The 57,671-nt window shown below is 51.9% G+C and carries 55 protein-coding genes and 1 tRNA gene; 24 read left to right on the forward strand and 32 right to left on the reverse strand.

Annotated elements, in window-relative coordinates:
- Window positions 1-555 (forward strand): CPBP family intramembrane glutamic endopeptidase (locus tag IQ268_RS21765; RefSeq protein ID WP_193883666.1); only part of this gene is annotated, 555 nt, incomplete at its 5' end.
- 5 nt (window positions 556-560) lie between these two features.
- Here the strand turns inward: IQ268_RS21765 and cbiE are convergent.
- Entirely contained in the window at window positions 561-1,829 is a 1,269-nt protein-coding gene (cbiE, locus tag IQ268_RS21770) for a precorrin-6y C5,15-methyltransferase (decarboxylating) subunit CbiE (protein ID WP_193883668.1), read from the reverse strand.
- A gap of 276 nt (window positions 1,830-2,105) precedes the next feature.
- Here cbiE and IQ268_RS21775 point away from each other — a divergent pair, with 276 nt between their 5' ends.
- Entirely contained in the window at window positions 2,106-2,792 is a 687-nt protein-coding gene (locus tag IQ268_RS21775; RefSeq protein ID WP_193883670.1) for a hypothetical protein, read from the forward strand.
- Between the two features lie 236 nt (window positions 2,793-3,028).
- Window positions 3,029-3,490 carry a hypothetical protein gene (locus tag IQ268_RS21780; protein ID WP_193883672.1) on the forward strand — a complete coding sequence of 154 codons (462 nt, stop codon included), beginning with the start codon at window positions 3,029-3,031 and terminating at the stop codon, window positions 3,488-3,490.
- 28 nt (window positions 3,491-3,518) lie between these two features.
- Here the strand turns inward: IQ268_RS21780 and IQ268_RS21785 are convergent, their stop codons facing one another.
- Both IQ268_RS21785 and IQ268_RS21790 read right to left on the reverse strand, forming a co-directional pair.
- Window positions 3,519-4,037, reverse strand: a complete 519-nt coding sequence (locus IQ268_RS21785; protein ID WP_193883674.1) for a MarR family winged helix-turn-helix transcriptional regulator — start codon at window positions 4,035-4,037, stop codon at window positions 3,519-3,521.
- 201 nt (window positions 4,038-4,238) lie between these two features.
- A complete protein-coding gene (locus tag IQ268_RS21790) occupies window positions 4,239-5,135 on the reverse strand; it encodes a CoB--CoM heterodisulfide reductase iron-sulfur subunit B family protein (RefSeq protein WP_228035614.1) in 897 nt (298 codons plus the stop codon).
- Window positions 5,136-5,664: 529 nt separating this feature from the next.
- Here IQ268_RS21790 and IQ268_RS21795 point away from each other — a divergent pair.
- The 6 genes from IQ268_RS21795 (at window position 5,665) to IQ268_RS21820 (ending at window position 11,290) form a co-directional block, all read left to right on the forward strand.
- A complete protein-coding gene (locus tag IQ268_RS21795; protein ID WP_193883783.1) occupies window positions 5,665-5,976 on the forward strand; it encodes a hypothetical protein in 312 nt (103 codons plus the stop codon).
- Window positions 5,977-6,688: 712 nt separating this feature from the next.
- The gene (locus tag IQ268_RS21800) at window positions 6,689-7,909 is read left to right on the forward strand and encodes a hypothetical protein (protein WP_228035615.1); all 1,221 of its coding nucleotides are present in this window, start codon (window positions 6,689-6,691) and stop codon (window positions 7,907-7,909) included.
- A complete protein-coding gene (locus IQ268_RS21805; protein WP_193883676.1) occupies window positions 7,906-8,685 on the forward strand; it encodes a WecB/TagA/CpsF family glycosyltransferase in 780 nt (259 codons plus the stop codon). Before IQ268_RS21800 ends, IQ268_RS21805 begins: the two co-directional genes overlap by 4 nt.
- A gap of 233 nt (window positions 8,686-8,918) precedes the next feature.
- The gene (gene leuB / locus IQ268_RS21810) at window positions 8,919-10,004 is read left to right on the forward strand and encodes a 3-isopropylmalate dehydrogenase (protein WP_193883678.1); all 1,086 of its coding nucleotides are present in this window, start codon (window positions 8,919-8,921) and stop codon (window positions 10,002-10,004) included.
- Window positions 10,005-10,185: 181 nt separating this feature from the next.
- Window positions 10,186-10,452: a hypothetical protein gene (locus IQ268_RS21815; protein ID WP_193883787.1), complete on the forward strand. Its 267-nt coding sequence runs from the start codon at window positions 10,186-10,188 to the stop codon at window positions 10,450-10,452.
- 16 nt (window positions 10,453-10,468) lie between these two features.
- Window positions 10,469-11,290 carry an A24 family peptidase gene (locus IQ268_RS21820; protein ID WP_193883680.1) on the forward strand — a complete coding sequence of 274 codons (822 nt, stop codon included), beginning with the start codon at window positions 10,469-10,471 and terminating at the stop codon, window positions 11,288-11,290.
- A 93-nt stretch (window positions 11,291-11,383) separates the two neighbouring features.
- On the opposite strand, the gene IQ268_RS21825 is transcribed toward IQ268_RS21820, so the two are convergent.
- Complete coding sequence (locus IQ268_RS21825) at window positions 11,384-11,839, reverse strand: DUF4383 domain-containing protein (RefSeq protein WP_193883682.1); 456 nt, start codon at window positions 11,837-11,839, stop codon at window positions 11,384-11,386.
- 387 nt (window positions 11,840-12,226) lie between these two features.
- On the opposite strand from IQ268_RS21825, the gene IQ268_RS21830 reads away from it, so the two are divergent.
- Entirely contained in the window at window positions 12,227-13,426 is a 1,200-nt protein-coding gene (locus IQ268_RS21830; RefSeq protein ID WP_193883789.1) for a Coenzyme F420 hydrogenase/dehydrogenase, beta subunit C-terminal domain, read from the forward strand.
- Between the two features lie 7 nt (window positions 13,427-13,433).
- Here the strand turns inward: IQ268_RS21830 and IQ268_RS21835 are convergent, their stop codons facing one another.
- The 6 genes from IQ268_RS21835 to IQ268_RS21860 form a co-directional block, all read right to left on the reverse strand.
- Window positions 13,434-13,655: an acetyltransferase gene (locus tag IQ268_RS21835; RefSeq protein ID WP_193883684.1), complete on the reverse strand. Its 222-nt coding sequence runs from the start codon at window positions 13,653-13,655 to the stop codon at window positions 13,434-13,436.
- A gap of 306 nt (window positions 13,656-13,961) precedes the next feature.
- Window positions 13,962-14,510 carry an ATP/GTP-binding protein gene (locus IQ268_RS21840; protein WP_193883686.1) on the reverse strand — a complete coding sequence of 183 codons (549 nt, stop codon included), beginning with the start codon at window positions 14,508-14,510 and terminating at the stop codon, window positions 13,962-13,964.
- Complete coding sequence (locus IQ268_RS21845) at window positions 14,510-15,364, reverse strand: DUF4388 domain-containing protein (RefSeq protein WP_193883688.1); 855 nt, start codon at window positions 15,362-15,364, stop codon at window positions 14,510-14,512. Before IQ268_RS21845 ends, IQ268_RS21840 begins: the two co-directional genes overlap by 1 nt.
- A gap of 83 nt (window positions 15,365-15,447) precedes the next feature.
- Window positions 15,448-15,819 carry a roadblock/LC7 domain-containing protein gene (locus IQ268_RS21850; protein ID WP_193883689.1) on the reverse strand — a complete coding sequence of 124 codons (372 nt, stop codon included), beginning with the start codon at window positions 15,817-15,819 and terminating at the stop codon, window positions 15,448-15,450.
- A gap of 73 nt (window positions 15,820-15,892) precedes the next feature.
- Window positions 15,893-16,360, reverse strand: coding sequence for a hydrocarbon-binding protein (locus tag IQ268_RS21855; RefSeq protein ID WP_193883691.1), 468 nt, complete (start codon window positions 16,358-16,360; stop codon window positions 15,893-15,895).
- A gap of 351 nt (window positions 16,361-16,711) precedes the next feature.
- Window positions 16,712-18,679 (reverse strand): NACHT domain-containing NTPase, encoded by a 1,968-nt coding sequence (locus IQ268_RS21860; protein ID WP_193883693.1) that lies wholly within the window; start codon window positions 18,677-18,679, stop codon window positions 16,712-16,714.
- A 146-nt stretch (window positions 18,680-18,825) separates the two neighbouring features.
- Between IQ268_RS21860 and IQ268_RS21865 the strand changes: the two genes are divergently transcribed.
- Together IQ268_RS21865 and IQ268_RS21870 are read left to right on the forward strand one after the other, a co-directional pair.
- Window positions 18,826-20,415: a serine/threonine-protein kinase gene (locus IQ268_RS21865; protein WP_193883695.1), complete on the forward strand. Its 1,590-nt coding sequence runs from the start codon at window positions 18,826-18,828 to the stop codon at window positions 20,413-20,415.
- A gap of 42 nt (window positions 20,416-20,457) precedes the next feature.
- Entirely contained in the window at window positions 20,458-21,384 is a 927-nt protein-coding gene (locus tag IQ268_RS21870; RefSeq protein WP_193883697.1) for a hypothetical protein, read from the forward strand.
- Window positions 21,385-21,400: 16 nt separating this feature from the next.
- On the opposite strand, the gene IQ268_RS21875 is transcribed toward IQ268_RS21870, so the two are convergent.
- From IQ268_RS21875 to IQ268_RS21885, 3 genes are all read right to left on the reverse strand, one after another.
- On the reverse strand, window positions 21,401-22,141 hold the full coding sequence (locus tag IQ268_RS21875) for a Uma2 family endonuclease (RefSeq protein ID WP_193883699.1): 741 nt from the start codon (window positions 22,139-22,141) through the stop codon (window positions 21,401-21,403).
- Window positions 22,142-22,170: 29 nt separating this feature from the next.
- Window positions 22,171-23,787 carry a bifunctional pantoate--beta-alanine ligase/(d)CMP kinase gene (locus IQ268_RS21880; protein ID WP_193883792.1) on the reverse strand — a complete coding sequence of 539 codons (1,617 nt, stop codon included), beginning with the start codon at window positions 23,785-23,787 and terminating at the stop codon, window positions 22,171-22,173.
- A gap of 238 nt (window positions 23,788-24,025) precedes the next feature.
- The gene (locus tag IQ268_RS21885) at window positions 24,026-25,564 is read right to left on the reverse strand and encodes a DEAD/DEAH box helicase (protein ID WP_193883701.1); all 1,539 of its coding nucleotides are present in this window, start codon (window positions 25,562-25,564) and stop codon (window positions 24,026-24,028) included.
- A gap of 220 nt (window positions 25,565-25,784) precedes the next feature.
- On the opposite strand from IQ268_RS21885, the gene tpiA reads away from it, so the two are divergent.
- Window positions 25,785-26,510, forward strand: coding sequence for a triose-phosphate isomerase (tpiA, locus tag IQ268_RS21890; protein WP_193883703.1), 726 nt, complete (start codon window positions 25,785-25,787; stop codon window positions 26,508-26,510).
- Between the two features lie 72 nt (window positions 26,511-26,582).
- Here tpiA and IQ268_RS21895 read toward each other — a convergent pair whose 3' ends face one another.
- From IQ268_RS21895 to IQ268_RS21920, 6 genes are all read right to left on the reverse strand, one after another.
- Window positions 26,583-26,810: a ferredoxin family protein gene (locus IQ268_RS21895; protein ID WP_193883705.1), complete on the reverse strand. Its 228-nt coding sequence runs from the start codon at window positions 26,808-26,810 to the stop codon at window positions 26,583-26,585.
- 85 nt (window positions 26,811-26,895) lie between these two features.
- Window positions 26,896-28,128 carry an ATP phosphoribosyltransferase regulatory subunit gene (locus IQ268_RS21900; protein ID WP_193883707.1) on the reverse strand — a complete coding sequence of 411 codons (1,233 nt, stop codon included), beginning with the start codon at window positions 28,126-28,128 and terminating at the stop codon, window positions 26,896-26,898.
- A gap of 12 nt (window positions 28,129-28,140) precedes the next feature.
- Window positions 28,141-29,088, reverse strand: coding sequence for a J domain-containing protein (locus IQ268_RS21905; RefSeq protein ID WP_193883709.1), 948 nt, complete (start codon window positions 29,086-29,088; stop codon window positions 28,141-28,143).
- 70 nt (window positions 29,089-29,158) lie between these two features.
- Entirely contained in the window at window positions 29,159-29,989 is an 831-nt protein-coding gene (locus IQ268_RS21910; protein ID WP_193883712.1) for an inositol monophosphatase family protein, read from the reverse strand.
- A 113-nt stretch (window positions 29,990-30,102) separates the two neighbouring features.
- Entirely contained in the window at window positions 30,103-30,654 is a 552-nt protein-coding gene (locus IQ268_RS21915; RefSeq protein ID WP_339383467.1) for a thermonuclease family protein, read from the reverse strand.
- Window positions 30,655-30,657: 3 nt separating this feature from the next.
- Entirely contained in the window at window positions 30,658-31,026 is a 369-nt protein-coding gene (locus tag IQ268_RS21920) for a 2Fe-2S iron-sulfur cluster-binding protein (RefSeq protein WP_193883714.1), read from the reverse strand.
- A gap of 152 nt (window positions 31,027-31,178) precedes the next feature.
- On the opposite strand from IQ268_RS21920, the gene IQ268_RS21925 reads away from it, so the two are divergent.
- Window positions 31,179-31,263: transfer RNA gene (locus IQ268_RS21925), tRNA-Ser, on the forward strand.
- Window positions 31,264-31,280: 17 nt separating this feature from the next.
- Here the strand turns inward: IQ268_RS21925 and IQ268_RS21930 are convergent.
- From IQ268_RS21930 to IQ268_RS21945, 4 genes are all read right to left on the reverse strand, one after another.
- Window positions 31,281-31,628, reverse strand: a complete 348-nt coding sequence (locus IQ268_RS21930; protein ID WP_193883716.1) for a hypothetical protein — start codon at window positions 31,626-31,628, stop codon at window positions 31,281-31,283.
- 144 nt (window positions 31,629-31,772) lie between these two features.
- Window positions 31,773-33,095, reverse strand: coding sequence for a dihydrolipoamide acetyltransferase family protein (locus IQ268_RS21935; RefSeq protein ID WP_193883718.1), 1,323 nt, complete (start codon window positions 33,093-33,095; stop codon window positions 31,773-31,775).
- A gap of 170 nt (window positions 33,096-33,265) precedes the next feature.
- A complete protein-coding gene (locus tag IQ268_RS21940) occupies window positions 33,266-33,715 on the reverse strand; it encodes a YlqD family protein (RefSeq protein ID WP_193883720.1) in 450 nt (149 codons plus the stop codon).
- A gap of 87 nt (window positions 33,716-33,802) precedes the next feature.
- Window positions 33,803-35,803, reverse strand: a complete 2,001-nt coding sequence (locus tag IQ268_RS21945; protein WP_193883723.1) for a long-chain fatty acid--CoA ligase — start codon at window positions 35,801-35,803, stop codon at window positions 33,803-33,805.
- Window positions 35,804-36,028: 225 nt separating this feature from the next.
- On the opposite strand from IQ268_RS21945, the gene IQ268_RS21950 reads away from it, so the two are divergent.
- The 3 genes from IQ268_RS21950 to IQ268_RS21960 all read left to right on the forward strand — a co-directional run bounded on the left by IQ268_RS21950 (window position 36,029) and on the right by IQ268_RS21960 (window position 38,525).
- Window positions 36,029-36,313, forward strand: a complete 285-nt coding sequence (locus IQ268_RS21950) for a DUF427 domain-containing protein (RefSeq protein WP_193883725.1) — start codon at window positions 36,029-36,031, stop codon at window positions 36,311-36,313.
- Window positions 36,314-36,744: 431 nt separating this feature from the next.
- A complete protein-coding gene (locus IQ268_RS21955) occupies window positions 36,745-37,350 on the forward strand; it encodes a DUF3038 domain-containing protein (protein ID WP_193883727.1) in 606 nt (201 codons plus the stop codon).
- Window positions 37,347-38,525 (forward strand): DUF4335 domain-containing protein, encoded by a 1,179-nt coding sequence (locus tag IQ268_RS21960; RefSeq protein WP_193883729.1) that lies wholly within the window; start codon window positions 37,347-37,349, stop codon window positions 38,523-38,525. The genes IQ268_RS21955 and IQ268_RS21960 overlap by 4 nt, the downstream gene beginning before the upstream one ends.
- Before the next feature lie 47 nt (window positions 38,526-38,572).
- Here the strand turns inward: IQ268_RS21960 and IQ268_RS21965 are convergent, their stop codons facing one another.
- From IQ268_RS21965 to IQ268_RS21975, 3 genes are all read right to left on the reverse strand, one after another.
- A complete protein-coding gene (locus tag IQ268_RS21965; RefSeq protein WP_193883731.1) occupies window positions 38,573-40,282 on the reverse strand; it encodes a hypothetical protein in 1,710 nt (569 codons plus the stop codon).
- 137 nt (window positions 40,283-40,419) lie between these two features.
- On the reverse strand, window positions 40,420-41,754 hold the full coding sequence (locus IQ268_RS21970) for a TIGR03279 family radical SAM protein (protein WP_193883733.1): 1,335 nt from the start codon (window positions 41,752-41,754) through the stop codon (window positions 40,420-40,422).
- Window positions 41,755-41,968: 214 nt separating this feature from the next.
- Window positions 41,969-42,919, reverse strand: a complete 951-nt coding sequence (locus tag IQ268_RS21975) for an undecaprenyl-diphosphate phosphatase (protein WP_193883735.1) — start codon at window positions 42,917-42,919, stop codon at window positions 41,969-41,971.
- A 271-nt stretch (window positions 42,920-43,190) separates the two neighbouring features.
- Here IQ268_RS21975 and IQ268_RS21980 point away from each other — a divergent pair, with 271 nt between their 5' ends.
- From IQ268_RS21980 to nadB, 4 genes are all read left to right on the forward strand, one after another.
- Complete coding sequence (locus IQ268_RS21980) at window positions 43,191-43,907, forward strand: DUF3120 domain-containing protein (protein WP_228035619.1); 717 nt, start codon at window positions 43,191-43,193, stop codon at window positions 43,905-43,907.
- Window positions 43,908-44,117: 210 nt separating this feature from the next.
- Window positions 44,118-45,110 carry an adenylate/guanylate cyclase domain-containing protein gene (locus IQ268_RS21985; RefSeq protein ID WP_193883737.1) on the forward strand — a complete coding sequence of 331 codons (993 nt, stop codon included), beginning with the start codon at window positions 44,118-44,120 and terminating at the stop codon, window positions 45,108-45,110.
- Window positions 45,111-45,322: 212 nt separating this feature from the next.
- Window positions 45,323-45,751, forward strand: coding sequence for a photosystem II complex extrinsic protein PsbU (gene psbU / locus IQ268_RS21990; protein ID WP_193883739.1), 429 nt, complete (start codon window positions 45,323-45,325; stop codon window positions 45,749-45,751).
- Window positions 45,752-45,882: 131 nt separating this feature from the next.
- Window positions 45,883-47,604: an L-aspartate oxidase gene (nadB, locus tag IQ268_RS21995; RefSeq protein WP_193883742.1), complete on the forward strand. Its 1,722-nt coding sequence runs from the start codon at window positions 45,883-45,885 to the stop codon at window positions 47,602-47,604.
- 35 nt (window positions 47,605-47,639) lie between these two features.
- Here nadB and IQ268_RS22000 read toward each other — a convergent pair whose 3' ends face one another.
- Window positions 47,640-47,918, reverse strand: a complete 279-nt coding sequence (locus tag IQ268_RS22000) for a hypothetical protein (RefSeq protein WP_193883745.1) — start codon at window positions 47,916-47,918, stop codon at window positions 47,640-47,642.
- Between the two features lie 717 nt (window positions 47,919-48,635).
- Between IQ268_RS22000 and IQ268_RS22005 the strand changes: the two genes are divergently transcribed.
- Window positions 48,636-49,838 (forward strand): ARC6/PARC6 family protein, encoded by a 1,203-nt coding sequence (locus IQ268_RS22005; protein ID WP_193883747.1) that lies wholly within the window; start codon window positions 48,636-48,638, stop codon window positions 49,836-49,838.
- Window positions 49,839-49,842: 4 nt separating this feature from the next.
- On the forward strand, window positions 49,843-50,289 hold the full coding sequence (locus IQ268_RS22010; protein WP_228035620.1) for a surface-adhesin E family protein: 447 nt from the start codon (window positions 49,843-49,845) through the stop codon (window positions 50,287-50,289).
- Between the two features lie 86 nt (window positions 50,290-50,375).
- Here IQ268_RS22010 and IQ268_RS22015 read toward each other — a convergent pair whose 3' ends face one another.
- The 3 genes from IQ268_RS22015 to IQ268_RS22025 all read right to left on the reverse strand — a co-directional run bounded on the left by IQ268_RS22015 (window position 50,376) and on the right by IQ268_RS22025 (window position 55,405).
- Window positions 50,376-51,155: an ABC transporter permease gene (locus IQ268_RS22015; protein WP_193883749.1), complete on the reverse strand. Its 780-nt coding sequence runs from the start codon at window positions 51,153-51,155 to the stop codon at window positions 50,376-50,378.
- The gene (locus tag IQ268_RS22020) at window positions 51,152-52,066 is read right to left on the reverse strand and encodes an ABC transporter ATP-binding protein (protein ID WP_193883751.1); all 915 of its coding nucleotides are present in this window, start codon (window positions 52,064-52,066) and stop codon (window positions 51,152-51,154) included. The genes IQ268_RS22015 and IQ268_RS22020 overlap by 4 nt, the downstream gene beginning before the upstream one ends.
- A gap of 90 nt (window positions 52,067-52,156) precedes the next feature.
- On the reverse strand, window positions 52,157-55,405 hold the full coding sequence (locus IQ268_RS22025; protein WP_193883753.1) for a S41 family peptidase: 3,249 nt from the start codon (window positions 55,403-55,405) through the stop codon (window positions 52,157-52,159).
- A 303-nt stretch (window positions 55,406-55,708) separates the two neighbouring features.
- Between IQ268_RS22025 and IQ268_RS22030 the strand changes: the two genes are divergently transcribed.
- Window positions 55,709-56,332: an MBL fold metallo-hydrolase gene (locus IQ268_RS22030; RefSeq protein ID WP_193883756.1), complete on the forward strand. Its 624-nt coding sequence runs from the start codon at window positions 55,709-55,711 to the stop codon at window positions 56,330-56,332.
- Here IQ268_RS22030 and IQ268_RS22035 read toward each other — a convergent pair.
- Window positions 56,317-56,745: a TIGR02588 family protein gene (locus IQ268_RS22035; RefSeq protein ID WP_193883758.1), complete on the reverse strand. Its 429-nt coding sequence runs from the start codon at window positions 56,743-56,745 to the stop codon at window positions 56,317-56,319. The genes IQ268_RS22030 and IQ268_RS22035 overlap by 16 nt on opposite strands.
- On the reverse strand, window positions 56,742-57,638 hold the full coding sequence (locus tag IQ268_RS22040) for a TIGR02587 family membrane protein (protein ID WP_193883760.1): 897 nt from the start codon (window positions 57,636-57,638) through the stop codon (window positions 56,742-56,744). Before IQ268_RS22040 ends, IQ268_RS22035 begins: the two co-directional genes overlap by 4 nt.
- Window positions 57,639-57,671 lie beyond the last annotated feature (33 nt).

Raw genomic sequence — 57,671 nt, forward strand, 5'->3', positions numbered from 1 at the left:
GGGCTGGGCCTGTTGTTCCTGGCGGAGTGGGGGCTAGGTTGGCTAATGTGGCGTTCAGCAACGGCAACCCCATCTGAGCAGAAGCAACCAGCCGCCAAGTTAACCTCGATTCTACTGTCAACGCTGCTGCTGGGAACGTGGGTCAGTGTCACGGAGGAGCTAATTTTTCGCGGGTTTTTACTCAATCAATTGCAGCCAACCTATCCAGGGTGGGGCGCAGCAGCGATCGCCAGCCTCATTTTTGCCGTGCTTCATTTAGTGTGGGACGGTCGGGACACCATTCCTCAACTCCCTGGGCTATGGCTCATGGGCATGGTGCTGGTAGTCGCTCGCTGGGTTGATAGCGGCAACCTGGGGTTGGCCTGGGGGCTTCATGCTGGATGGGTTTGGGCGATCGCCAGTTTTGACACCACGCAACGGTTCACCTACACAGGCCACGGCAGCGAATGGTTGACCGGGTTAAAGGGCAAACCATTGGCTGGTCTTTTTGGCATCCTTTTTCTACTCATGACCGCAGCCGTTCTCTGGCAGTTTGTGCCATCCCCCCAACCGTAAAGGCTTTATCGATGCAGGGATTTGGCGATCGTTAGCAACGTTACCGGATTGAGAGGCGTATATCGAGTTAAGGTTCCCACTGGCACAGAGCGAGAAAGCTGAACCTGAAGCCATCGATGCTGCCACGCGTCTGCCGCTGTAGATTGCTGTGTCAGCCAGTTCATGACAATCGATAAATGTTCTAAAGTAGCCAGTGCCAGCACAATTACCCCATTTACCGCTAGCCTCGAACCACAAACCTCCAGAAGTTGAGCGAGATGGCCACCGCTGCCACCGATAAAGATGCGATCGGGTGCGGGCAAATCCATTAACGCGGCTGGAGCCGTGCCGTTGATAGCGTTCACATGTTCAACCTGAAACCGCTCCTTATTCTGTTCAATGAGCGCTGTTCCGGCTGCCGTCTGTTCGATCGCATAGAGGCGGGAACTGGGAAACAGCCGCGCGATTTCAATTGAAACGGAGCCAGTTCCGGCACCAATGTCCCAGATGGTTTGGTGAGGCTGTAGTGCCAGCTCTCCTAAAACTAAAATTCGAACTTCGCGTTTGGTCATTAACCCGGGGCGATCGCTAAAACTGAGGAAGCAGCCGTCGGGCAACCCAAACGCTGGTAAATGCGCTAACTCCAGCGGTTGCGCCATATCAGAACGGCATAGCAGCACGACATTTAAGGGATCAAAGGTTCGATTCACCAGATCGGTAGCAACAAAGGGTTGCACCCGCTCTTCTTGACCACCAAGATTTTCACACACCCAGAGCTGGTAGTGGCTGGGTAACTCTAGCGCCAGCAGCAGATGGGCGATCGCAGCGGGCGTGTTTTTACCATCCGTTAGCACCGCAATTTTGGCTGCTCCCTGCTGAAGCGCGCGGGTTAATTCGTCCAGCGATCGCCCATGAGCGCTAATCAGGCGGGCATCTTGCCAGGGCAGCTTAACGCGACTAAATGCCAATTGCACTGCACTGAGATGGGGATGAAAGGTGAGTTGGTCGGGCGGTAATTCTGCTAACAGCAATCGTCCCAGCCCAAAAAAGAGAGGATCGCCAGAGGCCAATACCACGATGCGCGGATCGGCCTCCAGCGCTAAGGTCTGGCGAATCGCCTGCATAGCATGATGGATGTCATTGACAGTGAGACGGACTGCCGGATGGTCTGGAAAATAATTCAAATGACGGACACTGCCCACCAATACTGTTGCCTGCTCAACCATCTGCCGAACCGATGCCGCGAGTCCTGCCGATCCGTCTAGCCCAATTCCAACCACCTGCACCGGAGTCATGTTTACTATGTTGAGGTTTGTAGTTAGCGACTTTACCACGCATCACCCAAAGCACGCCATTTTGGAAATATCACCCCAATAACCAATGATGAACGGAGCCTGATTGCTGCCATCCTGCGGTCAAACTGTTTGATATGGAAATTTGATATGGAAAGTCGATGTAGAGATCTTTGGCACAGAACTGCATAATGGTTGAGCCTCATACCTATGTAGTTAGCGAAGGGGGCTTACCCCCCAGAACACCACAAAAACGCTAACGCTATCTGGAGGACAGGTATGAAATTTCGCAAACTTTCGGGTTCTTTGATCGCTGCAACCACCCTGATCGCATCTACTCTACCCGCCTTTGCAAATCCCTTTGAGGCTCAAGTGGCTCCACTGTTTAGCAGCCCTGGAGTAAGTCCTGCCCAGGTACTATCACCCATCGGCGGTGCTGTGGGAAATGCGGTTGGTGTGGGTAGTCGTCCAACCCAATCTCCAACGGGGGAAGCCGTTGGCAACAGCGAGATCAGCGGCTTGGGCAACCACGAATCCTGGGTTGATACAGGCGTGCTGGCGGAAGACCCCAGAGCCTTATGTAGCGATATTGGTTTAGGCAACAACACGCGCAATACAGCCACGCAACTGGCGCTCTCCGACTCAAGAAGCGATCGCTCTAGCCAATCACGCAGCCACAACGATGGCGGTGGCGGTGGATTTAGCGTCTTTGGCATCGGTGCCAGCGGCAGTGGATCGAGTCAGGGAACGCAGAATGCCAGCCAATCTAGCGATCGCCGGACAAACCGCTCAGAATCTAGCAGCAATGCAACATCCACAGTAGTTGTGGGTCGAAATTGCGACGCTTTTGTGGAAGCAGCAGCCGCTAGAGATATGAATCATGAAGATAATCTCACTGAGCGCTATCGCATCCGTGCAGGCCGCCGAGGTGAACAGGTGGATGGCCTCCTCGCACTCCCTCGTTAGAGGGCAGGTATTCTTTAATACACCAGGCTCCCTTGCCTATAGCAAACTGTAATACATTTGTATAACAGTAAGACACTGCAACACCAAACTTCATAGCCCAAACCTCATGGCAAGGTAACAACTGGCAAGGTAACAACGGCAAGCGGTGTTGCGACACCAGTAGCACTACCATCAATCACCACACTTCAGCAGCGCCAGGGAAACCCCTGGCCGTTGCTTTACCCGGAGAAACCGCTATGTTTAAACACCTGATCTGGCAGGGAGCGATCGCCCTTGGTGCCGCTCTTCATCTTGCAATGACACCGCTTGTCGCGGCTCAAACCGTTTCACCCTCTGAGGCAGACACCAATGCCCCACCTCCACGCTCTACCGTTGTTCCATCCCTGCTGGATTATCCAGGGCCAGGGCAGGTACTGGGCATCCGTTGCCTTCACTCAAGCCGTACCTCACGCGTTGAACGTCTGATCCAGCGTGATCCATCAATGCGCGTGACCCAGGACGACTCATCCACATCAGTCAGCATTGCAGTTCCAGGAGAATGCGATGAAGTTGTGATTCATCTTCACCCCTTCAGACCTACCGAATCCAGACGAATCGTTGATGACCTCTTGTTAGATCATCACTTCCCCGAGCGCAGCCGCCATTCAGATTGGCTGATTCGCGAAGGCTCAGGGTGGTACTGGCTCCTAAACCGCTAAGAAGCCCCAACGATGAAGGTTTGATTCCTCAGGGCTGGAGGTTTGCGATCGCCTGATCGATGAACCGTGAGAACATCTGGCGGTCTGTAGGAGACAACCCTTCCAGGGTGGCATCTCGCACCTGGATGGCAATGGGGAGCAACACACTTCGGAGTTTTTCGCCCTCTTCCGTTAGCCAAATTCGCCAGACACGCCGATCGTGGCGATCGCGCTCTCTGCGAATCAGACTGCGTTCTTCCATGCGGTCTAGTACCCCAGTCAGGGTACCCCCAACCTGTTGCAACTTGTCGCCAATACTGGATGTAGACAGCCCATCCTCCTCCCACAGGCAGCAAAGCACCACCCAATGAAACGGAGTCAAGCCAAACGGATCTAACTTTTCCTGAAACCTGCGCGCTTGCAGTTGGGAAAGAATCTTAATGCGATATCCCAAACCGTAGGGGGCTATCACTTCTCGCCACTGCTCGACAAAGGATGGATTAACGGGTTGATCACCAGTTGCCTGGTCAACGTTCTTAATATCCTGGTCAACCGAATGAGGAAGCATTGATTAAATTGGGATGAATTTACAGTGATGTTCAACGTATTCGTCAGTGTTGCAGTAATTTTACTCACTGTGACACTCGTTTAATAAAAATATGCTAAGTGAAAAAAGGAGAAACCTTAACCTTTAGAGCGCAAACTTAACGGTTTGCCAACAAAGCAGGTCTGCGCTCTACACCAAACCATAAGCCATCTTCACCCACTGCTATAGTCCCAGTTTTTCTAACACTGGACGGGTAGAAACGATGTGGCGATCGAGTCCCAGCTCTTTGGGCTGAACACCCAGTGCCAAGGCCACCAATTGCGATAAGTGCAACACAGGTAACCCCAACTTTTGCCCAATGACCGTTTCAACTTCCGGCTGGCGCGAGTCCAGGTTGAGATGGCACAAGGGACACGGAGTAACCATACAGTCGGCTTCCAGAGCGATCGCCTCTTGAATGTGCCGTCCAGCCATTTGAAAGGATTGCGTTGTTGCATAGCTAGACAGAGGCCAACCGCAGCACTGCGTCCGTCCTCGATAGTAAACAGGTGTTGCACCAATAGCCCGAAACACATTCTCCATCGATTCGGGGCTGTGAGGATCGTCAAACGGGATCTGGTCTTGGGCACGCAGCAGATAGCAGCCATAAAACGCGGCGCACTTTAACCCAGCGAGTTTATGGGTTACTCGTTGCTGCACATTCGCTAAACCATAGTCACCTACCAGTGCCCACAGCAAGTGTTTCACAGTGGTGCTGCCTTTGTAGGGAGAGCAACCTTCCTGCTTCAGAAAACCGTTAACTTCCTCTAAATAGGCAGGATTGTTAGCCTGAGCAGCCTTTAGCCGCTCATCCACATGCCCGATCACGCCCTGACAGGTACTGCAATGGGTCAATAGGGGCAAATCCAACGATTCAGCCAGTGCAATGTTGCGAGCGTTAACCGTATCTTCTAACAACTGCGAATCTTCTTTAAACGTTCCAGACCCACAGCAGGAAGCTTTCTTCAATTCAACCAGCTCAATGCCAAGAGCCTGAGTTAAGGCATTGGTGGATTGGTAAAGTTCTCGACAGGCTCCTTGGGCAACACAACCAGGAAAATAAGCGTATTTAAGCGTCATGGATCACAAAGAATATTGGAAGTGCTACAAGCGGCGTTACTGAATGGACGGATAAATCGTTGAGCGGATCTAACTCGGATCGCCCCCTAAATCGTCCCATTCTGGGGAACTTTGAAGGTTCGCAAGTCCTCTGAAGTGGCGGGTTGTGGGGCGAATTCATACCGTGATTCAGCAACGATCGCGTTCATTCAGCACCAAACGCCATGCTTCTATCATGTCGTGTTTGTAGCAGGCTGTGGCGACTTCGCACATTCACTTAATATCTAGCAAGTTGACTTTCACCAGTATCCGGGGCAGGGTGGGACAACTTACCCGAAACATCCCATTATCCGAATCAATTGGATAAACGTCATCCAATAAACGTCATTTGCTAAAAGGTGGATGGCTGTATTCCACCCACTGCTACCCTCTTCTATCCTGCCTTCGGACTGGATTATGCCAGAGCTGATCTAAATCTGATCGGAAATGCTTCAATGTGAAAAAAGACAAGCGATCGCTGGGGCAACCGATTTGCGAGAATCGAACCATGATACTCTCCCAACTTTTCTATCTGATTCGTTCAAAAACTGACGGACAATACTTAGTCGCTCGCCCCAAAGCAAAAGCGACCTCTGCTGATGCGCCGCCACACGCAGACCCTGGTTTTCTATTGATGTTTAAGGAACACTTTGATGCGCTGAGCTACCTCAACACCCACGGTGCTGATGTGGCCGATCGCTTTGCCGTGGAATCCGTTTCTGGAAGCCAGTTAGGTAAGTTGTTAGACCGTTGGGGCTTTAGCGGCGTGGGCATTGTTCAAGATCCGTTGCTGCCTCAAATTGAGTTTTTGGCTCACCGCTAACGGCAATAACAGGCTGAATTGGGATGCTGTCAAACAAGAGTTGCAGGTTGGTGCAGATGCTGCGGGGCTTATCGGCAGAGATGACTGGTCGATCCGGATGGCGCTGTGGGTCGTGGCTTGCTACAGGCGCAAGCCTCTCCTCTGTGATCATAAAAGTTCACCTTAACCGTAGTTGTACGAGTGGATTGCCACCCCAATTTATCAGAGCTTTATAAACTGAACGGGTTATCTCAGAGCGCTTGAAGAGTATATAAAGATACAAAAAATCAGGAGCATTGCTCTAATCAATCCTTTAATCTGGCTTTAGAACAAAACTGCATCACCGTTACTCAGTACTGTCAGTTCAATTCTAAAAGATAGCGATCCTGCACCTCGTTTGCCAGTGGGGCATCTGCTGAGTTTTAGATTGAAAACGGCAGTTTATTGCGACTGTTTTAGGGCGATATACTCGTCAACACTTTTGACTGAACGTTCTGCAAGCTCTGAAACTATTAGCTACCCTGCCAGATTGAACGAATTTGAATATGACCTGTTTGCCAATCAAAGCAATAGAACTCATTGATTGATAAAACAGCAAAGAAATTCATTATCTCAACCCTTAACCTTTCTTCAACACCCTTTTGTGAATTGGCCTGAGTTGATGCATCTCATTCACCAATTTGCTTATTGTTGTCAGTTCTACAACAAGTAACAGTAAATTCACGAGTAGGTCATGAAAGTACTCCATAAACATACTCCTGACTCTGCGCCAGCCGAGTCTACTCAGTCGTCTGTCCAGATTGCTCCTGCTGCATCCTCAGCTCAGCCAGATGGAATTAACTCCTGGTCGCTGTTACGTTCTTTTACAGCAAGAGCCGCCAAGGATTTGTTAATCAAACCAGGTCATCTTTCCGATCCGGAGACCCATTTAGAGGAGGCTGTGCAGTGGTTGAAGCGGGCACACGATGTTTCTCCAAATGACGGGGTGAGTTGGGGATATTCGCTCAAGGGCGGTTGGCGTCCTTCCTATCGCGAAACCTCTGGCTATATTGCGGTCACCTTTTTTGACTGGCATCAGTATGCCAAGGATGACTCCAGGGAACGGGCGATCGCGATCGCCAACTGGTGTGTGCAAATGCAAAACGCCGACGGTTCCATTTCCGATCCGCGCTATGGGTCGGGGGGCATCGTTTTTGATACGGGTCAGGTGTTGTTGGGGCTGGTTCGCGCCTTCCAGGAAACCAACGATCCCAAATTTTTGCAGGCGGCCAATCGAGCTGGAGACTGGTTGGTGAACGTTGCTGATGCAGAAGGCCGCTGGACCAAAAACACCCACAACGGCATTCCTCACGTGTACAACACGCGAGTCGCCTGGGCACTGTTGCAGCTTCATCAATTGCACCCTACCCCCGATCGAGAGCGGGTTGCCCGCGCCAACTTGGACTGGGCGGTGAGCCAGCAGCAGCATGGGCTATTCGACCAGTGCGCCTTCACGCCTGGGGTAGCTCCCTTTACCCACACGATCGCCTATGCTATTCGCGGCCTGCTGGAGTCGGGTTTGTTGCTTAACGACCAAACCTACCTGAATGCGGCAAACGCAGGGGCGATCGCCATGACCTCCCACGTCCGCGCCGATGGCTTTATCCCAGGGCAAATTGACCTGAACGGCAAACCGCACGGGCGTTATTGTTGCCTCACGGGCAACTGCCAGATGGCCATCATTTGGCTGAAGCTGTTTGCCCAAAATCAGGAGCGCTGGTACTACGAATCGGCGGCTAGCAGCCTGCGGTATGTAATGGCGTGCCAGGACATTCGCACCTCCGATCCCAACATTCGGGGCGGTATCAAAGGCTCACATCCTATTTGGGGAACGTATACACGCCTCTCTTATCCAAACTGGGCTGCCAAGTTCTTTGTTGATGCCTTGCTGCTGCTAGTGAGAACCGAACGATGAGCAGAGTACAAGTCTTACACGGCAACTTTGACCACGTTACCACCGCCGAAACCGTTGATTGGGCTACGGATCTGATCGAATCAAACCGACGTGGCTACCTTTGTACAGTGAATGTAGCCATCCTGATGATGATGGCCTCCGATCCAAAGCTGCGATCGTTTGTTGAAAATGCAGCCCTCACGGTTGCAGACGGACAACCCGTTGTCTGGGCATCCCACTGGCTCTCTCAAGGACTGCCCGAACGCGTTACGGGAATTGATTTGATTGATGCGTTAGCCAGCCGCGCCGCCCAAAAGCAGTTTGGTGTCTATTTATTAGGAGCGAATCAAGACGTGATTCGGGCAACGGCAGAGGCGATGCAGGCAAAATATCCCAGTCTGCGGATTTGCGGATTTGATGACGGTTATTTTAATGAAGCGATCGCCCCGCAACGGGTCGAAGCTATTCGCCGCAGCGGAGCCAATATTCTGCTGGTAGGGATGGGCGTTCCCCGCCAGGAAAACTTTATTGCCGACCATTGGGCAAACCTGGGCGTTAACTTGGCGATCGGGGTTGGCGGCAGCTTTGAAGTGATTTCTGGACGCAAACAGCGGGCTCCCTACTGGATGCAAGAGGTGGGGTTTGAGTGGCTATATCGGCTGATGCAAGAACCGCGTCGTCTGGGAAAACGCTACTTAACCACGAATTCGCAGTTTGCGGTTCAGGTGTTGATAGAAATGCTTCGCATAGCGGTTAGCAAAACCATCAGACGAGAATCCGTTAAAGCGTCGTCTTAGTCGGGCATTAACCCACCTTGCCTGAGGCTCTCCGTTAGTAGTAGAAGGGCGATCGCTACCCGCCTTAAAATCGATGCAGTGGGATGGTTTTGGGAGGTCTCCCTCCTGCAAGCCATCCCTTTTCTCATTCGGTGTTGCAGCGTTATCCGCTTGAAGAATTAAAGGTGCATGGTGAGGATCGTTCCATGATCGCCTAATCTGGAAAATGTTCATTTCTGCAAGCACTGCAACCCATGACAAAGCACTACCGCATTACGCTATTACCCGGTGATGGAATTGGCCCCGAAATTACGTCGGTGGCCGTAGCAGTGCTGAAGCGAGTGGGGCAGATGCTAAACCTCCAGTTTGAGTTTCAGGACGCTCTGATTGGTGGAGCCGCGATCGATGCCACGGGCAACCCGCTCCCTGCCGAAACCCTGGATACGTGCCGTAACAGTGATGCTGTATTGCTAGCAGCGATCGGCGGTTACAAATGGGATTCGTTGCCTAACAACAGTCGCCCGGAACGAGGATTGCTGGGGCTACGGGCTGGCTTAGGTCTTTTCGCTAATTTGCGTCCTGCCAAAATTTTGCCGCAACTGATTGATGCCTCCTCGCTGAAGCGAGAGATTGTGGATGGGGTAGACATCATGGTCGTGCGAGAACTCACGGGCGGCATTTATTTTGGTCAGCCGAAGGGAATTTTTGCCACCGAAACAGGCGAAAAGCGGGGCGTTAATACGATGGCCTATACCGACAGCGAAATCGATCGCATTGGCCGAGTCGCCTTTGATATTGCCCGCAAGCGGCAGAGCAGGCTGTGCTCCGTCGATAAGGCAAATGTGCTGGAGGTGTCGCAACTGTGGCGCGATCGCATCACACAACTAGCCAGCGACTATCCTGATGTTGAAGTATCGCATCTGTATGTTGATAATGCCGCCATGCAGCTCGTACGCGCCCCCAGGCAGTTCGACACGATCGTCACCGGGAATCTATTCGGTGACATCCTCTCAGATGCGGCAGCGATGCTCACCGGCAGTATCGGGATGTTGCCGTCTGCCAGCCTCGGTGAGGCCAATCCTGGCGTGTATGAACCCGTTCACGGTTCTGCACCCGACATTGCCGGACAAGACAAGGCCAACCCGATCGCCCAGGTACTCAGCGGAGCAATGATGCTCCGCTATGGCTTAAACGAACCCGAAGCGGCTGACCGCATTGAAAAAGCTGTTTTAACCGTGTTGGATCAGGGGTTACGAACGGGGGATATCATGTCCCCTGGAATGCAACTGGTGGGTTGTCAGGCAATGGGAGAAGCGCTGCTTAAGGCACTAGAAGCTTGATGGAGTTGGGTTCAAAGAATTTAGCCAGGGGATCGGTGATTGCTGAATCCTATTTTTAGAACTCAGCCACCATCGTATTTTCTCCCCTTGCCGTAGGGATACAGATGGAATAGAGTCTAGCTAGTTAAGAGAGGGTAGACGGGTGGTGTATACATCCCAACAAGGCACTGCATACAACGACATCACCAGACCGGGCTTTGATCCAAGAGCCGCTGGTGAATTTGGTTCGTTTGAATTTTCAGCCCTATTAGACCCATCGATTTTGCAAGGGGCACGGCAGATTTATCGCACTTATTATGAGGTGCATCCTGAGCAAGTGCAAAAACCGATAGGAGTAGCGATCGATCGCTTTTCCTATCGGGGCAAACTCATCTTTGGGAGCAAACCCGTTTTGTTGCCGCAAGAATGTTTTGTTCCGCTCAACCAAATTGAGGCGGAGCTTTATTAGCGAGTAGATAAAGCAGATGGATCTGCTGTATTCAGGGTTGGCAAGCCTCTTTGTCTTCATGTTTGGGATCTGTATCGGCAGCTTCCTGAATGTGGTGATCTACCGAATTCCAGCCGGGTTATCGCTTCTGTTTCCGCCGTCCCGCTGTCCCAAGTGCTTGCATCGCTTATCGAAGCATGACAACGTCCCCGTGTTCGGCTGGCTGTGGCTGCGGGGGCGTTGTCGCTATTGTAAGACTCCCATTCCAGTTCGGTATCCCATCATTGAAGCCACAACAGGGATGCTGTTTTTGCTGGTGTTTTGGTCATTCAATCTGCCGTTACCGGCGATCGGGTTTTGGGCATTTCTAAGCTGGCTGTTGGCGCTTTCGCTGATTGACCTGGATACAATGACGTTGCCCAACTCGCTAACGAAATCTGGCCTGGCGGCAGGTTTGGTGTTTCAAGCCGCGCTCGGTTGGACGGAAACCTCCAGCGTTTCAGGTGTCGCCAATCGGCTGATGGTCGGCATTTTGGGAGCGGTGATTGGCGTATGGCTGTTTGACCTGATCACACTATTGGGGTCGATCGCCTTTGGGCAAACGGCAATGGGCGGCGGCGATGCCAAACTTGCAGGGATGATTGGCGCGTGGCTCGGCTGGAAATATTTATTGTTAACCGGATTTTTGGCCTGTGCAATCGGGGCATTTGCAGGCGGTGGGGCAATGGCGATCGGTCTGCTTGACCGACGACAGCCGATGCCGTTTGGTCCCTTCCTGGCAATCGGTGCTGCGTTGGCAGTCTTCTTTGGAGATGCCATTATTTCTACCTACGTCCACACCTTCTTTCCCACCCTTTAAAGCGCTCATAGAGCATCGAGGCTCAGCGATTGCCAAACCTCGATCCACTTTGCATGATCTCTAATTATTAGCTCGCTTCAGAACAAAACTTTCTTAGCGTGCGCCACCGGGCATTTGCTGTCTGGTGGGGCCATCCATTCCAACTTCTGGAGAAGGTCTTACAAAAGCAAAGTAACCGGCAAGGAAGGCCGTCCCGGCATGGAGCCAGATGTCGTGACCAAAAATGGGAATTAACCCCATTGATGTCCCCAGGACGGGAAGGAAGCCCATAGCCGCCAACAGGCTATAGAACAGCATGAGACCTACTGCATAGTACCAGGCATTTCTGGGAGTTCTAGATGAAATAATTCCCAAAGCGCCAACGGTTAAATGCACAATGTTGTGGAAGATATTGATGGGAAACAGCCCCATTAAATAGCCGTACCCGGTATCAACGACCAGGCTGTTGGGTTCCATTGGTGCTGGTGTTACCAATCCAGGAACAAATCCACTGATGCCGATCGCCACAAAAACGATGCCAATAATTAAGGCAAAATTGCGAGTTGCCACGTCAAATCTCCTTTTTTCCTAATGGTTGAATACTTGAGTACTTTGGTTCATCCAAAGTTAAGGGGCGTGATAACGTGTTGCTTTAAGCGTTTAGCTCCAAGCTCTGTTTGTGTCTATTCAAATTCAATTCAACTGAATTTGAAAAATTGTGAAATGCACCCAGAGAAGGACTTAAAGCATTGTGAGGGGGGACGTTAAAATACAGTCGGGAGAGAAAATTTGCGGCTCATCCAACGTGGACGTGAGAGTGATTCTGCTGCTCCATTAGATGCAGCCCGGCAGAAAGCATAATTAATGTGTCGGTCGATCGGTTGGAGCGATCGCGCTTCCCCAACAGACGGTATTTTAAGAACAGTTACATCTGGACATCAAAACGCAACGTTACACATGACTCTGGCAGATTCTCTAAAGCATAAAAAAGCGAAGGCGCTTAAACCGGGTAGCCGCCGTCCGGCAAAGGAATTGTGTAGTGAATGTGGACTATGTGATACCTATTACGTCCACTACGTAAAAGAAGCGTGTGCCTTTCTAAATCAGCAGGTTGCAGAACTGGAAGCCGCTGTTCACGGGCGATCGCGCAATTTAGAGGATCAAAACGATTGGTATTTTGGTGTGCGTCAGCAAATGATGGCGGCTCGCAAGCATGAACCGATCGAAGGAGCGCAGTGGACAGGTATTGTCAGTTCGATCGCCATTGAAATGCTGAATCGTGGTTTGGTGGAAGGGGTTGTCTGTGTCCAAAATACGAAGGACGATCGCTTTCAGCCGATGCCTGTGATTGCTCGCACAGCCGATGAAGTACTGGCGGCACGGGTGAACAAGCCTACGCTTTCGCCCAATCTCTCGGTGCTAGAGCAGATTGAACAGTCGGGCATGAAACGGCTGCTAGTGATTGGCGTCGGTTGCCAAATTCAGGCACTCCGAGCCGTTGAGAAAGAGCTAGGCTTAGAAAAGCTTTATGTATTGGGAACGCCCTGTGTCGATAATGTGACCCGCGAGGGCTTACAAACGTTTTTAGATACAACCAGTCGATCGCCCGACACGGTGGTTCACTACGAATTCATGCAAGATTTTCGGGTTCATTTCAAGCACGAAGATGGCTCCACTGAAACGGTACCTTTCTTTGGCTTGAAGACGAACAAGCTTAAAGACGTGTTTGCGCCATCGTGCATGAGCTGTTTCGACTATGTCAACTCGCTGGCAGATTTGGTGGTGGGCTACATGGGCGCACCCTTTGGCTGGCAGTGGATTGTGGTGCGGAACGATCGCGGCCAGGAGTTGCTGGATGTGGTGCAGGATCAGATTGAGACACAGCCTGTGATGTCGCAGGGCGATCGCAAAAAAGCCGTGCAGCAAAGTATTCCAGCCTACGACAAAGGGGTGACGTTGCCCATGTGGGCGGCAACGTTGATGGGCGTTGTAATTGAAAAAATCGGTCCCAAAGGGCTGGAATATGCTCGCTTTTCAATAGATTCTCACTTCACGCGCAATTATCTGTACGTGAAGCGGAATTATCCCGAAAAGCTGGAGGCGCATGTGCCAGAGTATGCCAAGCAGATTGTAGGGCAGTATCAGTTACCCGACTAATCCTGCATTATTGGGGAGGCATATTCTGGCGATAGTTGGCATCGAGCCAGCAGCGGGGCAATTCTTCGCCAGAGGGAAACTTTAAGTCGTTTTTGCCAAAGGATTCGGGCGGCTGTTCGTTTTGGCCGCCTTGAGCTTGGCCGCTGATGGTGTCTTTGCTGGGGTCAATCAGATCTTTGACCTCTAGGATTTCAATCAGGTCGCCAGAGGCTTTTTCTTGAAGCAACATATATTCTTATCTACTTGAAGTGCATTTAGGTCTAACACCTTGCACAATAGCGATCTCTATAGTATTCAACGTCTATCGCCAGAACGACTCTCAACATTTCTCTGTCGGAAGGGATGAGGGGCGATCGCCCAGCTTAAGGAGCGATCGATCCGCTTAGCCCATCTTTCATCCTTGCCTTTACCCCTGCACGACAGCCTGCGTTGACCGCCAACTCCATCTAACAACGTCATTGTTATTAGTCCGGCAGTTCTGGTTGTGGAGAAAGCCTGGTTGTCGATCGTTATGCGCCTTTTTCAGTCTCATGCTTCAGTGGATGCCCAGTTCTTCCACAGACATATAATGTTCCACTAATGCAATTAAGGCTTGAATGACCGACTCTTTGTCATTTGCATTCACTGCAACAACCCGAAACGGCATACTTTGGTCGTCATATCCCATCGCCAATGCCACATCTTCAACCGACCAAGCCCCTTCGCAATCAGTGTGGGTTACACCCAGTAGCATGGGAATTTTGACCCGTTGATTGATAAACGCCATCGTTTGTCGGGCGGCACGAAAATCTTCAGGACGGTGAGCCGCCACCAACAGAATTAAGGCATTGGCTTTTATAGCCAACAACTCCCACATAAAGTCAAACCTGGTTTGCCCTGGCGTGCCGTATAGGTGCAGCCTCATGTCTGAGCCAAAGGTGAACCTGCCAAAATCCATAGCCACAGTTGTACTTTTTTTCATGGATGCTGTGGCATCGGTTGGCTTGCGATCGGTATCGACAACTTCTATTTCACTGACGGTACGAATGAACGTACTTTTTCCTGCACCCACTGTTCCTGTAATGACGAGCCGCATCAACTCCATCAAACTTTACTCCTTAAAAATCCTAGTAAATTCTTTAGGAAGAAACGGGACACTGGCTGTTGTTCAGGTGCTTCCATTGAGAAGTTGTCTACCGAGTTCTCTACCGAGTTCTCTACCGAGTCAATTTTAGCGACGGTGGAACTGACCAGAACTTCTTTTACTAAGCCAATAGTGACTAATCGAAACGCGGCCTGCTGCACGGCCTCAAACGAGAATGCAGAACGGTTAGCGATCTCGCGAATGGAGATTGTGGCGGATGCCAGATCCCAAATTTCTCGCTCTATGATGTCTAACTGAAGGGTTAATTTTGGACTGAGCTTTACCAGAGCTGAATCTAGCTTGGGCAACCCTTCTAACAAAGGCTCCCAATCTTTTAAGACGCGCAATCCTAACAGAATGACTTCAGGAATGGAGATGCTAAGCCCGGTCATTTCCGCTTTGGAAGGCACAACCGTGGGATCAAACTGAAAGCGTCCATCTCTAAACTTGAACAGCGCGCAGACTCGCTGTAGCACCTGGGCATGAAATAACAATTTGAGTTGCTCGGCTTGCAACACGCCCTGGGACTGGAGATACATGCCAAGAGGTCGGTCAAGGGCGTGCTGTTTGTTCAATTCTGATGCAGTGCTGGCCTCTATCCAATTGCGCTTCACTAGCATAGAAATGAGTTCGGTGTGGTCAAGACGATGGGCAGCAGCAACAATGCGACCCTGGCGAAACCAAACATAATGCAGTTGTTCGAGCTGGTTGTCTGGTGCAGTCTGAATGGTTAATAAGCCTGTTTTGCGACCTCGGTCTATAATTTGCAAGATTTCTGCAAGGGAGATGACAGCCAGACGGCCAGTGATGGCCATACGATAATCCTCAACTGAAACAGGGTTAAATGTAATGGGTTATCCAGAAGATGCTCCGTATCATCTTCTGGACAACAGGTCTTTTAGTTCAAGGTGCTCTTGAGTTCTGCAATGAGGCGCTTGATCTCAAGCATCATCAGTCCTTGCTTCACGGAGGAAGACGCCAGGACTAGCAGCACTGCATCTTCACTGAAACCCATGAGTACTGCATATCCCTGATTACCTTCCACGAATAGGCGATCGATTGTACCGCGTGCCAATTCCTGACAAATTCGTTCGCCCAACGACAGCATTGCGGCAGACATTGCCGCAACTCTTTCTTCGTCCATGCTAGAGGGCAAGCTGGTTGCCAGCGTTAAACCGTCTAAAGAAACGAGGGCTGCACCTTGAATATCAGCGGTTTGGCTGACAAAGCTCTGCAAAATTAACTCAAGACTCATGAGGTTAATTGCCATGACTAACTCCTGCGATTAGTAATTTTTGTAGTTGGAATGATAGAAGCGCACCGAGAATTAAATTTGTTTGATTTCAGGCGAACGGTTTAAACTCAAAAACGTTTTGGGAAGCCCCTTGCAACACAGAGTCGGTGTGTTTACCCTGAAACCGTTTGCCCACAACCTCTTCGAGTGCTCCCCAGACGGCACCCAGGGTAAACAGGCACTTGCGGTCAGAGCCTTGAGGTTCACCCGAAGTGCAAATATCTTCGGTAACGTAAACCTTGAAACCGTCGTCTGTTTGTTCAATGTTGTGGATCAGGCAAAGGCGAGTGCCCTGTTCTCCTAAGGCGGCTTGTAGCTTAGCAGTGACTTCTTCTAAGGACTCTGAGGTCTTGGATAGACCCAGGGATTGAACCAAACTTTTGCCACGTTTGCGACCTGCAGCGGTGAGGGCGATCGCAGTTGCCTTAGCGCCCAAGGCATCTTCCATACCGAGAATTATGGCTTTGGTGCAGACGATGCTGCTGTAGTCATCTAACTTTGGTCGAAGTGCAGACATGATAAACGTCTCGAAAGAAATTCAGTCCCTCGACGATAACACCGCACATAACTGCATCCAGGGGAATGAATACTTAATATTTGGAGACAATAACTTGCCGCCTACGTATTTGCCGAATCAATCTGCGTGTATTTGAATACCTGAAAGATGAGCTGACTTACTACGCAAACGTCCTAAAGGCGCTAAACGAAGAGACTAGACACATAGAGGTCGGCTGCAACACAAGCAACACAAGCAACACACATAAAACGTTACTATTCGTAATGATAAATATTTGATACTCGATCAAGCTGTTGTATGCACGCAAGTTGATCGCCAACAGGCGGTTGCAATACCGCAACCCAAGGCACCTTATTCTCTCACCGTCAGCATTCTCTCGTCGATCTCTGCCCATATTTGGGGCGACACCCGCATTGCGGCCTCTTTGCACCGCACCATCAACTCGTTGGCATAAAAGTAGTTGTTTAGAGCCGTTATTTCATCTTCAGACAGCTTCGCCACATCTGGATCGAGATCAAGTGCATTAAACCAGAGTTGCAGAAGGCGATCGACAAACGCTCGACGTACTTCAACAGGTTGATCATCAGTTGGGACTTCTGATTTAAGGGCTTCTAGTTGAGCAATCAGTGCTGAAAAGTCAACGGATTTAAAGATTTTTAGTTTTGCAAATTCGCGGGCGAGGTCGAGGGCGCGGTCGAGGGCGCGGTCGAGGGCGAGGAAAATAGCCGCTACTTGTTTGGCAGCAGGTTTATAATCTCCATCTGAATCAGCCGTTGCTGCATCTGACCATTTCAGTAAGGTGCGTAGTTTAGGAGTGTTGATGTACGTTTGTGTCTGCTGTTCCGTTAGCAACAACAGGTCGTCGGCTCCTTTGCGTCCCGGCATTAGCCCTGCTACTAGCAAAAACACTTCTCGCCATCGTTCATCTATCAAATAGTTAGCAACTAACGGTTGAATCTGCTGATTATCGACGATGTATTGTGCCGTTAAATACTCTTGCAGCGTCAGATGAGAGAACGAGTAGATGTCCTCTGCCCGTTCCACTAAAATGCCTTGCTGAATCGCAATGGCGCTCAACACGGCCTCACCATCCAGATGAGTCGGCGCATTGAGATTGCTGGCAAGAAATCGCTTAATCTGCCCTACCAGTTCTCGTTGGGGAAAGAAAAGCTGGTCTTGCTCAAAGCCATCGTGGGCAATTTCTGAGAGTAATACTTCCTCTAGCTCGGTATTCAAACCCTGGTAAATTGCGTCCCGCAGAATCCGTTTTTCGGCTGCCCATTCTTCCAGCAAAATTCGTAAGGCTTTGCGATACAGCACACTGCGATTTTCGGGAAAGGTTTGGGAGCGATCGTACGTTAAACAGAGAAACGTTAGCAACAGAGGCGTGTGTGCCAGCTCTTTTGCCGCTTCATTCTCTCGCTTCTGCAAGATTTCCCAACAGTTCTGAGCGGTGCCAATAGCCTTGTCTTCCTCGGATTGAAACCAGTTGTTGATGAAGTGTTCAATCTGTTCATCATCAAAATCGGCCATTGCCACATCGGTAAACCGATGAAAGTTGTGGCGATAGGCCGCAGTGCGGCATGAGGCGATAAAGCGGTTTTTGTCGTATTGGTCTACAACGTTCTGAATTTGGGTGATGGTGGTGTTGAGGCGATCGCTCGGCACCTCATCCAACCCATCCAGCAACACCAGCAGTTTGCCTTCCTTTAAGAGTCGCTGAGTCGATTCTTCGGGATAAGGATAGCCACAGTAACGGAACTCTTTGATAATTTCTTGCTCAATGTCGAGCGTACCCGCATCAAAACTCTTGAGTTCCAGAAAAATGGGCAGACATTCATGCCTGTACTTTCCCTGTTTGCCCTTCAAGGCTTCAAGCCCCATGCGCCGCAGAAAGGTTGACTTTCCGGCTCCGGGTTCACCCAGTACCATCAACCGTTTGGTACTATTTGCCACGTCAATTCCCCAGAGCTTTTCGCACTTCTGCGATCGAAACCGAATACGTCCGTCTTGGCGAAACGATTTTTCTAACGCTTCAGGAGAAACAAAGTTGAGGATGTCCTGGTTTTGGAGAAACCTGACGGCGGTGTAGATAGATTCCAGTGCCACAGGTTCTCGCATTCCCAGCACTTTTAGCGAGCCGTGGCGATTGTTGTACCGTTGAGCGTATTCCCGCGACGCTCCTTGAAGTTGATGACGAAGCTGGTTCAGGTCAAAATCATATCGTCCCAGCAGTTTGCCGCCTGTATCCACAATGGTTTTGGTGATTAAACCCGTCAGGCCAGCGGTTGCAGCAGCAATCAGGTCAAGTCCGGTCATGGTAGCAGGAAGTTTGGGGGTTATGCCAAGGATAGGCGATCGATCGCAAGCGTCCCAATTTAAAGAATCTATGACCCAGTAGATTCCGTGGAACTAACCAGACGGTTAAGCAGACTGACACCTTATCCGTCCTATGCCATATCACAATGACCTCCACTGGAAGGACACTCCAAGACGGAAAATATACCCTCGACCAGGAATTGGGGCAGGGTGGTTTTGGCGTTACCTACAAAGCAACTCATCACGTACTCAAGCAGACCGTTGTAATTAAAACCCTCAACGAATCGCTGCGCCAAGACCCCAGCTTTCCCGACTCCAACCGTCAGTTTCAGGACGAAGCCAGACGATTAGCAATGTGTTCTCATCCCAACATTGTGCGCGTCAGTGACTTCTTCATTGAAGACGGACTGCCTTACATCGTCATGGATTACATTCCTGGCGAAACGCTAGCAGACATCGTGTTGCCAGATAACCCGCTGCAAGAAGCGATGGCGATCCATTGCATTCGGCAAGTGGGTGATGCGCTCAAGGTGGTGCATCAAAACGGACTACTGCATCGAGACGTGAAGCCACGCAATTTGATCTGGCGGCAGGGCACCAAACAAGTTATGCTAATTGACTTTGGCATTGCTCGTGAGTTTACGCCCGACCAAACCCAGACACATACGGGAATGGTTTCCGCAGGCTATGCGCCCATTGAGCAATACATCATCCAAACACGGCGTTCCCCTGCGACAGATATCTACGCGTTAGCCGGGACACTCTACACCTTGCTAACGGCTCAAGTGCCGATCGCCTCTGTGTTACGGAAGCAAAAACCGCTGCCCGCTCCCCACGAGCTTCGGCCAGAGTTGAGTGAAGCCGTTAGTCAGGCGGTAATGCGTGGCATGTCTGTGGAGCCGCAGTTTCGCCCTGACAGCGTGGACGAGTGGTTGGCATTATTGCCCGACGATGCAAGTAGTGCTCCAACAGCAATACGGCCTGGAACCGCCAGTCAAGTGGTAACCTTGCCGCTCATTCCCCAACATCGCCCCTCGGCTCAACCAAGTTCTGCCAATGTAGCGCTGCCTCTGGTCAGCCGATGGAGCGATCGCCCACTATTTGCGGCGAGTCTCGTGGCTGCGGTTATCTTGACCGTTGCACTCGGCAACGCATGGTTCAAATCGCGCCCTCCAGCCTCATCGTCTCCAGCGGCTGAAGCATCCCAGCCCTCCAGCCTCGGTTCAACGCAACCGCTTACGACCAGTGAACCACCATCCCCAACAGAACCCCGTGAGGTGCCTGCTGCCGTAGAAGAATCGCTGCCAGCCATGCCAACCACTGTGGAATCTGTTCCTGGTAGCGGACCCTATCCAGCCGAGCCTATAGGAAGGGAACCACCCGCACCAACTGATCCTGGAACTGTGCCTGCTCCTGCTCCTGCTGCTGTGCCTGCTCCTGCTGTTGCTCCTGATCCTGCTCCATCTGCAACGCCTCAAACCGCTCCTACGCTAGAGGAATCGCAAGCGACCCAGGCACAAAACGAGCGATTAAGCGAACTTCAAGCAGAATTGGAGAACTGTTTAACCAAGCCGCGAAAAGAAGCCGAAGACTGTCTCAGGGAGATTCGCAGAGCGCGTGAAGACTATTTGCGGGGCATGGAAACCGAACTGAGAGAACGTCTGAGAGACGCAAGAGAACAACCAGGGCGGCGAGGTCAACGCCGGGGTGATGACGATGACAATGATGATGACTAAGGGAAGCTGTTAGACTCGCAGAGAGTTGACGGAGGGAATAGTATGCCGAGAGGTATCAGAGGCATCCTGCTGATAGGGGTTCTAATCTTACTGGTCGTTGTAATTCAACCCAGGCTAGGCGCACAAACAATTCCCTCACCCCCACCGGATACTAGTCCTGCCAATCCAGCCGATGTCATGCCGCCGTTTGCCGAACATCTGGAGCGATCGTTTTGGTTAGCCGACCATCTAGATTTACAAGCAGCGTTAATCGAGAACCAGGTAACGGTGGCGGATTGGCTTCAACAAATCAACCAATCTAACATTCAGTTTCTTTGTTTGGGCGAAACACACAACGAATCGTTTCGGCAATTTCTGGCGCAAACAATTTTTCCGCAACTGGATGTTAACCAGTTGTTGCTGGAAGCTGATGCCGATCAAGCGAATGAACTGCTTGCCAATGCGTCCTCCGGAACGAACCCCATCCGCCTTTTGGGAGCTGATATTGGCTTGGTGATTCGAGCCGCAAAAACACGAAATCCTAACGTGCAAATCGTTGGGATAGATGAAACCGACCAACAGACCGCATGGCGCAATCAAGAACAGGCCAACTCCGATCGCCGCCGCTTAAGCCGTGACGGGTTCATTGCTCAAAATATTCAGGAGGGATGGCGATCGGATCAGCGTCATGTTGCCCTGTACGGTGCGAATCACTGCGCGGCTCACGATTTGGGTTTGGGGAACGCTCGCCCATTTTTCCGCCAGGTTGCAGGCGTTGTCGTTCCGCGAGAGCAAAGTAAGAGCGTGCTGGTTGTCTCGTCGGCTCAGTCTAATCCACTCACGATCGCCATTCAACGCGCCACTCTAAACAACCAAGCGTTTGTCATACCCAACACACAAGCGATCGCTCCAGCTCTCTATAACTACCGCTGGGATCTCAAATCTTTTTTCGATAATTACGATGCGATCGTGTACTTCCCTTTACCGTAATTGATAGTTCACCGGACTAAAGGCTGTCCGGATCAATGCCCCGCTGACGCAATTTAGCAAGCAGTTCTTCCCGAAGCTGTCGTTCCTGCTCGGCTTGCTGTTGCGCCTGTTCGGCCTGCTGCTGTGCCTGCTCTGCTCGTTGCTCTGCCTGTTCTGCCCGTTCATCTGGGGTGAGGTAGCGATCGCCCTGTTGGTCATACCAATACAACCATTCCCGAGTAATGCCCTGATGGGTGCCCCGTTCGCGTCCCAAGCCCAACCCAATTTCGGGCATCCAGAAAGGCTCACCCGACTGCAACAGATACTCACCATCCACGAGCCGATAGAGTTCTAACCGGGGTTTGCGGCGGCGACGAGACGAGTAAATGGCGTAATACAAAACGCCCATCTCTGCATACAGGTTCTTTTTGGCAGAGTATTCTCGTCGGTATTTCTGTGAAACCACCTCCAGGGTCAGGATAGGAGGAATGTTGTCCTCCTCCCACAACACATAGCTAAGGCGCAGTTCTTCATCCACGATCCGCTCGACCCCTAAGCTGAGAAAGCCATCCGGGACGATCGCCGATTTTTCCGGGTCGTAATAGATACCCATATCGACTCCAAAAAACCAGTCCATGCGCTTGCTCCAGATCTGAGCCAGGATCATCTTGAGCAGGCCAGGGATGAGATCTTGGAGTTCGTTATCCACGGGAGTGTCGTCAGAGTCGGGTAGCTCTGCCGAAGACGGCAAGCACAGGCGTGGATCGTAGCGGAACATGGCAACCTCCACAAGGAGCTGATTTGATCTTAGCGGTGGGAATGTACCTCAGATAGCCGCTCTTGATAAAGGCCAACAATCGTGGCGGTGACTTCAGCAATGCTCAATCGGTCGGTGTTGATTTCGATCGCATCGGGCGCTTTTTGCAGTGGAGAAACTTGACGAGTGCTATCTTTGCGATCGCGCTCATCAATCAGCCGTTCCAGTTCGCCCAAGTCCACCTCGGCCTGTCCTTGGTTTTTTAGATCGATCTGTCGCCGTCTGGCACGTTCTTGCACCGAGGCGGTGAGAAAAATCTTTAATTCAGCATCCGGGAAAACGTGGGTACCGATGTCTCGTCCTTCCATTGCCACCCCACCTCCTCGACCGTAGGCTTGCTGTTGCTTCACCAAAATTTTACGAACAGCGGGTTGAGCGGCGATCGCAGATACCTGTTGTGTTACGTCTAAGCTACGAATGGCAGTGGTGACATTGTGTCCGTTGATGTGAACCTGGGGAGATTGGCTGTTTGCATCTTCGGTCTTTTGGCTGCCCAACTCAATTTGGCACTGGCTCACCATCTCTGCGATCGCGGCCTCGTCGTCAATGGCCAGACCAGACTGTAACGCTAGCCAGGTAGCCGCTCGATACATGGCACCCGTATCAATGTGCAATAGCCCTAGCTCGGTGGCAACCTGGCGGACTACGGTTGTTTTACCCACACCAGCGGGGCCATCGATCGCCACTATGGGTTTGCGATTTCGCAGCACCATATTATCAATCAGGCGGGTGGAACCCATTCGAGCGGCGATCGCTAATAGTCCTACGTCTTCAATTTGTTCTAGCGGCATCATAGTATCGGGGTGAACTAATTCAATGTATTCTGGCTGCACATCAGGAACCGTTGCCAATTCGGTTTCAACGGCCTGGACTAGCGCTTCTCGGTAATGCTTGCCCAGTTGGAAAATGCTCTCGGCTCGCTGCAAGCTGCGATAGAGTACAGCCGCTTTGTCGTACTGGTCAGAGGTGAGGTACCGATTGCGGGAACTCATCGCCAGTCCGTTCGGTTCTCGCACAATGCGGCAGGCCACAATATCAACTGGGATATTGAGGTCGGCTACTAAGCGCCGCAAAATAGCAAGCTGTTGAGCATCCTTACGGCCAAAATAGGCGCGATCGGGTTGCACAATATTTAATAACTTCGTAACCACTGTAGCAACGCCCTGAAAGTGTCCGGGTCGCGATCGCCCACACAAACCAGACATCATCTGGAAGGGTGGAATCACTTGGGTCACCCTATCACTAACAGGGGGATAGGGCGACCCATAAAGTTCCTCAGGGGAAGGAGAGAAGATGGCATCGACACCCGCTTGCTCACACAACTGGGTATCTTGCTCGATTGGACGGGGATACTGCTGGAAGTCTTCGTTTGGCCCGAACTGGAGCGGATTGACAAAAATACTGACAATCACCACGTCATTCTCACGCCGCGATCGCTCAATCAAGTTCAAATGTCCAGCATGGAGAGCGCCCATTGTCGGCACAAAGCCAACCTTGACACCAACCGGATGAAGACCAGGCTGATCGATCGCATCCTCCAGAGGCGGTTCAGAGCGTTTTAGCGCCACATAGCAACGCAAGCCCGCAATGGTGGTAAATACGCGCACCATAGTTCATTGATAAACCATCAAAATAATAAAAACCCTAAAACCTAAACAGCGCTTCGCTTAACGAATGTTCCATTCTTGTGGCAAGCGTGCGGGCAGTGCCAATAACCGAGTTCTGGACTAACCAACCTTGCCTAACCGACCCCTTGCCTAGTAGTGTACAAAATTCCTCCAATCCCGTGCCTTAACAACACGCTTCCACCTCAACCTTTAGGCATTTTTAACCTTCTTAGAATACTTAATTTTCTTCCTCTTTGTCGGAAATGCTATCCGGAGAGATTGTGTCTGAAGATGACTCTGCCAACCAATCGGCAACCGTGTCAGCCGCGCGGTAGGGCTGCGGAGTAGCCACATCATAGGGCGAACGGGTGGGGATAAGTTCGAGCTGTCCCGACGAACGTGGGCGATCGCTTTGGGGCTGTCGTCGCCGCCGCGACACCTGTTCTTCGGTCGTTTCTTCGGCAACGACTTCATATAGCAAAGCGAACTTTTGGTTTTTTCCTTTTCGCAACACCCGTCCCAATCGTTGAATGTATTCTCTGGCCGATCCGGTTCCAGACAGCAACACAGCAACACTCGCTTCTGGCACATCAACGCCCTCATTCAGCACATGGGAGGCAACAAGAGCGTTGTACGTCCCGTCCCGAAAGTGTTGCAAAATCTCATGCCGCTCCTTAACCGGAGTTTGATGCGTAAGTGCTGGAATCAAAAAATCCTGCGAGATGCGGTAAACGGTAGCGTTGTCGTTGGTAAAAATCAGCGTTTGCTCTGGATAGTGCTGCGCCAACACATCCGCTAACACCCGCAACTTGCCTTCAGTGCCAAGGGCGATCGCCTTGGCTTCTCGATGTGCCAGCATGGCTCGTCGTCCGGCCTGGGATTGGGCACTGGCCTGCACAAACCGCTGCCAGCCCTGGAGACTGCCTAGAAAAATGTTGGACTGTTGCAAAAAGGCATTCCGTGTTTGAATCAGCGCATCATAGCGATCGCGCTCCTGCTGCGACAGCTTCACCTTAATTTGCACAATTTCGTGATCGGCTAGCGCTCCGCCTGCTAGGTCTGACGCGGTGCGGTAGTACACGACACTTCCCAGCAATGTATCTAAATCAGCATGTCTGCCATCGCTGCGATCGGGCGTGGCCGTTAACCCCAACCGATAGGGCGCGATCGCGTATTCCGCAATCACCCGATTAAAATCGCTGGGTAAGTGATGGCACTCATCGCAGATGAGCAGAGCATAGCGGTTGCCCAACGATTCAGCATGAATGGCGGCACTGTCATACGTGGCAATCAAAATTTGAGTGCGATCGCGCGATCCGCCTCCCAGTAATCCCACATCAGCATCGGGAAATGCTGCTAGCAAATGGGCATACCACTGATGCATCAAGTCCAGCGTTGGCACAGTAATTAAGGTGCTGCGAGGTGTGACCTGCATCGCCATCTGCGCCAGGTAGGTTTTTCCGGCAGCGGTGGGCAAAACGACCACGCCTTTACGTCCGGCAGAAACCCAGGCATCGAGCGCTTCTTGCTGATGGGCATAGGGCTGACGTTCTAAGCTGGCTTTGAGGGCGATCGCATCAAACGCTTTGGCCTCATCGGTAAAGGTCGTCCCCTCTGTCTGCAACGTTTCAACCAGTTCACGATACTGAATGGCAGGAATACGAAACTTTTCAACGCGATCGTCCCAGGTGGCATATTCCACCCAGCTCTTGCCTTTGGGGGGTGGATGCAAGACAAGCGTGCCCCGATCAAACTTTAAAGTAGGGGTGCGACCCATTCTGCCTCTAAGCTGCCCTAGATTCTGCTGGCTCTCAATTTTGCCTTTAGTGTGTAGTGAGGCTCATTCAGAACGTCAGTACTAAACCTCAACTACTTCAGACTGTACCGCATTCCTACCGCATTACCAAAATCTAAATCCAAGACTGTTCATTGGTCGCAGACAGGCTTAGACTATAGGATGCATCCCCATAATGTGTTCAACCATACACGAATCACCTGTGCGTAAGATTGTTATTGCTGGCAACTGGAAAATGCATAAGACTCAGGCAGAATCCCTAGAATTTCTGCATGGGTTTCTAAAACAGCTCGATGAAACACCAGACGATCGCGAAATCGTGCTTTGCGTGCCGTTTACCGCGTTGGGCGCACTTTCCAAAAACTTGCACGGCAGCCGTGTCAGGCTCGGTGCCCAAAATGTTCATTGGGAAGCCAGCGGAGCATATACAGGTGAAATCTCTGGTGCCATGCTGACTGAATTTGGCGTTCGGTATGTGGTGGTGGGTCACAGTGAGCGCCGCCAATTTTTTGGCGAAACGGATGAAACGGTCAACCTGCGCCTGAAAGCAGCGCAAAACCACGGGCTAATTCCCATTCTCTGTGTGGGTGAAAGCAAACAACAGCGAGATGCAGGCGAAACTGAATCGCTGATTGTTGGTCAACTGCAAGCCGATCTAGAAGGGGTAGATCAATCACAGCTTGTGATTGCCTATGAACCTATTTGGGCGATCGGCACTGGCGACACCTGCGAAACACTCGAAGCCAACCGAATTACGGCTCTGATTCGCAGCCAGCTTAAAAACCCAGACGTGCCTATTCAATATGGCGGTTCGGTGAAACCAGACAACATCGATGAGATTATGGCGCAGCCCGATATCGATGGGGCACTCGTTGGCGGAGCCAGCCTCACGCCCGACAGCTTCGCCCGCATCGTCAATTACCAATAAACCATCTGAATCCACATCTGAGTCAAAAGAGGGGCGGTTTGTGAACCGCCCCTCTTTGCTGTGAATTACGACCTATTGCGGTGTTTCTTGCAAATCAGGTCGTTCCTCTGGAACGATCGCCCCTTCTACAGGGCAGACTTGCAGACAAATGCCGCAATCAATGCAGGTGGCAAAGTCGATCCAGTACCAGTCTGTTCCTTTGGTATTCTTGCCGGGGCCTTCATGAATACAGGCCACCGGACAAGCGTCAACACAATCTGCAACACCCTCACAGGTATTGGTCAAAATCGTATGGGCCACAGTGTTCTCTCTTTGCGATCGGTAGGTGAGCCTTGATCGGCTTTACTCATCTAGCCTAACAGCGATCGCTCTAGTGACATCCTCCCTACTGGCCAACCGTCTCAATCTGAGGCAAGCCCTGGTCATCAATCCAGGCAATTTGACTAATACCACGGCGGCGGGCATACTCGTGCACTTTGTCGGCTGGCTCTCCAATCTTCAGCTTCATCTCGACTCGAACCAGGTGAGCCGACTCTCGAATTTTTTTGGCATAGGTAAAGGCTGCCGCGTATGCCTGGTTAGACACAGGAACAATCAGCCAATGGCTTGGAGGGGTACGAGAGGGCAACTGCCCGGTTGGTAAAAGCATCTGGTGTAAATCGTCAATATGCAGCACAAACCCAACCCCAGGATAGGTCTCGGCTTGCGGGTGATACAGCCCCAACAGGTGGTCGTATCGCCCTCCTCGCCCCAAAATTCGCCGCTCGCCAGTGCCACTGCTGACCACTTCAAAGAAAATCCCCGTGTAGTAGTCAAAGGTCTGAATCAGGCTCAGATCCAAGATTAAGGAGAACTGCGGGTGCTGTTGAGCCGTAAGGCTCTCTTGCAGCAGATCAAGCAAGGTTTTGAGATTGCTAACCGTCGCTCGCTGCTGCGCGTCTAAGTCCAGGCTGGAAATTCGTTGCAGCACGTCAGCCGGACGGCCACGCAAATCCAGAATAAACAGGGCGCGATCGCGCAACTCGGCACTCAAGGGCAACGTTTCCAACGCAATTCGATCCAGGTTGGCGATCGCTTCTCTCACTGCTTCTCGCAAGGCTTCAGGAAATGCGGATAGGAGCGATCGCGTCAAACCCGCTTCACCCAACACCAGATGCCATTGGCCGATGCCCAAGTGGCGAATGCAGTCGGCTAGCAATAGCAGAATTTCGGCATCGGCCACCCCCCCCTCACTGCCAAGCAACTCTACCCCGGCATGATAAAACTCCAGTTGGCGGTTGTGGCTGCCAGCTAGCGCCCGTCGAAAGACATTGGCGTTATAGTACAGCCGTTGGGGATGGGTCACACCTGCCATGCGCGTCACAGCGGCACGGGCGATCGACGCGGTCAGCTCAGGACGCAGCCCCAGCACCTGCTCATCGACTTGCAACTGAATCACTGTAGACGGCTGAACGGCATCACCCGCCATCAGTGTTTCTAACCGCTCTAGCGTCGAGGTAATAATGCGGTGATATCCCCAACCGTGAAAAACCTGCTGTACGCGTTCTTCAATCCAACGTTTTTGGGCGACCTCCAGGGGAAAGAGATCTCTAGCTCCAACCGGGGGTTGATAGACCATTCGTTTCAATGATTATTTTTTCTTTCCACCAAACATCCCAAATAGGCCACCCCCCGATTTATCGGGTTTAGCCCCTTTAGGATCGGCTTTCTTAGCGACTGTTGCACTCTTGCTCTCGCTGGATGGCTCAACTCGGCGTTTGCCTTCCAGTGCAAGCGAATCATTCGGATTCAATTTTAATGCCTGATTGAAATGAATTTTCGCCATCGTAATCTGATTCGTCTTGAGATAAACGATGCCAAGGCGACTATGGCAGTTGCTATTGGCCGCATCAAGCTGAATGGCCTCCCGTAACTCCTGAATGGCTTTGCCGTAATCTTGCTTGCTCTCAAACTCCTGAGCACGCCGCAAATAGCTCTCAACCACAGATTCTCTGGGCGGCGTAGCAGGCTGGGCGGGTGGTTGCACCTTTGGGATGGACGGGGACGCAGTAGCCGTGGCAGAACTCTGGCTCTTGCCAGGGCTAATGGCCGATTCACCGCGCCCTTCTTTACGCATCAAGTAAACCAGATTAAGCTCGCTGATTTGACCGATTACATCCAGGGTTTGACTCAAATCTTCATACTGTCTGGCAAACAAGCCTCGAACCCCTGCCCGGTAGGCATTATCTAAATCGCTAGCAGCGGCCAAGCGACGTGCAACGTCACTGACTAAAACCACGGTTTCTTGCTGCCGTAGGGCGTGTTGCCCTTTCAGCCGTAGCAGAATGCAATACTCTGTGTAGTTGCGCTCATTGGAAAGCTTTTCGTAGGCCGGGTTCACTAGCTTAGACAGCAGATCAACCGCACGCTGGCGATCGCCTGAATCCTCCATAGTGAAGCTATCTGGATGCAGGCGACGGGCAATTTTGAGGTAATGCTTACGAAACTCTTTAATATCAGCATCCACAGGGACGCCCAAAATTGCGTGATGATCAATGAAGTCTAAACTAAATAGCCCTTGGTCAACTTTGAGAGACATGCTGTATAACCCCACTCCCTGCCCTAGGATTCCCTATAGTGTACTTTGCCCATACTTTAGATCAGTGCTTTCAAATTGGAGCAAATTCTGGTAAAGGCTTGATCTTAAGTAGTTCGTGGCTCAAAACCGAATGGAGATGATGGTTCGTTGCTAAAATGCGTCCGGAATCGATGACAAATGGGCTGCCATCATAGGCCGTCACCCGACCACCGGCTTCTTCAACCAGGATCACCCCGGCGGCCATATCCCACGGTGACAGCCCTCGTTCCCAGTAGCCGTCGAGCCGTCCACAGGCAACATGAGCCAGGTCAATGGCCGCCGAGCCGCCTCGCCGTACGCCCTGAGTCAGGTGGGTCAAATGACAAAATTCAGCATAATTGGTGTCAATGGTTTCGCGGCGATCGTATGCAAACCCTGTGACCAGTAAACTGTTCCGCAGTTCTGCCGTTTGAGACACCCGGATAGGATGGCGATTGCGAGTTGCTCCTAACCCTTTTGCGGCACGAAACAGGTCTTGAAAGAAGGGGGCAAAAATAACGCCAACTTGAGGAACGCCATCAATCAACAATCCAATGGAGACGGCATAAAACGGGTACTGGTGGGCATAGTTCGTGGTGCCATCGAGTGGATCGATCGCCCACAAATAGCGATCGGTTCTGGTGCCTTGCTGTCCCGATTCCTCCGCCAGGATGGAGTGGGTAGGAAAATGGCGTTGCAGTATGTTGAGGATGGCTGCTTCGGACGCTTTATCGGCCTCGGTGACTAAATCACCCGGTCTTCCTTTTTCCTCGATTGTTTCTAGCTTGCCCCAACAGTCTTGCAATATCGTTCCGGCCGTTAGGGCAGCTTCAGTCGCAACATCAAGAAAAATCTGGAGCTGATCAGGAGTGGGCTGAGTCATTAGAACGTGACGATAGAGAATGGAGAGCAAGGGTTTGAGGCCGCGACTGGGTCTGGTCTAACCGTCCTCGCACCCCAATTTACCTCCTACACCCTACACCCTAATCTTTCGCTTTAAGCACGGCTCTGTTGTCGAAATTCTTCTGGTGTTTGCCGCATCGGGTTGCTTGGATTCCAGATGCCAACACCCATTAATCGGGCTTTCTCTTGGGCACGCAGGAGGCGTTGCTCGTATTTGATATTGGGCGATCGCGACACAGCCAGAGCCAACCCTGCCTCAACCAGGCGTTCGTTGAGTAACACACCGTTCTGCCACACATAGGCCAACTGCAGCGACAGTCCGTCTTCCAGTTCCAGCGGCGGTTGCAGATCGGGTTCTAAAACCACTCGCTTCTCAGAACCAACCAGTGCCTCCAGCGCCGCCTTCGCATCATGACTCCACGGAGTTTGTTGCCAGTTGGGCGCTTCAATTCCCAACAGCCGTACGCGTTCGGCCAGAGCCGATTGCCCGTTTGCAGGCAATACCTCTAGCGTTTGCCCACTTGTTACCCGCGAAACCACCACTGGTTTTCCCGGAGGAACCGTTGCCGTCTGGCAGCCCCCGAGCAGCAGGATGCAGCCAAGAATTAGTCCACTAATGCCTAAACCCCAGTTCCGCAGCAGCACTGCTTAATCCTCATCTAGCGGCAGTCCACGCCGTACCTTACCCTTGCCAAAGTAGCGACCAAACTGTAACTCGTACACTTCATCCTCATCCTGAGTTTCTACTTCTAAGTCTGATCGGGCATAGCTAACGCACAGCAATGCATAGCCCCGCTGTTGCAGCTTGGGCGATAGCCCCATTGCTTCGGGTTGGTCAATCTCGCCCGATACCACCCGAACAGCGCAGGTTGTACAGGCTCCATTGCGGCATGAGAAGGGTAAATCGACCCCCTGCATTTCAGCCGATGCCAGAATGTAACGGTCTTCTTGAACTTGAACGGAATGGTAAGTATCTTTCTGGCGGTTGTGAATCCGCACAGTGTGTAAGCGAACCATCGAACCTCTTTCACAAAACGGGACACACCGCTTATGATAATGCGCGCAGCGGCGTGAAATGCACAAAACTCCAGATTCTATTTCCAGAGTTCCCCAAGTTCTGCTAACATAGCTATTCTGTGGCTGAATTGGTCACAGAACAGAATACGCCTGGAGAGGTGGCCGAGTGGTTGAAGGCGCAGCACTGGAAATGCTGTTTAGGGCAACTTAACGAGGGTTCGAATCCCTCCCTCTCCGTTTTCAATTAGCAACTCCTAAAAGATAGTTAGAGAGGTAATGAGGGCGCGATCGGCCAGCAGATGAGCCAGTGCGAGTACGTCTTTCTGTTCTACCTTGAAGTGGTGGCTCAGGAGCGATCGCAGGGCATCTTCCAGCGGGACGCGGTGTGCTTCTGAGGTTTGCTCTGCTTGCCGAATAATATCGGCGATCGCCTGCCATTGATGCAGGGCAGTGGCTTCTCCAGCGGTGGTTAACGTGCTACTGCCCTGCTGGTTGTGCAGTTCAAACACATCGCCTTGATGAAACACAAGAGATTGCATTAACCCCTCGATTAAGCGCGCCAACTCCAGCGGGTTGCCATTGGTTTCAATCGTAATTTTCACAGTTCAGGCACTTCAACGATTTAACTCTCTTAATCTACGCCAATCTGCGTGCAACAGAACAAAGGCTAGAACGGAGCTATATCCCTTCTAGCCTTCAAATTCATCAGAAGCTACCTGCCACCGACGGAGCTAAGGTTCCCGACATTACAGCGTCAACGACTGCGGGTTGGTTTCAATCAGTTTTGCGAGATCTTGCAGGAACGCAGCCGCATGGGCACCATAAATAATGCGGTGATCGCAGGTGATGTTGACCTGCATTTGCTGGCGAACGCCCATCAATCCGTCTGTAGTGGCAACCACCTGCGGGCGAGATGCCCCGATCGCCAGAATCGAACCCTGTCCGGGCGGCAGAATGGCATCGAAGCGATCGACCCCAAACATCCCCAAATTCGACAAGGTGAATGTGCCGGAGCTGTACTCGTCGGGCTGTAGCTGCTTGGCTCTGGCGCGATCGACCAACCCTTTCCAGGCTCGGGAGAGCGAGTAGATATCGGTTTGATCCGCCTGTTGCAGCACGGGAGTAATTAGCCCACCATCATCCATCGCCACAGCCACTGAAATGTTGATACTGCTGCGATGCTGAATCCCTTGCTCGGTATAGTTCGCGTTCAATAGCGGGTGTTTTTGTAACGTTACAGCCACCGCTTTAGCAAGCAGCGCTGTCATGGTGACACCCTTCGGCTTAATCTGCTTGTAGAGTTTATCCAGGTTGTCGGTGGTGATGGTGTAGCCTACCCGGAATGTGGGTACCTGAAGGCTGGCTGCCATGTTTCGCACCACCGCGTTTTGCAGGGTGTTAAACGGCGTAATCTGCCCGGCAACAACCGGGGTTGCTGAAGCGGTGGGTGGTGCTGCCGCCGCTGGTACTGGTGCTGGTGCTGGTTTTGACGGTGCCGTTTGCACTGCCGGAGATGGAGCGGCTGGTGTGGCAACAGCCGGACTCACCCCGGCTGCTGCCTCCACATCTTCCGCCACAATCCGCCCATGTGGGCCGCTGCCGTGCAGCGAGTTGAGATCAACCTTGAGGTCTTTAGCCAGTTTGCGGGCACGCGGAGATGCAACGATGCGACCGTTTTTGGCTGAGGGAAGAGGTGCCGGAGCCGTACTTGCCCCGTTTTGCCCGGCGGTAGCGGTGGCTGCGACGGGCTGATCGGGTTGGGCTGCGGGCGATGCTGCCGCTGGAGTGGCTTTTTCGCTGGCTTGCTGAGCGGCTGTCGCAATCTCAGCTTCGGTTTCGGCCACAAGGGCGATCGCCTGACCAACCGGAGCCGTTTCCCCTGCCTGAACGATAATAGTTGCCAGGTATCCGGCGTGAAACGATTCCACGTCCATATCTGCCTTATCGGACTCCACCACGACCACCGTTTCCCCTTTCTCAATTTTGTCGCCAGGAGATTTCACCCAGGAAACAATCTTGCCTTCGGTCATCGTAGAGCTGAGGGCAGGCATGAAAACTTCGTGAATCATGGAGTCGCTTCCGAAATAATCTAAATAAATACTTAAGCAGTCACTAATTCTACCCTGAGACAGAGCAAGGTACCAAGCAAAAACAGGACAGGAACCCTCGATCGAGCGTTAACCGCTCAGCCAAGAGGCAGTAGTTTAGCTAACCCTATGTTTAAGGGCGTAGCTAAATTCTAGAGGTCTCCACGGATTTCTTCGACAATTCCATCGCGTAACAGAACTTCGACCTGCATCTTGCGAATCAGGTTGTCTCCGGTTTCAATCCGAAAGAATCCTTCAATCTGTCCTTGCCCAACCTCCTGGTTCAGTTCTAACAACTGCACCTGCTGCAACTGCTGCAAAATCTGGTTTTTCTTCTCCAGAAACTCGCTCTTCTTCTGGTTAATTTGGACTTGAAGATTGCCAAGTTGCTGCATTGCCGCCGGATCGTTTTGCTGGGCACTCTGCCGCTGCACTTCACTGGCCATTCGTTGGCTTTGGGCTTCTAGCTGCTGAAGTTGTGCATCCAGTTGATTGATTTGGGTTTGTAACTGTTGCTGTACCTCCTCTTTCCAGCGAGGTGTAACCACAACTTTGACGTTGACTGCCCGCTTCAAAAGCAGATGAGACTTGGAAACATCCATGAAAATTTAACTGGAAAAACGATTTGAGTAAAATCAATCACACCTGCCCTACCCCTCATTAACAGTTAACAAGATTAATGAGATCGATCAGGCAAACATGTCGATAATCATACCGCGATAGCGTTCCGTCACAACGGGGCGGCGAACTTTCAGCGTTTGGGTCATCATGCCATTCTCAATGGAAAAGGGTTCTGTGATCAGGCGGAACGGGCCAATTCGATCGTCTGGACGGTAGCCAGGACGATCTTTAACTTCACGGTTTAGCTCTTGACGGAATAAGTCCTGAATCAGTTTGCTGTTGAGGTCAAGTTCTGCTCCGTTGGGCTGCTCCGACTCAGCCTGGTTGGGCGATCGCAGCTTCAAGTTTTGAGACGCAGCCCAGGCATGTAGGGCTTCCAGATTGGGTACAATCAACGCTCCGAGCGATCGCTCATCTTGCCCCACCAACATAATTTGATCAATATAAGGACTGCGAATACAGGCATCCTCAATCGGCTGTGGTTCAATATTTTCGCCGTTGGTCAGCACAATCGTGTCTTTAGCCCGTCCAGTCAGCACAAGATGCCCTTGTGGAGTCAACCAGCCCAAATCTCCAGTGTCAAACCACCCCTCGGGGTCGATCGCTTTTTGGGTCGCCTCTGGGTTTTGATAGTACCCCTTCATAATTTGCGGCCCTCTGGCTAACACCAGCCCACGCTCACCGACTGGGAGAAGCTGCCGACTCTCTGGATCAACAATCCGAATTTCAGTGGCCGGAATCGGCTGGCCGGAAGACCCTCGCAGGTTGCTCCAGGGGCGACGCGCCGTTAAAACGGGTGCGGTTTCAGTTAAACCGTAGCCAACCAGCACTTCAACATCAATGATTTCAAAAAAGGTATCTAAGTGCATGGCCAGCGATCCGCCGCCGCTAATCACCTGCTTAAGGTTACCACCCGTGGCCTCTCGTACCTTGCCATACACCAACCGCCCTGCCAGTTTGTGAAGGGGAAAATAAACAGCAGCCTTAGCGCCTGCGATCGCCCGTTCCAGGGGAGATGTGTTGAGATGATTCAGGCTCAGGTTTTCAAAGATGCGCTTTGCTTCAACGTACTGCTGGCTACTGTGCAGCAGCGTGTGAACCAACTTTTGCTTCCGTTCCGGCTGTTCACGAAACTGTTTTTGAATCGCTTCGTAAATCGATTCCCACAAGCGAGGCACACCAATCATGTAATGGGGCTTGTACTGCCGCATATCTTGCTTCACCGATCGCAAGTTGGTATAGATCTGCGTACAGCCTTGAGAGAGCAAGAAGTATTCGATCGTCCGTTCATAGGCGTGCCAGGTAGGCAGAATGCTTAACACGCGATCGCCCGAGTGAGGCTGAACCACAACTCCCAGCATGTTGACCTGATGCAGCAAGTTGCCATGCGTTAACATTACGCCCTTGGGCTGCCCCGTTGTTCCAGAGGTGTAGAGCAACGTCGCCAAACTCTCTGGAGTTAAGCTGACGGGCTGTAGCGGTTGCGCGGCTCCCAGAGTCATCAGTTGTGAAAAAGACAGCAGTTGCACCTGGTCATCGGGTTCTGGCTGTTCATCCGTCAACAGCACCACAAACCGCAGCGGGAGGTCGTGAAGCTGCGATCGCAGCTTGGCAAGGGTGGCACCATCTTGCACAACCAGACCCGTGCTGCCGCTATTTCGCATAATGAACATCAGTTCATCGCGATCGGCCTGGGAACTGCGGACAGCGTTGACGGCACCAGCCATCATCATCCCCTGATCGGCAATTAGCCAGCGGGGGCTATTGTCTGAAAACAACGAAATGCGATCGCCCTCCTGTACCCCCAACGCTTGTAGACCCGCCGCGAACTGCCGAATCTTTTGATACAGCTCGGCGTAGGTTAGCGTTAGCGTGGGTTTAACATGGGGATCTTGCACGGCTACCAGCGTCGAAGCGTTGGCTCGTTGAGCGGCGATCGCCCAAATTTCTGGAACCGATTGAATGGTACTGTAATCAATTAAATGTCGCCGCAAGTCGTCGCGGTTGGCGATCGCATCACCCTTCGCTAGGCTCATTGGGCGAGATGAGGGGCTGGAAAAAGAAGTCATGGGTGTAACTCCTAAGCTAAGCAAGTCTCGATAAGGCGCTTTTATGTGAGTTCAGAATTGAGCACAGTTTTTTGAAGATTTGAAGAATCAAAATCCTCACACCGTGCATTGCACTGGTTATGTCCTATACCTTACTGTCTAGAGCGCTAGAATAGGCAGTTGGTAGGGACAATACCTTATTTGTCCATTTCATCCCATTTGCCGATCAACGCATTAGGAGAACTCATGCCCCGAGCTATTTGGAACGATGTCGTCCTGGCCGAAAGCGACCACTGTGAAGTCGTTGAAGGCAATCAGTACTTTCCGCCCGACTCGCTAAACTCTGAGTATTTCCAGCCGAGCAGCACTCATACCACCTGCCCCTGGAAAGGAATCGCCAGCTATTACGATATTGCAGTCAACGGCACAGTCAACCGAGATGCGGCCTGGTACTACCCCACCGCTAAAGAGGCCGCTAAAAATATCGAGGGTTATGTTGCCTTTTGGCGCGGGGTCAAAGTAGAAGCTTAACAATTGAATAGGCGATCGCTGCAACGGTAAGGTTGCCCATTAAAATAAACGGTAGCCAGCCGTTAGTGCCAAGAACTGTTTCCGCCTGATCTTTACTCGCTCTCGTTTGGGCACCTTAAGCTCCGGAGCATACGTTGAGGTCTAGCCTGCCTCAAGCCGTTCCGGCAAGAACTGTGAGCCAGTTGACGGTTGCGTTCTTAACCTCAACCGATAGGGTAAAGCGTCCTATAAAGCGTTGCATTTACTTCTTGGTTTGCACACGATTGGGTTGAAACCGGGTTGATGGTCGCTTTGCCTGGCTAGGTTTTTTAGCTGCATCAGCCCATAACATCAAAAACTTACGATTGGGCTATCCCGCCTGATATCTGTAACCAGAAGCAACAGGTGGGTGCTGGTTTGATAAAATTTTGCTGAATGTCCGTGTGAGGGGAATGCAAGTACACAATCCACCCGCCCAAGCAATGCCGATGATTCTGGAGAACTTACCTGATTTATCGCTTCCAGAGGGAGCCTGTCCTCGTCGGGCACGGCTGCAAATTGATTTTATGTTATTGGCGATCGAGGCATTAGATCTTGGTGGCTCAGAAGCCTTTCTGGCAACGGCAAAAGAGCTAGAACTTCAGGGAGTGATCAAAAATCGGGTGTCCCTCTGGCGATTGCGAAGCACCAATCCATTGCGCCGAAACACTCAACGGCGCTCGTTGAGCATGACGGAGGCAAAAGCGCTAGTCGTCATTATTTGTCACCATGCCCGACGGCTAACCGCATTGATTCGTCAATTGCTTCTGGCAGAGCAGCAGTTGTCTGAAAAGCAACTGTCTGTAGAACATCATTTTCGGCTGGCAGACTATCTAGAACGCTTCCGGGCACATTTTCGATCGCGCATGAACCCGAAGCGGGCAGGTGTAATAACCTACAATACCGACGAGAAATTAAACGAACTGGCGCTCAATTTGCTCAGGCAGCTTCTATTTTGTACGGGAACCACTGGAACGCAGCGATTGTGGTTTAGCTTATTTGACGGAGAGGTGGTATGACGATTCAGCGTCAATACAGTCTGCCAAACTGCAAACTCGTCCTGGAAGGATTAAGCGACGACAGCACCGTGAACAGCGTTTCTGGACGGCCATTAATTTCAGTCCTGATCAACGCTGAATGCCACTTCACCGGGCAAGAACAGCCCATTTCGGGCGGACGAGACTTTTTAGAAAGCCTGGTGACAGCAGTCAGTCACTACGCTCAGGAGTGTTTGAGTGGCGTCACCCATCCTGCCGCTCACGGGCATAAAGCAGGCTTGGTGCAGTTTCAAAAACTGGCTCACAATTTGCACCGTCTCAGTGTTTTACCTCAAAGCGAGAACGGTGAATTAAGGAACGGGCATTCATCTACCCCCCTTCAGCTCGATCTGAGGACGGTGCAGCTTTTTGATCTGGTAGAGGCGATCGACCAGTTTTTGGTGGATACTCAAACCCTGCCTGATTTGGGGCTAGACCTGAAACCAGCCTCTAAACGAAACGTAGTAGCTCAAGAACCAATTGCCAAGCGAGCCTTGCCAGCCGCCCTGGGTGTGTCCAGTTTGGCTGTGGCGGCGGTAGCCTTATTCTTTGTCCCTATTCCCGAAAGACGGCCAGAGGTGTCACGGTCTAATTCTGGTACAGAGCAAACGACAAACGGTGCTTTAACCCCATCGGCAGCAGCCCCCGGCACCACAGAACCGCCCGCAAACTTGCCCGTTGAGGGAAACGCAAACTCCAGCCGGATTGAGGCGGCAACGACATCAGGGGGTTCAGCGGCGGCTGAGGATACGGAACGCTCACCGTCTGTTTCCTCCAGTCCACCCAGCGCAGAGGAGTTGAGCAATTTACTCACGACTTCACCTGAAATTACCGATCCCGATGAAGTAACCCAACTCAATCAGCGGTTGCGCGACCAGCTTGATGCGGCCTGGACGCAAACGCCCGACTTTGACGAAGACCTGGTGTATCGCGTGGCGGTGGCCGAGAATGGCGACATTTTGGGCTTCAGGTATGGCAACGATGCGGCATTGACCTACGTCAATGAAACACCACTGCTTGACTTGCGCTACAACCCCGTGACAGAAGCCAGTTCAACAGAGCCACTCGCACAGTTTCGGATTGTATTTACGCCAGAGGGAGCGATCGAGGTCAGCCCGTGGCATGGACGGGTTGATCCCCCAGACGAAACACCATAGATGGCGCGATCGCATTCACACTTCCAGGGTAGAAGCAGCACCGATCGCTACTGGCTCACGGGTAGCGCCCGGTTGCTCAGTGGCTTGATCCGCACGGAGGGTTGATCGTTATCAAAGTGAACCGATGCCTGGGTTGCGGCATTGAGGTGAGCCATGTGCTGATATTTTCGCGATCGCCAGTAGCTCGCATCGGTGCTATCCGGCTCATTTGCAGCGAGACGAGTGACTTTATAGCGTCGTTGCGTCGCGGACGATAGTCCCACACCTAACAGCAAGCCGAAAATGGCTCCGGCTGCCAGATCACGCGGCAGTTCGGGGAAGAACTGAGTCGGGTTGCCCGCATCGTCAGTCACCAATTGGGGTGGCGCGGTCAGTTGCCAGACCACATCATAGCTGGTGGCCGCCTGAGTCTGTAAACCCTCCAGTTTGGTTAAGTACTGGTTTTTAATCAATGTTGCTGTTTCCAGCTCTCGCTCCAGTTCGGCTTGCTGATGCAAAACCGTTGCCAACTGGCGCATTTCTTCATGCACCAACCCTTCTGTCATGCGAATCGTTCCCTGACGAACATACAGCACTTGAATGTAATGGGCTGTGTTAACCGATTGCTGTAGGTAGTCTAACCGTGCAGGTTCTTGCTGCACATATTGTAGCCAGCGGTTGCCGTCAGGGCTATATAAATACTGCTTCAGCGATTCTTGTGCTGCTTGTTGCGACTGAGTCAGTAGGGCTTGATACTGCTGGGTCAACGCTTTGAGGGTTGATCCCTGTGCCTGCACCTGGCTTAATTCTGCTGCAATTTGGCTATCTACCCGTTGCAGCTTTTGCAAGATGGTTTGATACGACGCGTTGTTGTGCAGCACGGCCACCGCGATCGCATCATTGGGCTGAGCGCCAAGCTGCCGTTGTAAGTCGGTAAGTTGGCGCTCAGCTTCAGCTAAATTAATCTCCAGTTCGGTGCCTTGCCGAGAAATTTCGCTAGCACGATCGGAAAACCGCTGCTGTGTAGACGCATCAATCGAGCCGCGCTGCTGCTGAAGCTGCTGCAACTTGGTTTGCAGCGTGTTGACTTGTTCATCCACTTTAGGCAGTTGTGCTTCGATGAACTCAATTCCCCGACATGCGTCTGCCTTGCACTCTCGACCGTACTTCAGATAAGCGGTTGCCACCTGCTGCAAAACCTGCTGAGCCACCTGCGGGTTGCGATCGCGATAGGTAACGGCTAAGATGCCGCGATTCCGCTGCGACAGTTGTAGCTTACTACTGAGTTCAGCATAGTCAATCTTCACATTTTGAGCACGAAGCTGCTCCAGAACTGGATTAAGCACACGGGGGCTTTGCAAGATCCGAATTTGCGTATCGGAGTCTACAGCTTTATGTTTCAGGGTAGGGATGGCGATCGTTTCGTTGGCGGTTTCAATCTGCGGCGTACCGACGGGCGGTGCCGTTGGTGCAATTGGCTCAACCGTCAGTTGAAACCCACTTTCATAGTCTGGGGTTTGGGTTGTAACATGCGCTATTCCCGCACCTGTCACGGCAACGGCAACGCCTGCGGCGATGGCTAGATGTCGCCGCAGGCCAGTTTCAGCCTGACTGACAAAATCGTCAGTTCCCATCTCGATCGTTTGCGGCTCTCCACAGTCTCTAACAGTTGATGATCGATCTGTGGTGGGCAATGCAGAAAGGGTAGAAGGCGATCGCTTCTGCAATGCGCCGCCCTTCGCAGGCATCAATACCAGAGTAGATTGTTTTGCCTTCATACTCAGCCTTCTCCGAGGGACTTGGTGTGTTGCGAACCAGAAGCTGACCGTTCAGGTATATCCACTCCTGGTTAGAATTACATCCTTTACCACAAACCGTCAGGATAAAACCAAAATCTCCAGATGGTTTGGAGGCTCTAGAGGGGTTGAATGCAAGTTTGGATGAACTGTTCTAAACTGGCAACCCGAAAGACCGATGTTTGTAGCTGCTCTGCCAGTTCTTCAACCGTCATATCGTCCAGGAAACAAGATTCATCGTGCTTCAGCATCATGGATGGCAACACAATTCCTGATCCCAGCGATCGACCCTGCAACGCTTGCAAGATATCCTGGCCGGTGAGCAACCCGGTTACGGTAATTTGCTGTCCCCAGTAGTGGCTAGATAGAGACACCATCTCTAACTCCAGCCCCTTCACCTGGTTTAGACGCTGCACAATGGGCTGAAACGCCTGTTCCACGGCATTCCCCACTACCCAGATCAGTTTACGGGGGGAAGCAACCTGCTCGGGTAACTGCGCGGATAGCTGCTGAAACTCTTTCAGAAACAGCCGAATCGAGCCGACCCCATTGCCAATTTGCGGATAGTCTTCATAGTGCGACTCTGGCGGCAACGCTTGCCTGCCGATCAGAAACCACTCATCGGCCAGCCATGCGATCGTAGAACCATACTGCTGCCGAAACTTGGTTTGCAACGCCTGCACCTGTGCAATCACCTCCTGCGCTGTTTCCAGGGTCACTGGCACCAGCTCATCGTCCGCCGGACGGAAGCGAGTTAACCCAACAGGCACAACTGCAATAGACGCTACAGTTGGAATGTCTCCGGTGTGGAATTGCGCTAAATCGTGCAAGGTTTGTTCCAGATGGCGGCCATCGTTAATGCCTGGACACACGACCACCTGAGCGTGAATCTGAAGACGCTGTGCCTGAAACCAGCGCAACTGCTCTAGAATTTGCCCCGCCCGGTTGTTTTTCAACAGTCGAATTCGCACATCTGGTTCAGTCGCGTGAACCGAGACGTACAGCGGCGATAACCGCATTTGGGCAATTCGCTCCCACTCCCGTGGGGTAAGGTTGGTAAGCGTTAAATAACTACCGTAGAGAAAACTAAGACGGTAATCATCATCCTTTAAATACAGCGATTGCCGTTTGCCAGGTGGCTGCTGGTCAATAAAACAAAACGGACAGCGATTGTTGCATTGAATCAGACTGTCAAAGAGAGCCGTCTCAAATTCGAGTCCTAAATCATCGTCATAGTCTTTTTCAATTTCAACCTGATGGGTTTTCCCGGCAGCATCTAAAACTTCTAACTCTAGAACCTCATCAGCACAGAGAAATTGGTAGTCAATCAGGTCACGCAGCGGTTCACCGTTAATAGAGACGAGGCGATCGCCCGCTTCGAACCCAATTTCAGCCGCGATGGAGTCCGGTAAAACGTTTGTAATCAGAGCAGGACGAATTGAAGTTTGGCTCATCAGATCAGGCCATCAAGTAGCAGAAGACACGGAACACGGGCTGGCGATCTCAAGGTTACCTCAGATAGCCCCTCTCCCATTCTGCCAAGCTTGTCTGATGATGAACGCCGTTTAGTACTGAATATCTTAGACTCACTACCTTAAGTGTCCCGATGCGGTGAATCGGGTGTAGTTGACCATCAGCCGCTCTAATCCAATTGTCCCCACGGACACGTTAAATATCCTGCACCAGGCCAGCCGCAATGCCCAGCAAAATTACGGCTCCAAACCCTAACCGATACCAGACAAACACCCAGGTGTTGTGGTTTTGCAGATAGCGCAGCAACCAGGCGATCGCCACATACGATGAAAACAAAGCTGCCACTAACCCTCCCAGTAGCGGCAAGGGGCCTGCCTCACCAAACCCCACCTCCAGCAAATCTTTTAATTCCACCACACCAGCTAGCGTAATGGCCGGGATGCCCAATAAAAACGAGAATCGAGCCGCAGCGGCTCGTTGCAGCCCAATGAATAAGCCAGCCGTGAGCGTAGAACCAGAGCGGGAAACGCCAGGAATCAGTGCCAGAGCTTGAGCCAAGCCCATGAGGATGCCATCTCGCGTTTCCAGATCGTTGTAGGTGCGCTTTCGTCGTCCAACGTATTCTGCCAACGCCAGCAATAGCGACATGCCAATCGATGCCAGAGCGATCGCTTTCATGCTGCGAAGCGGCGAATTATCAAAGTCTGGAATCAACGTTTTGATCAACAGCCCACCTATCAAGATGGGAAGAGTGCCCACGAGAATCCCCAACCCGATGCGAAACTCCGTGGACTGATACTCCCTGCGAACAACCGCCCTAACCGTGCCAGCCGCCACAGTAGAAAGATCCTTCCAGAAATACCAGAGCATTGCGGCGATGCTTCCCAATTGAATAATGGCTGTAAACGCTACCCCTGGATCTCCCCAGCCGATCGCCACGGGAATCACCTTCAGATGAGCCGTGCTGCTAATGGGCAAAAACTCGGTTAACCCCTGAACAATCCCTAATACGATGGCTTGGAAGAAGTTGATCTCAGTGCTGCCAGGGATCACCTCCGGCTGAGCGACGCCTAGCGGTACAACGACGAATTCCCCAACGATGGTTAGCCCGAGATGCGTTCCTGCAAGTATTCCACTCCAGTCCATGCCACTTACTCCTGATGAGAGTTCACGTTCCTTCAGTTGTCGTTTTGTTTTACCGACACAGCTTAGTCGCCAGCCTTGTCGATATACAAGTCTTCATGTTTGGTCTTTGGAAAACCTTCACATTTACTGAAGCGCGTTTCGGTAACTGCACCCATGTGCTATCGATTGTTCTACCGATCTGGCTCGTTCAGTTGTAATATGATTGACATGCCCCCCCTGGGGATTTATTTGTGTTATGTTAAAAAAAGTAAACTAATTTATTAATAATACTTTGTCTTCATACACGCCTTCAAACTCCTCTTATTCAAATTCCCTAAAAAAGCTGACGTTTGAAACATGGGCGCAGCAGTGGGCCGACAAGCGGTGGGTTATTTTTCTGGCCGCTGTCTTTTTGGTGTCCGTTCCCGTCTTTTTCGAAGCACCGCTTGTACGGCTGTTCCCCGGCTTAAGCCTGGCATTGACGGGCGGCTGGCTGGGGTTGAGTCTATTCCTTGGATCTCGTCCCGCTACTCAACGTTGGGGAGACCTGCTGTTTGGCTTTACCTGGACCTGGATGGCCGGTTCAATTTATTGGGGTTGGTTTCGCTGGGAACCATTGCTGCACCTGCCGATAGAGGCGATCGGCTTACCGCTGGTAGTCGTTGGGTTTGCCAAGGGCTGGGGTAAGCTAGGTCACTGGTTTTACTTAGGTTCGCTCTTTGGCACCGCCATGACCGACTTGTATTTCTACCTGGTCGATCTAATTCCGCACTGGCGCAGGCTAATGCTGGTTGAACCCAACCTGACTCAGCCTATTTTCCAAAGCGCCGTCGCCCAAATGCAGACGCCATCAGGTATGAGTTGGGCGATCGTGCTGGTGGTCATCTTATTAACCGTAGGAAGCGTACCTCTGTTGTCGCGTCAACTCCACTGGTGGGCGTTTGGTGGAGCCGTGTTAAGCACGCTTTTGGTAGATGGTCTGTTTTGGCTAGTGGCAACCGCTGCTTAAGCAAGACTAAACTGGTGTGGATTGATCATGCTTAGATGCCGACTCGCTCTAATTGCTGAAATCAGCAGTTTGAGCAGCTCTAACTCGTATTCAACTAGGAAAGTTAGTGGACTTTACGAGGGTTCCTCCTAACACTCTTTAGCGAGATGCGTTAGGATGCGTCGGCAGAGTGCATTATAAGGGAAAGATTAGCGGTTTCCAGAGCCTCTAGTGACTGCACAACCCGTTCCTCACCTCATCCTCTCGACCGAATCAGGTAATCGTTATCTATCGTTGGCTGGTAACAACTGTTGGACAGTTGGCCGAGGAGATGACAACAGTTTCGTATTGCCTGATCGGTGGATCTCACGTAACCACGCCATGCTACAGCGCATGGAGACTGGCGAGTTCTATCTTATTGACCTGGGCAGCCGGAATGGTTCCTTTGTCAATGGACGGCGCGTTAGTGTGCCGGTAACGCTGCACAACAGCGATCGCCTTACCTTTGGGCAGACCGAGCTAGAGTTTTATTGCCCCAATACCGAAACGCCGAGTGAGCCGTCTGCTGGGATGGAATCTCAGGAGTTTACGGCAACGGCAACGCTGCATGTGCGGCGATTGATTTCGGTGTTGGTGGTAGATATTCGAGATTTCACGGTCATGACTCGTCAACTGGATGAGAAAATTCTCTCCGAAGTGATTGGTACATGGTTTCGCTGTGCCGGAGACATCATCCGCGAGTACGGCAGTTGGGTCGATAAATACATTGGCGATGCGGTCATGGCCGTCTGGATTCATGGCGCTCAGGGCATCAGCGCTGACGAAATGATCCGAATTGCCAGAGCTTTAAGCGCGTTACACAAAATGACCAGCCAGCTACACGAGCTTTATCCGCTGCCGTTTCCGCTGCGGATTGGGGCTGGACTCAATACGGGTTATGCCATGGTGGGCAATACTGGAACCGGCGATCGCCCCGACTATACTGCCTTGGGGGATACGGTGAATGCCGCATTCCGATTTGAAACATCCACCAAACAAATCGGACTGGATGTAGCTATTGGAGAAACAACGTACCAATATTTAACGAAGTCGGGCGCAAACCCTAGCTTGTTCAAGCAACACAAAGTTAACCTGAAAGGCTACGATACACCCACATTGACCTATGCTGGCTCATTTAGTGACTTGAATACGTTCCTGCACCTCAGTAGCGGTGACACCGACTAGAGCTGACTGCGATGAAGGGTACCAGCCTGGCTTGAGTCGCAAGCTCTTACGTAAACGGTTAACGCGCAATCTGCCCTTTGCTGCAAGAGTTCGCTTTTGTGAAACGCAACTTGTTAGAGCCTTATAAATTAGCCCAAGATAATGATAGGCTCTATGTGAATGCTGTGTTGCAAACGATTGGTTTATTTCCAGATTGGGAGGTATCAAAACACATGAAACGACTAGTTGGTGTGCTAGTAACTCTATGTCTAGTCGTGGGTTGCCTGGGATTGCTAGGGCTACCTCAACAGGCGGCTGCCGCTAATTTAGGTAATCTTACTTTGAACTCAACGCCAGTTTTGGCAGTGGAAATCCGCAACAAAGTGGACGATAAGCTGGCCGAGTCTGGTCGGAAAATTGATCTGAACAACTCTAACGTTCGGGCGTTCACAAAATATCCAGGAATGTACCCCACGTTGGCTGGAATGATTGTAAGAAATGCTCCCTTTAATAAGGTTGAGGATATCTTTAACATGCCCGGCATAACTGAGCGCCAAAAGGAAATTCTGCAAGCGAATCTGGATTACTTTACAGTGACGCAGGCAGAAAATGCGCTGACTGAGGGCGGCGATCGCTATAACAATGGAATTTACAGCGGCTAAAGCGCTCTACGTCTAAAACTTATCGAACAAAATACCCATCGCTCTTTGTAGAGTAGGAGTACGTTCAACCAGGGTTGGATTGCTCTACCTATAAGGGCGTTTTTTATTATCATTTATTGAGCTTCGCCATCATGCCTCATCCAGTGTTGCCTGCGTCTTTCGATGTTCTAGTCGTTGGGGGAGGGGCAGCCGGGTTGTATGCTGCCCTGTGTTTGCCAGACCATCTTCGGGTGGGGCTAATTACGAAAGATACCCTATCGCTGTCGGCCAGCGATTGGGCACAAGGCGGCATTGCAGCGGCGATCGCCCCCGACGATTCTCCACCGTTACATGTGGAAGATACGCTGCGGGCGGGAGTTGGGCTGTGTGAACCAGATGCGGTGGCGCTGCTGGTAGAGCAGGCTCCTCGCTGTATTCAATCGCTGCTAGAGATGGGGGTGGCATTCGATCGTCAGGGAAGCACGCTAGCCATGACGCTAGAGGCGGCTCATTCTCGTCGTCGAGTGCTACATGCGGCTGATACGACCGGGCGAGCCGTGGTTACAACTCTGATTAAGCAAGTGTTGCAGCGGGACAACATTCAAGTCTTGCCCCAGGCCTTTGCCGTTGATTTGTGGATGGATGAGAATCATTGCCAGGGCGTGAGCTTAATGTATCAAGCTCACCTGCTGTGGCTACGGGCGGGTGCGGTTGTGCTGGCAACTGGCGGCGGGGGACAAGCGTTTGCCCAAACAACCAATCCAGCGCTGAGTACGGGCGATGGCGTGGCGATGGCGTGGCGTGCAGGGGCAGAACTGCGCGACCTGGAATTTGTGCAGTTCCATCCAACTGCCTTAACGAAACCGGGTGCTCCACGATTTTTGATTAGCGAAGCAGTGCGAGGTGAAGGAGCGCATTTGGTCGATACGTCGGGGTACCGATTTGCGTTTGACTATCATCCAGATGGCGAGTTAGCGCCAAGAGATGTGGTGAGTCGTGCCATTTTTAACCACCTTCAGCGCACTGCACCTGATCCAGCGACAGCCCATGTTTGGTTGGATTTGCGCCCTATACCAGCGCAGACGATTCAGCATCGCTTTCCCAACATTATTCGCGTCTGTCAACAGTGGGGAATCGACGTTTTTCAACAACCGATCCCGGTTGCTCCAGCCGCACATTACTGGATGGGTGGTATTACCACCAATGCCATGAGCCAGACATCGATTCCCAATCTCTACGCGGTTGGAGAGACCGCCAGCACGGGGGTACATGGCGCTAATCGCTTAGCCAGCAATTCGTTGCTGGAGTGCCTGGTTTATGGTGCTCAGTTGAGCCATTTGGAGTTGAATGCTGTGGAATTGAAAGAGATGCACCCCGATCGCTCCATAGTGTTGCCACCTGCGGCGATCGCCAATTCTGCGCCTGCCGATTGGCACAGCCAGTTTGTTCAAATTGAAACGTTACGGCAAGCGCTGCCGCGTCTGGTCTGGCAAAGTGCCGGTATGTGCCGGACTCAAGAAAGCCTGGAGGAGGCGATCGCCCAAACCAAAACATGGCAACTAGAATTTGCCGCATTGCCGATCAGCCAAACCGTGGCAAACCTGCACCCCAGCCAGCCATTACCACTGGAACTGACCGAACCGCAACTGCGCCTTTGGGCTGAAACTCGCAATCTATTGGATATCGCCTATTTAATCTTCAACAGTGCCGCTTATCGCACTGAAAGCCGAGGGGGACATTACCGTCTGGACTACCCTGACACCGACTCAACCTGGCAAGTTCACACCCTGGTTAAGCATCAAGACTGGATGCCTTCTAGCCCCATTGCCGTAGAAGTATCCCACACCAATCTGTCGATTTCAACAATTGAATAAATCAGGTGGCTGATTCAAATAACGTAACAAAACTCTCAGCGTGTGCCAGAACCCTGACTACGTTCTGGGCCATCCTCAACCGGAGGAACATAAGGAGATGAGTCTTTCAATGCTGCACCAGGCTTGGCCTCGCTAACAGCACCATGAATCACTGACGTTTGTGACACCATCGCTAATGCCATCTGGGAGGCTAGCGAGTCAGCCGCGTTTAACTGAGCCGTTGTCACTGTAGTTGCCACAACGGTATTAGGGTAGATCCACTGAATTCCAATTGTAATAGCCGTAACAGCCGATAACTTGAGCGTATTACCCATAGGATTAACCCAGTGCATTCACTTAACCTTAGTGCCAGTGTATCTAGTGAATTCTACGATTGTCAGTATTTTTCCTGAAAAAGTAACGAGTTCACAGCAACTTTATAAACTTCAGCTCAAAATAATTTTGAGTCGCTTCTACGAATGTTCAGCCCAGAAGCGAAAGACTGAAGACTGGCTGCTCTTGCATTTACGAGGAACTCTTGTAGCTCAGAATGCCCCAGTCGATTGAAATCTACCGATGTGATGAAGCGAAAAACTGTAAACACTAAGTCCTCTTGTGTTAAAAAACAACAGGAATATTAGCGATTTCTGTTGTTTTTCAAAAAAAACACTAATCTTAATGAAGTTCCTGTAAGAAACGACAAGCTATCTATAGATGATGACCTGCTTTTCATTAAATTAGTTCATGGGATGATATTCGGCATCCACTGGTTAGTCTATTTCTTCGGTGGTAGAAACCCTGTATCAGGACGATAACAACGCTGGTTGCGATCGCGTCTGTTTCGCTTTGTAACCAATCGTTCCAGCGAAGCAGTGAATGTGGATGAACGCCGTGTGGCTTGCTGCAACTGCTGATTATTGCTGGAACCAGAGAGAATCGGCGATCGTCTTAGGAGAGGCTACCCACTCATTATGTGAGGGTGGCAACGTCTCGGCAGAACTAAACAGCTTGAGGCAAAATCGAAGTTAGTTCAGCAATCGCAGGTTTGGCTCATGCGGCTATCCTTTAGCAGACTGCTCCTCGGTCTTGGAATCAGTATTAGCGTCGGCATTCTACCCGCTCACGCCCAGGTAACGGATGCCCAGGTGGGCGCACTTGTAGAAGCGTTGCGGCAGGCAGCACCACAAACAGGTAACGCCAACGATGGACTCTATAGTGATTGGCAAATTAAACCAGAAAATATTCCCCGCTGGTCCCGGTCATGTACCGGGCGCGAACTAACGCCTGCCCAGTTCGAAGCCAACACAACGGCAGCGCGAAACATTTTAGTGTGCGTTATGCGCGATGTTCTGCGGGATGAGTATCAAGCCAGTGGCAACAATGAAGAACTTGCCGTTCGGCGGGCGGCGGCCTGGTGGATGACAGGCGACCCGACCCGCTATGGCAGCGGCGATACAGCGACCTATACGCAACGGGTACTCAGCTTTTATCGACAACCCAATGCTGCTGCACCCGCTGCGGCTAGCTCAGCCACTCCGGCCACCCAAAATTCATTGCCTGTGTTCGATCGCTATATGCGGGCGGGCTATGCCGCAACCCAGGCCAGGGACTACGAAACGGCACTGCTTTACTTTCAGCGTGCTCTAGATGAGCGACCCAATGATACTTACGCCCAACAAGCCCTTCGCAATGTAGAGAGCTACCAGAACCGAACCAATCAGCCTGCCCCTGGTGCCAGCCAACCAGCTCAGCCCAATTCATCATCATCGACGGGTGGTGAGATTCAGCAAGCGGTTTTGGTGTCGAACTCGGCCACGCTTACCCAGGAGCAGGCGGTCGATTTAATTTCTCAGTGGTTGAATGCAAAGCAGCAGATTTTTGCACCTCCTTACAATCAGCAGTTGGCCGTTCAGTTTACGACGGGTGAACTCTACTCGGCTCTCGTGAATAGCAATGGCGTGATGGCCTGGTTGCAGAATAACCAGGCGTATTACCGCTTTGGCGTTCAGCAAATTGATTCGGTAGAACGATTTGCGGCTAACGATCGCCGTGCCACGATTGAAGTTGCTGTTACAGAAGATCGCACCCTTTACGAACGGGGACGGGTGAATTCCACCCATACTCATTTTGATACCGAGGTGATTCGTTTTACCCTGGAAGCGATCGATGGTGGTTGGAAAATTGCTGACTACAAGACAGTTGAAGGATCGTTGCTAGAACGATCGGTGATAGAAACAGCTTCTCCAGAAACGTGAGCAGATGATGAAACGATTGATCAAACTGACTATTTTTACGGCTCTGCTATCCTATGCTCCTGGTGCGATCGCGCAAGAGTGGACTGAAGTAACGGTCAATGCGGTCGGCGATCGCTTCCTGGTGGATCAGGCTTCTATTCAGCCGCAAGCCAACAGCGTGCGTTACTGGGAGTACCGAGATTTTCGGCAACCCAATAATGCTTTTGTAGAAGAAGAAATTGACGAGCCGGTTTACGGTGTGATGCTGTATCAGTCGGTAGACTGCACAGCAAACGTGGCACGATTGCGGCAGATGGTGGTTCATGGGCGCGATCGCCAGGAGTTGCGGCGGTTGAACTATGGAAACAACGGCAGTTTAGCCCAGCCTGCTGATGGCAGCAGTGCCTCTGCGGTGCTGCGATATGTTTGTACGCAGGAGGAAAACTCGACGACAAACGAACCTCAAGGCTAAGCGACTTGCGTTCAGGTTCATTGCAAAACGGCAGGGGCAGTGCATCGAACTGCCCCTGCGACCGTAGTAGCGAAGCGATCGGCTTGTCAGCGCATCAGTTGGGGATAGATACGTCGTACAGCCAACCCGGCAAAGATTCCGGTCAAGGTGATCATCCAGAGGCTACCTAGCCACCAATATTGGGGTAGCGCTAGATGCCAGCGCATCAGATCCGTTAGGGCTGAAAGCGGTAGCGTGTCGGCTACTTGTTTGAGACCGGGTGGCAGCGTTGTCCGTGGAAAGTAGGTGCCGCATAGCGTAAACATCGGCACAATTACCAGAAATACAGGCACATTCACCTGATCGACCTGCCGAACCGAACCCGCCGTCAGCAAGCCCATAGCGCCAAACAGCAGACTGCCCAAAAACATAATGGGCAGCGAAAACAGCAGGGATAGGGCAGGATATAACCCCCAAACCACGGCAACTAAGCCAGTTAAGCTACCCGCAATCATGCCTTTGGTGGCAGCCCACAGCCAATCCCCTAAAAAAACTTCCGAAAAGGTCAGCGGAGCGGTGAGCAAAGCCTGCCAGGTTTTTTGAAAGTTCAGCCGAATAAAGGTGCCATACGCTCCCTCAAAAAAGGACTGGAATAGGACGCCAATCGAAATCATGGCAGGGGCAATGAACTCTAAATAAGAAACCGTTTGCCCACCATAGGTAACGTTGCCAATCAACGGTGTGAGGCCGTACCCAAACGCCACCAGATAGATGATCGGCTCCGATATGGGCGGCAAGCAGTTCACTAACCACGTGCGCTGATAGACCTTGGCGTGCCGTCGCCAAACAGAATAGACTCCCCAGGCGGTAATCGATCGCGACTTCATGCTAAGGAACTCCCGGTGAGACGGAGGAACACATCTTCAAGGTTGGCGCGGCGGCGAGTCAGGCGATCGGGCTGTGCGGCGGTTAGTTGCTCCCAAACCGATTGATGGTTCGTTGCAGGCAGAGCCAGCAGATAGCCGCTGCCAAAGGAACGGCACCAGCTATGCGCCTGGTTGGCGATCGCCTGTAATGTGGCTTCGGAGATGCCTTCCACCTCTGCCACCTCTTGACCAACCGTCCGCTCGATCAGCTCGGCTGGTGTGCCCTGGTCGATCACCTGTCCTTGCTGCAACAGCAGGAGGCGATCGCACAACCGCTGAGCTTCATCCATATAATGAGTCGTCAATAGTACACCGCAGCCGTGCTGCTTCAGATTGGTGACCAGTTTCCAAAATTCCTGTCGCGCATCGGGGTCGAGTCCGGTGGTGGGTTCATCGAGAAACACCACTTGAGGTCGGTTAATGAGCGCCCGTGCCAGCACGAGCCGCCGTTTTAGCCCACCCGACAGTTCATCAATTTGATGCGCCGCATAGTTTTCTAAACTGACCTGCGCCAACAGTTCCCCGGCTCGCTGACGAGCAGCATTGCCCCGAATTCGGTAGTGATGGGCAAAATGCAGCAGATTTTCTAACACAGAAAAGTCTGGATCAAGATTGTCTTCCTGCGTCACAATGCCCATTTGGGCGCGAGCCTGACGACCATCGCTTTGAACCTGAACTGCTCCCAGTTTTACAAAGCCACGAGTGGGCAACACCGCACCGTAGAGCATTCCCACGGTCGTGGTCTTTCCAGCTCCGTTTGGCCCCAACAAGCCAACAACCTCACCCGGATTGAGGGTAAAGCTAACTCCCTGTACCACGGTGCGATCGCCATATTGTTTCCACAGATCGTAAGCAACCAGTGCCTCGGCCAAGCTTCACTACCCTTTACACGCACGATTCAATGGTGAGGATTTTTGGCAAAATCCCATCTTTCATGATGGCGCGAGGCCGGTGAAAAGAAATCACCCAGGTAGAGGTAGACGGGGACGTTCGCCAAAATCGGGAAGCCGGGGGGGGAAGCGATCGATCTGCTGCAAAATCACTTCAATGGCGCGATCGAGCTGTGGATCATCCCCGTTCGCCCAGTCCTGAGGGGCAATTTCCACCTCAATATCCGGGTCAGTGCCGTAGTTTTCCACGCTCCAGCCCACATCCACAAACCAGAAAGAATACTCTGGCTGCGTCACGATACTGAAGTCGGACAATGGATGCTGAGGCCAGATGCCAATGACTCCACCCCACGTCCGTTTGCCAATCAACGTTCCTATTTGCATCAGCTTGAAACAATGGCTAAAGATGTCTCCATCTGACCCGGCATATTCATTGGTTAAGGCCACACGAGGGCCAAGGACAGACTCTGAAGGATAGGGTTCTGGTTTGCCCCAACGGGGTACATCGTAGCCAATCCGTTTCCGGGCTAGCTTCTCCAGGATCAGTTGGGAGACATGGCCGCCCCCGTTGTAGCGCACATCGACAATTAGCCCCTCTTTGTGAACTTCGGCAAAATAGTAGCGATGAAACTCGGCATAACCATCAGGCCCCATATCGGGCACATGCACATAGCCGATTCTGCCACCTGCTGCATCCTGAACTTTTTGGTAATTGCGCTCAACCCACTCTCGATAGCGCACAGGGGTTTCGCGGGACAGCGTTTTTACGGTAACAGTGTGATGCTGTTCTGGATTGCTGGCTGGGGCAACGGTAAGCTGCACCTCGCAGCCCGCCTGATGCACCAGCAATTCCTGGGGCGAGAGATGTTGGTTCAGGCGTTGATTGCCGATCGCCAACAGCAAATCGCCCTCCTGGACATTAAGCCCCACCTGGTTGAGCGGTGAGTCGTGTTCGTTCCACGAGTCGCCGCGCACAATATGGGTGAGCCGATACGCGTCGGTTGCTGCGTCGTAGGCAAAATCTGCCCCCAGATAACCCAGCCTGTAATCTGGCTCTCTACGGTAATCTCCGCCAATTTCATAGGCGTGGGAAGTACCCAATTCTCCCTGCATTTCCCAGGCCAGATCCGAGAATTCGGAACGGCTGGCAACGCGATCGAGCAAGGGCGAGTAGCGCTTGTACACCAGTTCCCAATCGACACCCGACATATCTTCTGTCCAGAAGTGGTCTTTCTGTAACCGCCACACTTCTCGAAACATCTGTTTCCATTCGTGCGGCGGCAGCACCGAGATCCGCACACGGTCTAAATCGAGCCAACCGCTCTTACGGCTGGGTTTATCGTCTGGGTCGCTATCTTCATCAAATGGAGCAATTTTGCTAATTCGCAGGCGATTTTTAGAGCGATAAATTAGCGTTTCGTGATCTCGACCCACTTTAAAGTCGGTAACGTCTACCGCCACTCGCTCCCGTTTTTGCTCCTCGAAGTCGTACATTTCAATGGTGGCATTGGCCTCTGGTTCGGGTGAGTCCCAGTGGTCATCCATGCTGCCCTGTACCGGACTGGAACTGAACAGTACCTTACCTTTGATGCCCCAAACCTGATGATAAATGCCTTCGGGTACTGGAAAGCCCACAACGCGATGTTCAATGCCATCAAAATCAATGACGACGGTGGGCGGGTCTGGTGGGCGATCGCCACTGCTTTCTTCTGCCTTTTCGATCGCCTCTTCGGCTGCTTTTTCAGCATCCGATGCTGCCGATAAGGGCTTGGGCACTGGAATAAACGGAGAAGGCGTATCGTGCTGGAGCGAAATCAAAAAAGGACGCATTCCCTTGGGAAACCCCAGGTCAAAGTAAATGCTGTCATATACCGGGTTAAATTCCCGTAAGGAAAGAAAATAGATGAACTTGCCGTCGGGGTCAAAGGCCGGAGCCGTATCACGAAAGCGAGGGGTCGTCAGGCGATGCACCGTACCCTCAGCAACATTGCACAGTTTAATTGAAAACGTGTGCTGGGTATCGGCACAGCTATAGGCGACCCACTGACCATCGGGCGACCAACAAAACCCCTGGATTTTGAAATAGTCGCTGCGATCGAGTATGCGGATAGCTCTCGACGATAAATCAACCCAGATCAGCTCATTGCGGTGATTCGACAAAACCACCTGATCGGCAGTGGGCGACACCTCTAAGTCGATCGCTCGACCCAGATCGAGTCCGGTAAGCTGCTCTAGCGGGTTGCCAAGCTCTGAACTATGAATTTCGATCGCCTCAATGCCGCCGCGATCGTTAATGGTAACTAACCGCTGTTTATCATTCAGCCATTGGCTGAGCCGATACCGACCTTCCCCTGCCGGATGGCTGAGCTGCACTACTGCTCCTTCCCAATTGCCAAAGTAAAAGCTCTTGCCGCGTGACGTAATCACCGTGGAATGACTATCGGGATGCAGCGCATAGTCTTCGAGATAGTCTGCCGCTTCCACAAAGCGTCGCTGCCGCTGCACCTGAGGGCTGTGAAACTCAATCTCGATGCGCTGCGCCTCCCCGGTCGTTGGGGTAACGCAAAACAAATCCGCTCCCGCATGATATACAATTCGCCGACCGTCTGTGGAAGCGTTGCGAACGTAGTAGTCTGTGCTGTGCGTCAGCGGTTGCACATCATCACCCTGGGGCGTGCAGGAATAGAGGTTGCCCACGCCTTCGTGATCGGAAATGAAGTAGATGCGATCGCCCACCCACATAGGAGCGGCCAAATTACCGTTCAACTCTAGCAGGCGCTCAAACGTGCCGCTGCCCGTGGGGTCAATCCAAATGACTCCGGCGGTTCCCCCCCGATATCGCTTCCAGCGAGCCGGATCAGCCGTATTGCGCCCTAATACTACACCACCGTTTGCCCCAAACGAGACATTGTGTGCCAGACCATAGGGGAGGCGATCGGGGATTCCGCCCGTCGGAGGGATGGCATACAGATTAAATACATGGCGAAACGGTTGAGCCGTATTACTGGCAAACAGGATCGATGTTCCATCCTGGCTCCACCCGGCAACCTCTGTGCGGGCACCCAGGAAGGTGAGCCGCTGAGCCACTCCTCCTTCCGCCGGCATACAGTATACTTCCGGATGCCCTTCTTCTCGGCCAATAAACGCGAGTTGGGTACCGTCTGGCGAGAGGAACGGACGAGAAACTTCGCCCAAATTGGCAGTGAGCCGAATGGCTATCCCACCGTCTGCGGGAACGCTCCAAAGATCGTCTTCACAAACGAATACAACTCTGTTTCCGTTAATGGTGGGAAACCGATAGTAACCCGATTGCCTGCTCATGCTGTTCTCAATTAAGTTTGACAGTGATTAAGTTCAGGCTCGCTGATGCTCACCCGGTGTGCCTTCGCGGTGGACGTGGCGCTAAACGATAGCCACGGTATGATTCAGACTAAACAGGTTCAGTGCCAATCGTCGATCGCCCAACCGCTAAGACCCATAGTTTAGTTTTAGGAAAAGACTGCACTTCATTAAACCCTGAAAATCTCATCTACAGGCGATCGCACAAATTTCTTTAGGGTTGATACGGTGCCTACTCCCGCCTGGATAGGTTCTGCCCATGTTTACCGCTCACTCTAAATCACTATGAAAGCCCTGCACCGCTCCGATCTATATTGCTGGTCAACGTTCGATTTAGACCGCAAAATCGACTTCAACAGTCTGGCCTGGGTGCGTCCAGGCGGCACGATTTTGATTGATCCACTGCCGATGGCGGCTCACGATCTCGATCATCTGTTGGCGTTGGGCAAAGTCGCCTGGATTGTAATCACCAATTCTGACCACTGCCGTGCGGCTAAGCCACTCGCTCATGTGACTGGAGCCAAGCTTGCCGCCCCTATAGCCGAGCAAGAAACCTTTCCCATTCAGTGCGATCGCTGGCTGGCAGATAACGACGAGGTGGTTCCAGGCTTAACGACATTGGCGCTACACGGTTCCAAAACGCCGGGTGAACTGGCACTGTTGTTAGAGGGAACCACGCTGATCACCGGAGATTTAATTCGTTCCCATCAAGCCGGTCGCTTGATGATATTGCCAACAGAGAAGCTGCGCCATCCGGAAGCGGCGATCGCCTCGGTGCATCGTTTGGCCTCGTTGCCCCCCATGGATGCGGTACTGGTAGGAGATGGCTGGTCGGTGTTTCGAGATGGGAGCCAGCGGTTACGAGAATTAACCCACTCATTGCAGGAACGTTTTCACGGCAATGTATAGCTAGCCACCCGGATCACTAACTCCCCCTCGTCGGGGTTACGGCTAAAAATGAACGCGCCTTCTTCTGTTTCCTTGGCCGAGAGAAAATCAATGTGTTGCTCACCCGCCTCTTCTACTTCGCCATTGATCCGTAGTTCAGCAATGATCTGCACCGATTCAACCGTTTCGCCACCTGAATTGGTAACCTCAAACGGAACATAAAACTGTCCGGCGGTTTCTCGAATCGACTGATTGCGGACAACAGAGAGACTAGGGGGTTGCTGATGATGCTCTGCGATCCAGACATAAACCACTAAGCCAACGACGGTGGTGAGGATGAATGACGCAAGGCCAAAGGTAATCCATTCGGCGGGCGATCGCTTCCATCGTCCTTCAGCAAATGAATCTGATGATTGCTGATCCGGATAACTCATACGGCTAACCGTCCTGCGGCACCACCAATGGCAGCGGGAAGACCCAGGATTAATGTGTGATCCAGCCACATCGTCCACGGATCGTCTAACGTCAATTTTTGGAAAAACCATAGCATCAGAGCTGCCGATGCCAGAGAGACTAAGTACGCCATCACCGTCTCACTCGAAGGGCGTTGAAACACTCCCTTCTGCTGCATTCGCTGCTTCTGGTTGGAAAAGCCAGCATAAAACACAATTCCATAGGAAATCACCAATGAGGCGAGAATCATCAACAGCAACCAAACACCAGACACCGCCGCCGCCAGCATAGGCACCTCATCGGTGGGCGCAATGTTAAACGCAACAATAATGGCACCAATGAGCGTTGCCCCAATATCCGACAGGGTAGCGTTGAGGTCGCTGGAGGGGGCGGCGGCTTCACTGGAGGTGTTGGATGTTCCGCCTGTAGATTGCCGAGTTTGGCTGTCGTCATCGGCGCTCAAAACCTGATTGGCCAGAGCCACACCCAACGTGAACGGCACGCTTTCAAAGATGAGTTTACCCAGGGCTTCGCCCAGCTGAGTGGTCAGCGTAATTTCTTGTAGTAAAACTAATACAAGCGTGGTGCAAACTAGCCCAATGGCGATCGCTTCCACACTATCCATTGCCGAATCGGCCAATCCACCCTTTTTAACCCGGCGAAAACCTCCGGTGCGGTTGAGTAAAAACACAACCACGAAGGCCGTGGCGATCGCCATCATTCGCAGCAGCGGCTTTGAGTAGGAACCGATCCACCACACCTCCATGGTGTATAGCAGTGGAATTCCAAACAAAAACCCGCCGCAGGCACCGCGAATGACATCATCAATTTCGTGTTTCCAGCCATTAGTATGCTGCTGCTGAACAGTGCCCATGATGAGCCTTGATTAACGTTTGATTAAATCAAG

It is taken from the genome of Oculatella sp. LEGE 06141, assembly GCF_015207605.1.
Lineage (GTDB): Bacteria > Cyanobacteriota > Cyanobacteriia > Elainellales > Elainellaceae > Oculatella.

Bases quoted from the DNA above. Each gene is read 5' to 3' on its own strand.
- cbiE (WP_193883668.1), bottom strand. From the start codon at position 1,829: ATGACTCCGGTGCAGGTGGTTGGAATTGGGCTAGACGGATCGGCAGGA.
- IQ268_RS21775 (WP_193883670.1), top strand. From the start codon at position 2,106: ATGAAATTTCGCAAACTTTCGGGTTCTTTGATCGCTGCAACCACCCTG.
- IQ268_RS21780 (WP_193883672.1), top strand. From the start codon at position 3,029: ATGTTTAAACACCTGATCTGGCAGGGAGCGATCGCCCTTGGTGCCGCT.
- IQ268_RS21785 (WP_193883674.1), bottom strand. From the start codon at position 4,037: ATGCTTCCTCATTCGGTTGACCAGGATATTAAGAACGTTGACCAGGCA.
- IQ268_RS21790 (WP_228035614.1), bottom strand. From the start codon at position 5,135: ATGACGCTTAAATACGCTTATTTTCCTGGTTGTGTTGCCCAAGGAGCC.
- IQ268_RS21800 (WP_228035615.1), top strand. From the start codon at position 6,689: ATGAAAGTACTCCATAAACATACTCCTGACTCTGCGCCAGCCGAGTCT.
- IQ268_RS21805 (WP_193883676.1), top strand. From the start codon at position 7,906: ATGAGCAGAGTACAAGTCTTACACGGCAACTTTGACCACGTTACCACC.
- leuB (WP_193883678.1), top strand. From the start codon at position 8,919: ATGACAAAGCACTACCGCATTACGCTATTACCCGGTGATGGAATTGGC.
- IQ268_RS21820 (WP_193883680.1), top strand. From the start codon at position 10,469: ATGGATCTGCTGTATTCAGGGTTGGCAAGCCTCTTTGTCTTCATGTTT.
- IQ268_RS21830 (WP_193883789.1), top strand. From the start codon at position 12,227: ATGACTCTGGCAGATTCTCTAAAGCATAAAAAAGCGAAGGCGCTTAAA.
- IQ268_RS21835 (WP_193883684.1), bottom strand. From the start codon at position 13,655: ATGTTGCTTCAAGAAAAAGCCTCTGGCGACCTGATTGAAATCCTAGAG.
- IQ268_RS21840 (WP_193883686.1), bottom strand. From the start codon at position 14,510: ATGGAGTTGATGCGGCTCGTCATTACAGGAACAGTGGGTGCAGGAAAA.
- IQ268_RS21845 (WP_193883688.1), bottom strand. From the start codon at position 15,364: ATGGCCATCACTGGCCGTCTGGCTGTCATCTCCCTTGCAGAAATCTTG.
- IQ268_RS21850 (WP_193883689.1), bottom strand. From the start codon at position 15,819: ATGGCAATTAACCTCATGAGTCTTGAGTTAATTTTGCAGAGCTTTGTC.
- IQ268_RS21855 (WP_193883691.1), bottom strand. From the start codon at position 16,360: ATGTCTGCACTTCGACCAAAGTTAGATGACTACAGCAGCATCGTCTGC.
- IQ268_RS21860 (WP_193883693.1), bottom strand. From the start codon at position 18,679: ATGACCGGACTTGACCTGATTGCTGCTGCAACCGCTGGCCTGACGGGT.
- IQ268_RS21865 (WP_193883695.1), top strand. From the start codon at position 18,826: ATGACCTCCACTGGAAGGACACTCCAAGACGGAAAATATACCCTCGAC.
- IQ268_RS21870 (WP_193883697.1), top strand. From the start codon at position 20,458: ATGCCGAGAGGTATCAGAGGCATCCTGCTGATAGGGGTTCTAATCTTA.
- IQ268_RS21875 (WP_193883699.1), bottom strand. From the start codon at position 22,141: ATGTTCCGCTACGATCCACGCCTGTGCTTGCCGTCTTCGGCAGAGCTA.
- IQ268_RS21885 (WP_193883701.1), bottom strand. From the start codon at position 25,564: ATGGGTCGCACCCCTACTTTAAAGTTTGATCGGGGCACGCTTGTCTTG.
- IQ268_RS21900 (WP_193883707.1), bottom strand. From the start codon at position 28,128: ATGGTCTATCAACCCCCGGTTGGAGCTAGAGATCTCTTTCCCCTGGAG.
- IQ268_RS21905 (WP_193883709.1), bottom strand. From the start codon at position 29,088: ATGTCTCTCAAAGTTGACCAAGGGCTATTTAGTTTAGACTTCATTGAT.
- IQ268_RS21910 (WP_193883712.1), bottom strand. From the start codon at position 29,989: ATGACTCAGCCCACTCCTGATCAGCTCCAGATTTTTCTTGATGTTGCG.
- IQ268_RS21920 (WP_193883714.1), bottom strand. From the start codon at position 31,026: ATGGTTCGCTTACACACTGTGCGGATTCACAACCGCCAGAAAGATACT.
- IQ268_RS21935 (WP_193883718.1), bottom strand. From the start codon at position 33,095: ATGATTCACGAAGTTTTCATGCCTGCCCTCAGCTCTACGATGACCGAA.
- IQ268_RS21940 (WP_193883720.1), bottom strand. From the start codon at position 33,715: ATGGATGTTTCCAAGTCTCATCTGCTTTTGAAGCGGGCAGTCAACGTC.
- IQ268_RS21945 (WP_193883723.1), bottom strand. From the start codon at position 35,803: ATGACTTCTTTTTCCAGCCCCTCATCTCGCCCAATGAGCCTAGCGAAG.
- IQ268_RS21950 (WP_193883725.1), top strand. From the start codon at position 36,029: ATGCCCCGAGCTATTTGGAACGATGTCGTCCTGGCCGAAAGCGACCAC.
- IQ268_RS21955 (WP_193883727.1), top strand. From the start codon at position 36,745: ATGCAAGTACACAATCCACCCGCCCAAGCAATGCCGATGATTCTGGAG.
- IQ268_RS21960 (WP_193883729.1), top strand. From the start codon at position 37,347: ATGACGATTCAGCGTCAATACAGTCTGCCAAACTGCAAACTCGTCCTG.
- IQ268_RS21965 (WP_193883731.1), bottom strand. From the start codon at position 40,282: ATGAAGGCAAAACAATCTACTCTGGTATTGATGCCTGCGAAGGGCGGC.
- IQ268_RS21970 (WP_193883733.1), bottom strand. From the start codon at position 41,754: ATGAGCCAAACTTCAATTCGTCCTGCTCTGATTACAAACGTTTTACCG.
- IQ268_RS21975 (WP_193883735.1), bottom strand. From the start codon at position 42,919: ATGGACTGGAGTGGAATACTTGCAGGAACGCATCTCGGGCTAACCATC.
- psbU (WP_193883739.1), top strand. From the start codon at position 45,323: ATGAAACGACTAGTTGGTGTGCTAGTAACTCTATGTCTAGTCGTGGGT.
- nadB (WP_193883742.1), top strand. From the start codon at position 45,883: ATGCCTCATCCAGTGTTGCCTGCGTCTTTCGATGTTCTAGTCGTTGGG.
- IQ268_RS22000 (WP_193883745.1), bottom strand. From the start codon at position 47,918: ATGGGTAATACGCTCAAGTTATCGGCTGTTACGGCTATTACAATTGGA.
- IQ268_RS22005 (WP_193883747.1), top strand. From the start codon at position 48,636: ATGCGGCTATCCTTTAGCAGACTGCTCCTCGGTCTTGGAATCAGTATT.
- IQ268_RS22010 (WP_228035620.1), top strand. From the start codon at position 49,843: ATGATGAAACGATTGATCAAACTGACTATTTTTACGGCTCTGCTATCC.
- IQ268_RS22015 (WP_193883749.1), bottom strand. From the start codon at position 51,155: ATGAAGTCGCGATCGATTACCGCCTGGGGAGTCTATTCTGTTTGGCGA.
- IQ268_RS22025 (WP_193883753.1), bottom strand. From the start codon at position 55,405: ATGAGCAGGCAATCGGGTTACTATCGGTTTCCCACCATTAACGGAAAC.
- IQ268_RS22030 (WP_193883756.1), top strand. From the start codon at position 55,709: ATGAAAGCCCTGCACCGCTCCGATCTATATTGCTGGTCAACGTTCGAT.
- IQ268_RS22035 (WP_193883758.1), bottom strand. From the start codon at position 56,745: ATGAGTTATCCGGATCAGCAATCATCAGATTCATTTGCTGAAGGACGA.
- IQ268_RS22040 (WP_193883760.1), bottom strand. From the start codon at position 57,638: ATGGGCACTGTTCAGCAGCAGCATACTAATGGCTGGAAACACGAAATT.